This window comes from Pseudoalteromonas sp. 3D05 (assembly GCF_002723455.1).
Taxonomy (GTDB): domain Bacteria; phylum Pseudomonadota; class Gammaproteobacteria; order Enterobacterales; family Alteromonadaceae; genus Pseudoalteromonas.
The window spans coordinates 245,828-303,498 of the sequence record NZ_PDUS01000003.1; the positions used below are offsets into that span (position 1 = coordinate 245,828).

The following is a 57,671-nucleotide window of genomic DNA, read 5'->3' on the forward strand; positions in this document are numbered from 1 at the left end:
GCTCAGCCTCTGCTTTTTCTGCAGCAAGTCGTTCTTGCTCTAAACGCTCAGCCTCTGCTTTTTCTGCAGCAAGTCGTTCTTGCTCTAAACGCTCAGCCTCTGCTTTTTCTGCAGCAAGTCGCTCTTGCTCTGCTAATTGCTTTTGGTTATCAGCATCTGCTGCTTGCTCTGTTTGTTGTTTATTTTCTGATTTGCCAAAACCTAGCCAAGACAGGAATTTACTTTTTTTTGCCATAGTTGCTAATAACCACTTATAAAAATCTGATAAACTAATGCAAATAGTTTTATCTGAACTCGCTTTTAAAGCCATTCATAAAACTATTGTCCAAGATGCTTATGGTAACACTTTTAGCGCAGTTGAAAAATGACGCACTACCATATGATGACAATATTATCTGAGCCGCGTTCTAGATACCATTTATTAGTGAGTTAAATGAGAAAAAAATCACCACAAAAACAATCAAATAATAAATCTAGCGATGGCTTTATTAGGATCATTAGCGGGCAATTTCGTGGTCGTAAATTACCGGTGAAAAATGTTGAAGGCTTAAGGCCAACGACAGATCGCATTAAAGAAACGCTCTTTAATTGGTTAATGCAAGATACTCGAGATGCTAAAGTTCTCGATTGCTTTGCAGGCTCCGGCGGGCTTGGCTTTGAAGCCCTCTCTAGATTTGCTCACAGCGCTACATTTTTAGAAATGGACAATTCAGCAGCGGCGCAATTAAAAGCAAACGCCCAAACGCTCAATTTGAGTAATACAGACATTCATTGCATCGATAGTTTGCAGTATTTAGGTCAAAATACTAATGAACAACAATTTGATTTAGTTTTTGTCGATCCGCCTTTTCGCCTAGGTTTAGCTCAGCCATGCTGTGATTTACTTATAAAAAATAATTGGCTAAGTGAAAATGCGCTTGTTTATATTGAAATTGAAAGCGAATTGAACAATCTCCCAATACCAAATAATTGGCTGTTATTAAAAGAAAAAATTGCCGGCCAAGTACAATGTCGTTTATATCAAGTACAGTAAAATTAATAACATAGAATTTATTTTAGTGCGCAGTTCGAACTAGATAATATTTATCCTTTACATGTGGTGTGGCTTCGGATTACAATACCGCACCATTTTTGAACCACTTGATCATTGTTTGATCAACTTGAGCAACGCTCATTATTTAGGTAGGTGAATTTTTAATGCCAGTAATTAAAGTAAGAGAGAACGAACCGTTTGACGTAGCACTTCGTCGCTTCAAGCGTTCATGTGAAAAAGCAGGTATCCTTTCAGAAGTTCGTCGTCGCGAGCACTATGAAAAGCCAACAGCTGAGCGTAAGCGTAAAAAAGCTGCAGCGGTTAAGCGTCACATGAAGAAGCTTTCTCGCGATAACGCACGTCGCGTTAAATTATACTAATAGTATTAGGTCTTGTATAAATGAGCCTTTTAATAACGCTAAAAGATGCGCAAAAAGATGCGATGCGAGCGAAAGACAAAGCACGTCTTAACCCAATTCGTATGGTGCTTGCTGCAATCAAGCAGCGTGAGATTGACGAGCAAATAACACTTGATGATGACGGTATTACCGCAGTCCTAGTGAAGCTTGTTAAACAACGCCGCGATTCTTACACTCAGTACAAAGATGCTGGGCGTGATGATTTAGCTGAAGTTGAAGCCAGTGAAATTAAAGCACTTGAAGAGTTTTTACCTCAACAATTGAGTGAAGACGAAATCATTGCTCTCATTGATGAGGCTATTGCTGATACTAACGCAGCAGGTATGCAAGACATGGGTAAAGTAATGGGTATAATCAAAAGCAAAGCTGAAGGTCGCGCCGATTTAGGCAAGATTTCTGGCTTAATTAAGCAACGATTAACTGCCTAATACGCCCACATACGTAAAGTATGATTAAAGCAAACCGAGCCAAGTGCTCGGTTTCTTCGTTTTTAGCTTTAACAAAAATAGCATTTGTGTTCAAATCTAATTTTGCAGAACTAGAGCTAGTTCGTTCACCTTTTTCTATTTATTTCAGGACTACACTTTACTAATGGCCGGAAAGATCCCACGAAATTTTATTGACGATTTACTCGCCAGAACAGATATTGTCGAGCTTATTGACTCTAAAGTTGGTCTTAAAAAAGCCGGTAAAGATTACCAAGCGTGCTGCCCTTTTCATAACGAAAAATCTCCTTCGTTTACTGTTTCACAAGATAAACAGTTTTACCATTGCTTTGGTTGTGGGGCTAATGGCAACGCAATTTCTTTTGTAATGGAATACGATAAACTTGAATTTGTTGATGCAATTGAAGAACTTGCCAGCTTATTAAACCTAGATGTGCCACGTGAACAAGGTAACACCAGCTCAGGCCCACAAAGAACCGCAGAGCAAAAACGTTCTGATTACGACTTAATGCTACACGCCGCCCGCTTTTATCAGCATCAATTAAAACACCACGCAAATTCAGCTGATGTTATTGAGTATGTAAAAGGTCGTGGCTTAAGTGGTGAAACCGTTAAAAAGTTTATGATTGGCTATGCTCCGAGTGAGTGGGAAGGCTTGTGCCAACAGCTTGGTCGTAATAAAGAGCAAAAAGAGCAGCTTGTAGAGTTAAAGCTCGCTTCGGAGAAAACCCCCGGCAGGCAGTTTGATTTTTTCCGTGACCGTTTAATGTTTCCAATTCGTGATAAACGGGGTCGTGTTATCGCGTTTGGTGGTCGGGTTATGCAATCAGACCAAGGGCCCAAATATCTAAACTCTCCAGAGACCCGCATTTTCCATAAAGGCTTTGAGTTATATGGGCTTTATGAGGCAAAGCAAGTACACAAAAAGCTTGAGCATGTCCTTATTGTTGAAGGTTATATGGACGTGGTCGCATTGAGCGAGCAAGGCATTGAATACGCAGTCGCAGCACTTGGCACCGCAACAACAGCTGAGCACATGCATACTTTGTTCAGAACCACAGACAAGGTAATTTGCTGTTACGATGGTGACCGTGCAGGTCGTGATGCTGCTTGGCGCGCGCTTGAAAATGCGTTGCCTTATTTAAGTGATGGTAAAGCACTGCAATTTGTATTTTTACCTGATGGCGAAGACCCTGATTCACTAGTACAACAAGAAGGCAAAGACACGTTCGAACAACGTTTAGCCCACGCTGATGATTTCACTCAAGTGTTGTTTAACAAACTCAGTCAGGAAATTGACTTAACTAGTGATGCTGGTAAAGCAAAATTACTCAGCGCGGTGCTTCCTTTAATAGAAAAAATTCCTAGTGAGTTTTATCAGGAAAATTTACTTGAGCAACTAGGGCGATTAATTGGCCGTACAAAAGAGCAGCTAAATGGCCGTTTAAAAACCCCCAAACAACAGCATTCAATTGAGCGTAAATTTAAAATAACGCCAATGCGTCGTGCTATTGGTTTGCTAGTGCAGCATCCGAGTTTATCAAATGCAGTGCCTTACTTACCTGATCTTGCTCAAATGAATATCGCAGGTATTGCCCTGTTAATAAAGTTACAGCACTACGCGTTAGAAAAAGGCACAATTACTACCGCTCAATTACTTGAGGCGTTTAGAGAAAGCCCAGAGTATGAAGCACTGATTAAATTAGCGACGTGGCGTCATGAAATAAATGACGACCGCTTAGAAGATGAATTTAAAAATACTTTTAAATTTATTGAAGATCAGTGTTTAAATTATCGACTCGAGACCCTATTAATAAAGGACAAGACACAAGGATTAAACAGCGATGAGCGACTCGAGTGTCATTTATTAACTCAAGCGCTAAAAGGAACTAACAGCTAGTCAAAATTGATAAATGCTGTTATACTGTGCTATTCACTGCGTCAAATAATACTTAGTTTAGCTTATTTATAAGCAAGCTGGCGCCTGTTGTATCAACTTATCAGAGTGGAAGAAACAATCTCTATGGATCCAACTCCTCAGTCACAATTAAAACTTCTGATTCAAAAAGGTAAAGAGCAAGGTTATTTAACTTTTGCAGAAGTTAATGATCACCTTCCACAAGATATTATCGATTCAGATCAAGTAGAAGATATCATTAGCATGATCAATGATATGGGTATCAAGGTTAGCGAAAACGCGCCTGATGCCGATGAATTGATGATGCAAGAAACCACGACAGATGAAGACGCAGCAGAAGCCGCAGCCGCTGCGCTTGCTACTGTAGATAAAGAAATCGGCCGTACTACGGACCCGGTTCGTATGTACATGCGTGAAATGGGCACAGTTGAACTACTGACCCGTGAAGGCGAAATTGTCATCGCTAAGCGTATTGAAGAAGGCATCAACCAAGTTCAGATCTCGGTTGCTGAGTACCCTGAAGCAATTACTTATCTTCTTGAACAATGGGATAAATTCGAAGCTGAAGAAATGCGCTTAAGCGACATTATCTCTGGTTTCTTCGATCCTAATGAAGATGAAACGCAAATTTCTGCAACACACATCGGTTCTGAATTAAGCGAAAAAGAGCTTGATGAAGAAGATAAAGATGATTCAGAAAGTGATGATGATGAAGACGAAGAAGAAGTAGATACTGGCCCAGATCCTGAAGAAGCCCGTGTTCACTTTGAGAATCTTCGCGATCTGTATAACAAAGCACGCGATACTTTTGATAAAAAAGGCCGCTCTCACCCTGATTCAAAAGCCGCTATTTTTGAAATCGGTGAGCTATTCAGAACATTTAAACTAGTACCTAAACAGTTTGATCGCATGGTTAACAACATGCGTGAAATGATGGACAGAGTTCGTATTCAAGAACGTCTTATCATGAAACAAGCGGTACAATTTGCAAAGTTACCAAAGAAAACCTTTGTTAAGCATTTTGCAAATAACGAAACAGATTCATCGTGGCTTGACTTAGAAATTGCCGCTAACGAAAAGCATTCAGCTAAACTTGAAGAAGTGAAGCCTGAAATAATACGCTGTATTAATAAGCTAAGTGCTATCGAAGAAAGCACTGGTTTAAGCATTGAACGTATTAAAGACATCAACCGTCGTATGAGTATTGGTGAAGCTAAGGCTCGTCGTGCGAAAAAAGAAATGGTTGAAGCAAACTTACGTCTTGTTATCTCGATTGCGAAAAAGTACACCAACCGTGGTTTACAATTCTTGGACTTAATCCAAGAAGGTAACATTGGTCTAATGAAAGCCGTTGATAAGTTTGAATATCGCCGTGGTTATAAGTTCTCAACTTATGCTACGTGGTGGATCCGTCAAGCCATTACCCGCTCGATTGCTGACCAAGCACGTACTATCCGTATTCCGGTACATATGATTGAAACGATCAATAAATTGAATCGTATTTCACGTCAAATGTTGCAAGAGATGGGTCGTGAGCCAAACCCAGAAGAATTAGCTGAGCGTATGTTAATGCCTGAGGATAAAATCCGTAAGGTACTTAAAATCGCGAAAGAGCCGATTTCAATGGAAACGCCTATCGGTGATGATGAAGATTCGCACTTAGGTGACTTTATCGAAGATACTACTATTGACTCGCCAATCGATTCGGCAACAATGGAGTCTCTTCGTGGTGCTACCAACGATGTACTTGCAGGCTTAACAGCCCGTGAAGCTAAAGTATTACGTATGCGTTTTGGTATCGATATGAATACCGACCATACTCTAGAAGAAGTAGGTAAACAGTTTGACGTAACACGTGAGCGTATTCGTCAAATCGAAGCGAAGGCACTGCGTAAACTACGCCACCCTTCTCGCTCTGATTTACTTAAGAGCTTCTTAGACGCTAAATAATTAGCTGCTAACAAACATAATTAAAAGGCCGCTGTAGCGGCCTTTTTTCTATTTCAAGGAAATAATCATGGCTTGGATCCAAATCCGTATCAATGCTAATGCCGCAACCGCTGATGCTGTCAGTGACTTATTAATGGAAGCTGGAAGCGCGTCTGTTACCTTCATTGATGCTAAAGATACGCCTATCTATGAGCCTAAAATTGGCACTGTCGAGTTTTGGGCTGATACCACTGTTATTGGTCTGTTCGAGGCTAATCACGATATGAATGCGGTTATTGAGCTATTAAAACGCCATGACGAGATAAGAGACTCGTTAGTTTATAAAGTAGAACAACTTGAAGATAAAGACTGGGAACGTGAATGGATGGATAACTTCCACCCAATTCAGTTTGGCGAAAAGCTCTGGATTTGCCCAAGCTGGCGCGATATTCCAGACCCTGATGCTGTAAATGTATTACTCGACCCTGGCCTTGCCTTTGGCACAGGCACGCATGCCACAACCGCATTGTGTTTAAAATGGCTTGAAAGCCAAGACTTAACAGGTAAAACCGTCGTCGACTTTGGTTGTGGCTCAGGTATTTTAGGCATTGCAGCTATAAAATTGGGTGCTGAGCGTATGATAGGCATTGATATCGACCCACAAGCATTAGAAGCGAGCCTTGATAATGCACAGCGTAACGGTGTAGCCGACAAGCTTGAAGTTTACCTACCAGAAAATCAGCCTGAATTTACAGCAGATATAGTGGTAGCAAACATTTTAGCCGCGCCATTACGTGAACTTCACAGTGTCATTTTAGGCTTGTTAAAACCAGGTGGTAAAATAGCGATGTCAGGCATTTTAGAAGAGCAGGCACAGTCAGTTGCTGACGTTTATGCGCCATTTATTGCCCTTGATGAAATTGCTGTTGAGGGTGAATGGACTCGAGTAAGCGGTGAAAAAAACGCTATCTAATCGCGTTTTATTTATTAAAGAGTTAACTCTAAATACGTTTGTAAAGCCTGTAATTAACAGGCTTTACCTATTATTTACACGCATACTTTGAAAACAAAATAGCCCCTTTGTTTTTGTTTTGCTTAATTAACAAACAAATCAACCCAGCCTTCAAACTGTTATCAAAAGTCAATACGAAAAAGTCAAAAAAAAGTCACTTTTGTTCAATTTATAGCCTTTGTTTTTTAGTAAAAACACCGTAAACTTAGCGCCCCTTGAAAAGAGGCCTTTGAATATCGTGCGTATCGGTTCATACCAACTTGAGAATAATGTTATTGTCGCGCCAATGGCGGGCATAACCGACAGACCATTTAGACAGCTTTGCCGACGCTTAGGTGCAGGGCTTGCTGTGTCTGAAATGCTGTCGTCAAATCCAAAGGTATGGAAAACCGAAAAATCGATGAACCGTATGGATCACAGCGGTGAATCAGGAATACGCGCAGTGCAAATAGCAGGAGCTGATCCTGAGCTTATGGCCCAGGCTGCACAATTCAATGTCAGCAATGGTGCACAGATCATAGATATAAATATGGGGTGCCCTGCAAAGAAAGTGAACAAGAAGCTCGCAGGCTCAGCCTTATTACAGTTTCCTGATTTAGTGGAAGAGATCGTCGACGCCGTGGTTAACGCTGTTGATGTACCTGTAACATTAAAAATCCGTACAGGATGGGATCGGGATAACCGTAACGGTGTTGAGATTGCGAGAATAGCTGAACGCTATGGCATTGCTTCATTAGCCGTACATGGGCGCACGCGTGCATGTATGTATAAAGGTGAAGCAGAATACGCCACAATCAGGGATATAAAGCGTTCAGTGTCGATACCTGTGGTAGCTAATGGTGATATTACATCACCAGAAAAAGCAAAGCAGGTTTTGGACTATACGGGTGCAGATGCCATTATGATTGGTCGAGCCGCCCAAGGTCGCCCTTGGATATTTAGGGAGATAGACCACTTTTTGCGAACCGGAGAACATTTACCCACACCTGAGATTTCAGAAGTGCGGGGTATTTTGATGGAACACTTAGTGAACCTTCATACGTTTTACGGGGAACCAATGGGAGCGCGCATAGCTCGCAAACATGTATCTTGGTATTTGCAAACCCATGACAGTGACGGTCAGTTTAGGCGAGTATTTAATGCTCTCGATAATCCACAGGCACAAATCGAGACATTAGAGCAATACTTTAAAACACTAGCAGCTAACTAAGAAAGAAAGAGATATATACAATGTTCGAACAAAACGTGACTTCTCCATTTATTACTAACCCTCATGTTCAGTCACACGAGAAACCGCAGCCATTACGCGATGCAGTGAAAAAAGCTGTTCATCATTATTTAAAACAGCTTAACGGTCAAGATGTGCAAGACGTTTACGACCTTGTTCTTTCTGAGCTAGAAGCACCATTACTTGAAGAAGTAATGACTTACACTCGTGGCAACCAAACACGTGCGGCAATCTTACTAGGTATCAACCGTGGTACTTTACGTAAGAAGCTTAAGAAATACGGCATGAACTAATATCAGTTATAACTGGTATAAAAAATAAAAATTTAAAATAACCATGTTATTTTAAATGAAAAAGCACCTTCGGGTGCTTTTTTTATATCTTTAAAATCCCTCAAAAAGTGCCTAATTGCAAAATCCTCACCCTTTAAATATCGTTTTTTAAGCGATATTCAGTTAAAATAGCGCCTTTCTAAGCTAGCTCAAACACTGAGGTAATCAAACTACAATGGATACACATCGTCCAATTCGTCGCGCACTACTAAGTGTGTCAGATAAAACCGGTATCGTTGAATTTGCTCGTGCACTTGAATCACAAGGTGTCGAACTTTTATCAACTGGCGGTACTTGTAAATTACTTGCTGATAACGGCATTAAAGTCACTGAAGTATCTGACCACACAGGTCACCCTGAGATCATGGATGGTCGCGTAAAAACTCTTCATCCAAAAATTCATGGCGGCATCTTAGCGCGTCGTGGACAAGATGAAGACGTAATGGCTGAGAATAACATCTCTGCTATCGATATTGTTGTAGTTAACTTATACCCCTTTGCGAATACAGTCGCTCAAGAGAACTGCAGCCTTGAAGATGCTATTGAAAACATCGATATCGGTGGTCCAACTATGGTGCGTGCTGCGGCTAAAAACCACAAAGACGTGACTATCGTAGTAAATGCAAAAGATTACGACCGCGTGATCAGCGAAATGCAAAGCAACGATGGTTCAACGTCATACAAAACGCGTTTTGATCTTGCGATTGCTGCTTACGAGCACACCGCACAGTACGATGGCATGATTGCTAACTACTTCGGTAAAATGGTTGCTGACTACACTGATGAAGCGGCTGAGGAAACTAAATTCCCACGTACAATCAATATGCAGTTCACTAAAAAGCAAGATATGCGCTACGGTGAAAACTCTCACCAAGACGCCGCTTTCTATGTTGAGAACGACGTACAAGAAGCCTCTGTTGCAACTGCGGTACAACTTCAAGGTAAAGCATTATCGTTTAACAATATTGCTGACACTGACGCAGCACTTGAATGTGTTAAAGAGTTTGACGTACCTGCCTGTGTTATCGTAAAACATGCAAACCCTTGTGGCGTATCAATCGGTGAAAACATTCTTGAAGCGTATGACCGTGCTTTCAAAACAGATCCTACATCAGCATTTGGTGGCATTATTGCCTTTAACCAAGAGCTTGATGCCCAGACTGCAGAAGCCATTGTTGCTCGCCAATTTGTTGAAGTGATCATTGCACCTAAGGTATCTGAAGCAGCTGCACAAATCGTATCTGCAAAGCAAAATGTACGTTTATTAGAATGTGGTGAGTTTTCTGCTAAAGGCACAAGCCATGACATCAAGCGTGTTAACGGTGGTGTATTAATTCAAGACCGTGATTTAGGTATGGTAACGCAAGGCGACTTAAAAGTTGTGTCTAAGCGCCAACCTACTGAGCAAGAGCTTAAAGACTTATTATTCTGCTGGAAAGTGGCTAAGTTTGTTAAATCAAACGCGATTGTTTATGCCCGTGACGGTATGACAATTGGTGTAGGCGCAGGCCAAATGAGCCGCGTTTATTCAGCTAAAATAGCGGGTATTAAAGCCGCTGACGAAAACCTTGAAGTGAAAGGTTCAGTCATGGCATCTGATGCGTTCTTTCCATTCCGTGATGGTATAGATGCAGCTGCAGAAGCTGGCATTACAGCGGTCATACAACCAGGTGGCTCAATGCGCGATGAAGAAGTTATAGCGGCAGCTGATGAAGCTGGCATGGCAATGGTGTTTACTGGTATGCGTCACTTCCGCCACTAATCACGCAAAGAGCTAACTGATAAAGTTAGCTCTTTTTGTTTGCACTAAATTCACGTATTCTGCTTATTCTATAACCTCTTGTAAAATTATAATATGAAGGAACAGACGATGAAATTTGCACTAAAATCTCTATTGGTTGCTACGTTAGCAGTTAGCTCAACAGTAGCTCTTGCACATAACCACAGCGCCGATTCGGCACTGCAAAAAGCAGTCGAATCAACTGAGCGCAACAATGAGCGAGACCAGTATCGTAATCCTGTACAAACATTGGATTTTTTTGGTTTTAAACCAACTATGACCGTGGTTGAAATTGCCCCTGGTGGCGGTTGGTACAGTGACATTTTAGCGCCTGCATTAAAAGAGCAAGGTACTTACTATGCTGCTCACTTTCCTGCAGATTCATCAGTTGGTTACTATCAACGTTCACTAGCGAGCTTTAAAAAGAAAATCGCTGAAGATAAACGATATAGCCAAGTAAAGGTGACAGAGTTTGCTCCACTAACACATTTAGATATCGCTCCAGCAAACAGCGCTGATATGGTATTAACCTTTCGCAACGTGCATAACTGGTATATGAGCAAAGAAAAAGACGCGGCATTAAGTGCCTTTAAGTCTTTTTTCTCAGCATTAAAACCAGGCGGAACGCTAGGTGTGGTAGAGCATCGCTTACCAGAAAGTAGCGCTGATGAAATGCAAAAGTCGTCAGGTTATATGAAGCAAAGTGTTGTTATTGCACTTGCTAAACAAGCAGGTTTTGAACTTGAAGCAAGCAGTGAAATTAATGCAAACCCTCTTGATACAGCTGATCACCCTAAAGGGGTATGGACTCTCCCACCTCGCTTAGCGCTTGATGAAAAAGACGCAGCTAAATATAAAGCGATTGGTGAAAGTGACCGTATGACGCTGAAATTTAAAAAACCGCTTTAATAGATAGGATAATTCGCCATGAATGTATTAGTCATTGGCAGCGGCGGCCGCGAACACGCACTTGCGTTTAAGGCCGCTCAAAACACCAAAGTAACCACTGTATTCGTTGCCCCTGGTAATGCAGGTACAGCCCATGAGCCTAAGCTTGAGAACGTTGCCATTAACGTTGAAGACTTAGAAGGCCTACTTAACTTTGCAAAGCAAAACAATGTTGGCCTTACTATCGTGGGCCCTGAAGTACCACTGGTACTGGGTGTAGTAGATAAATTCCGTGAGCACGGCTTAGCAATATTCGGCCCAACAGCCGGGGCTGCTCAGCTGGAAGGCTCTAAATCGTTTACTAAAGACTTTTTAGCACGCCACAATATTCCAACTGCGGATTACCAAACGTTTGAACAAATCGACCCTGCCCTTGCCTATTTAAAAGAAAAAGGTGCGCCGATTGTTATAAAAGCAGACGGTTTAGCAGCAGGTAAAGGCGTTATTGTTGCAATGACTGAAGCTGATGCCGAGGATGCCATTCGTGACATGCTGGCAGGAAACGCTTTTGGTGAAGCGGGCAGTCGCGTTGTGATTGAAGAGTTTTTAGAGGGTGAAGAAGCCTCTTTCATCGTTATGGTTGATGGCGAAAACGTACTACCGTTTGCTACTAGCCAAGATCATAAACGTGCCTACAATGGCGATAAAGGTCCAAACACAGGTGGCATGGGTGCATACTCACCAGCCCCAGTTGTAACTGACGAAATCCATCAGCGCATTATGGATGAAGTTATCAACCCAACAGTTGCAGGTATGGCTAGTGAAGGCCACCCTTATACAGGATTCCTATACGCAGGTTTGATGATCGACAGCGACGGTACGCCGAAAGTTATCGAGTATAACTGTCGTTTTGGCGACCCTGAGACACAACCTATGATGCTACGCTTACAATCAGACTTGGTCGAATTGATTGAAGCAGCTAACCGTGTAGAACTTGATAAAACAACCATTGAGTTTGATTCACGCGCAGCTGTAGGTGTGGTATTAGCTGCTAAAGGCTACCCTGATAGCTACCCGAAAGGTGACGCAATCAATGGCCTAAAAGTAAGCTACCCTGAAGGCGAAAAAGTTTTTCACGCAGGAACTAAGCAAGACGGCGATAACGTTGTGACTGCTGGCGGGCGCGTGTTATGTGCAACGGCCCTTGGTAACACTGTTACCGAAGCACAACAGCGTGCCTATAAACTGGTTGTGGAAATTAACTGGGAAGGCATGGAGTACCGTACCGATATTGCTTATCGTGCAATTGCACGCGAGCAATAAGCCATACTTTATTGTTGTAAAATTTAATATAAAGCGCAGTTCACTGCGCTTTTTCTTTTTAGAAAGGTGCTACACTTACTGGACGATTCGCAAAAGACGACAAACATTGAAAAATAATTACTTACGTTATCACTTTATTGCTGTTTTAATATTAGTACTGTTATTTTATGTTATTGCAAATTTTGCAAGCAATCTCGCGAACCCCACTAAATACACAATAGATAAAACAACCCCAATCTATTTAAAGCACAGCTATTTAATCGACGACACCAAAAAACTGCCTAATGAGACTGTATTGAACAGCCTCCATACTTTTATTAATAAGCCATTTGAGACAATAAACTGGAACTTCACCCCCCGCAATTATTGGCTACAAATAAAACTCGATAACCGCAGCCATAAAGACGAAAGCGTTGTCGCTCACTTTGATAACCCGATGATAGATCACTTAACGGTGTATCACTTAGATGAGAACAATGAGGTAGTTACACAGACTCAGCTTGGTGATTTAAAAGAGGGATTAACTCTTTTTCAATATAGCGTGCCTCATATTTATTTGGACATTCCTTCAAATACTCGCCACAGCTTGTTAGTTAAGATAGACACAACAGGTATCAGTAAAACGCCTATTAACTTGTATTCAGAGCTGGACTTTCAAAGTTTGAACCGTTCACAAGCAACAATTTGGGGTATCTTTGTTGGCGTACTTATTATGGCAGCGCTCTACAACCTAGTACTCTTTTTTGGTATTAGGGACCGTGTATACCTGATTTACATTGGCTACATTATCAGCGCCATAATTTTAATGGGCGCAGTACTTGGGTTTGGGTTTTACCTCTGGCCTGTTAGCTGGCAGCTATTTTTTCAAAAATATATTATCGTTAGCAATTACGCTATCTCTATTTTCACGCTCGCATTTTGCACCATGTTCTTGCGGTATCACAAAGAACGCTGCTGGCGCTTTAAGGCCAGCATCGGCTTAATGGTCATTATGTTTATTTTGGCCTTAGCCTCCTTTTTTATTGTTGAAAATATCGCGGCGAGGATCTTTTTTTCCACCATGGTGCTGTTATACATTATCTGCATCATTATGATTTACAACAAACTTCGCAGTGGTTTTAGATGGGCTAAGTTTTATGTTATTTCATGGATACCACTTATTATTGGCGCTGCAATTCAGCCTTTAGAATTAACCGATGTATTGCCATACAGTTTTGCTATTCGCCATGCATTTTTAGTAGCTATTTTATGTGAAGTTATTTTAATGGCTATGGCACTGGCTGATCGTGTGCGCTACCAGCGTGAGCGTGCGCTTTACCACGCAACCCATACACAACAAACGAAATTACTTAATAGCGCAATGTTAAAGCAAGCCTATATGGGCCTTGAACAAGCACAGCGAAAAAACACCCTATGTTTAATTAAAATTCGCTACTTTCACTCATTGCATACTTTGCTGACCCCCACGCAAAGTAATAACTTAATCATTAAAGTGGCTCAATCTCTGGAACTACAGCTTACTGGTGAGCGCCAATTTTCATTTTTAGATTCAACATTAGATAGCCACTCTAAGTTAGCTGACTTAGGAACGGGTATTTTTGCCTGCATTTCAACAAAAACACAAAGTGCAGAAGAGTTGTCATTATGCTTAGCTAAAATTGTTAAGGGGTTACCTAAACAATATGAAATACAAGGATTAAGTTTGCAATTAAAGTATGCTGCCGCTATTAGCTTTTCATTAGACAGTGATAACTTTGAGGCATGCTTGCAACGCGGTTACGTCACGCTAAAGCAAGCTAAAAGCAGCCTCACAAGCATTAGTGATTCACAGCAAAAGACTAATCAATTTATGGATATAGAGCTTGCCGCAAAACTGCAAGCAGCCATTAAAAATGACAGCCTTGCTTTATATCACCAAGCACAAATAGATCTCAGCACTAAGCGCATTGTTGGCAGCGAAGTTTTACTACGCTGGCCAACCCCTGAGTGTCGTTATTTAAATATTGAAGAACTCATACAACTTGCAGAAAGAACAGGGCTTATCAATGAGCTAACTTTATGGGTATTAGAAAAAAGTTGCCGCGATTTGCAAATACTTAATAAACAAGGCTTCACTGAGCACACCGTGAGTATTAACTTAAGTGCCAAAAATTTGAGCATTAACAAGTTAGCGGAAAAAGTTGAGAATATATTGCTTAAATACAATATACCCGCAAAACAAATTAAGTTTGAACTTACTGAATCTGCATTAGTGAAAAACCAAGAAAAAATGCAGCATCTAATATCTCAATTTCATGAGCAAGGTATACACGTTATACTTGATGATTTTGGCACAGGCTATGCTTCGTTAACCTATCTACTGCACTATACATTTTCTAACTTGAAAATTGATCGCTCCTTTGTCAGTAACTTAGAGAGTAACGCATCCCATAAAGTAATTGTAAAAACAGCCATTGATATGGCGCATAATTTAGGGATCACGGTAACAGCTGAAGGCGTTGAGGATGAGCATACTCACAATGCTCTAAAAGCAATGGGAGCTGATTTTACTCAAGGTTATTATTACTCTAGACCGATTCCATTCGATGAGTACCTTAATTTCTTAAACGAGCAGTAAGAAAGACACACCTTACTCTGGCCTATGCATAATCGCTTATAGCTACCACATACTGCAGTATTTTTGGTACCATCCCTTTTTTAAACATCTTTAGGGGCGTAAAGATGCAAGGCACACTCAAAAAGCTAAAATCTTCTCTGACACAGCCAATCCAATATCACCTTCCTGTTGGTGATGAATTGATTGATTTGAATGCTTATATTGGTAAGCAACTTACACTCACGTTTAGTGGCACGATTTTATGCTCTAGCTGTGGTAAAAAGACCAAAAAAAGCTACTCGCAAGGCCATTGCTTTGTTTGCATGCGTAAGCTTGCCAGCTGTGATATGTGTATCATGAAACCTGAAACTTGCCATTATGATCAAGGTACCTGCCGCGAACCACAGTGGGGCGAAGAAAATTGCATGATCCCACATTATGTTTACTTAGCTAATACGTCAGGGCTTAAAGTGGGTATCACTCGCCATACACAAATCCCTACACGCTGGGTTGACCAAGGTGCAACGCAAGCATTGCCTATTTTTAAAGTACAGACACGCTTACAATCTGGTTTAGTTGAAGTTGCACTCGCGCAGTTTATTGCTGATAAAACCAATTGGCGCAATATGCTCAAAGGTCAAAGTGAAGTGCTTGATTTGAAAGCCTCTGCTGCTGAATTAATACCGCAAATTGCAGATAAGCTTAATGAGCTTGCCGAGCTATTTGGTGCAACAGCCATTGAACAGCTTGACGAAGACGTAGTTGATTTAACGTTTCCAGTGACTGAATACCCAACTAAAATTAGTTCGTTTAATTTTGATAAAGAGCCTGTTGTAAGCGGTATTTTGCAAGGAATTAAAGGCCAATACCTCATTTTTGATAAGGGCGTTATTAATATCCGTAAATTTACGTCTTATGAAGTAACGGTTGAGTAAATTGCGAATAAAACGCTAACCATTGCCGCTGCGCTAACGGGCGGCAATAGTGATATCCTTGAATAACATCACAGCCTAAACTTAATAAATACGTTTGTTGTGTTAGCTTCTCTACACCTTCGGCAATTACCGTTAAGTTTAAATTTTTTGCTAGTGAGACAATTGCTGCCACTATTTCGCTATTGCCATATTCATCGGGTACTTTTGCAATAAAACTGGCATCAATTTTCAAGGCATCAAACGGCAGTTTCGTTAAGTAACTTAATGCCGAATACCCCGTTCCAAAATCATCTAAAGCTATATTAACTCCGAGCGCCTTGACCTTGTTTAGCTCTTTCTTGGCTTGTGTGAACGAACTAATAAAACTGCTCTCTGTGAGTTCAATCTCAAGTAAGCGACCTGATAGCGTGTATTTAGTTAGCATGGCTTCAATACTACTCGCCAATTTCCCCTGACTTAAATGGCATGCGGAAATATTAATAGCCAATCGACCCGCATTGATACCCAAAGCTTGCCACTGTTCAAGGTGTTTTCCTGCTTGCTCTATGACCCATAAATCAAGTTGCACAATTAACCCGAGTTCTTCTGCTAATGGGATAAAATGCGCTGGGGAAATAACACCGAGTGCAGGGTCGTGCCATCGCAATAACGCCTCAACGCCCTGAACTTCTTTACTGTGTAGGTTTAGTTTAGGTTGAAAGTAGAGTTCAAACTCATCATTTTCTAAAGCAAATTGAAAGCGGCTCATCATTGCCAGTCGTTCAAGTGAGCGTGCGTTCATAGATGATTTAAATAACTGAAAAGAATTACGGCCCTGATCTTTTGAACGGTACATCGCAATATCTGCATGCTTTAACAGTGTTTCGCTGTCTTGACCGTCCTCAGGGTAAACAGCGGCCCCTAAAGAGGCTGTGATCCTCACATCAGTTCCCTCTAACATGAATGAGGCTTCTAAATTTTTTAGAATGCTATTAGCCAGTTTGCTGACAGATTCGAAATTTTCAACATTAAACAATACTACAAACTCATCTCCTCCCAAACGAGCGAGGGTGTCACCTTCATCAAGTAATTGCTCAATACGCTTAGCAACTAACTGAAGTAAATGGTCGCCCGCGCCATGTCCTAGCGTGTCGTTAATTTCTTTGAACCTGTCTAAATCAATAAACATAACAGCAAGCATTGTATTATCGCGGTGAGCACTTGCCAGCGCCATATTTAGCCTATCATTAAATAAGCGCCTGTTAGGTAGTCCTGTGAGTTCATCAAAATAAGCTAATTGGACTATTTTTTCCTCTGCGCATTTACGCTCTGTAATATCACTAAAAATAGCGGCATATAACTTTTCGCTATTATGCGGCTCTTTAATTTCAATAATCGTCAGCCACTCAACATACAATTCGCCATTTTTTTTACGATTACAAATTTCTCCTTGCCACACACCATGCTCTTCAATTTGCTGCCACATTTGTTTATAAAAATTATGATTGTGTCGACCTGAGCTTAATAGGCTGGGGTTTTTCCCTATAACTTCAAACTCTTTATAACCTGTTAATTCAGTAAATGCTGGATTTACTTGAATAATCTCACCTTTTTGCGAGGTGATCATGATGCCATCTAACGAGCAGTCAATAATTTTGTTGGCTAGAAATAGGTTACGCTGTGAATGTTGTAATGCCACATCTCGTTGTTGCAGTACTTTTTCAAGCTCACAACAATACGCACTTTCAATTTCATTAATCAAATGCTCCAGTGACAATACACCTTCAATAACGCCTTCTTCGATAACAATTAGATGCCGAACATGGTTATGAGACATCAAACGGTATGCATCAAATAAGCTTTGCGATGGGCTAATATGATGAACAGATCGATTAACAAAGTCCCAGCATAAACCATCGCCATAGCTATCAAGGATTAAGTTCAACAAATCACGCTGAGTGATAATACCGTGCTCTTGTAAATGCTCGTTATAAACAAGGATTGCCTTATCATTACGTTGGCGCATTTTAGCAATCGCATCAGTTACAACCATATCGCTTGGTACAATCAAAATATTTTTATTGTATTGATCGTTAATTGTTCTAAATTGTAAGTAATGATCCAACCCTTGATTGCGTACAATATCACTGATACTTAATACACCACATGGCAAGTGATTCTCATCAGTCACTAATAAGTGCCGTACACTATTTTGATGAAAAATAAGCGCTGCATCACTCAAAAGCTGCTTACTAGAAACGTTTAAAACAGGTGATGACATAACCTGCCCAATAACGATGTTTTTTACAGACTGATTAGTGAAGTCGAGCTTCATACAATCTGATTCTGTCCAAACCCCAACAATACCTTGCTGCCCTCTTACAAACACAGCGCTAACATTATGTGCTCGCATAAGTTTGACCGCTTCTATAAGCCTAGTATCTTTTGTGCAAGCAATAACCTTGTTAGTATATACATCATGAACTTTTTGATAGCGGCTGTTTTGGGGCATAATAGAGTTCTTTGCAGTGAAAGGTCTAAAGTATAAATAGCCTCAGTAAAAACAACTTGATTTAGGACAATAAATGAGTCAGTTCGACCCCTTAATACTTATTTACAACCACGAAATTGATATTATTGAAGAGCCTAGCGATCTCGAAAATTTACTGTATGGAATGAGTGAAAGCCAACAAAATGAGGTGATTTTACTAGATAAAAAGGCACGCTATAAAACGCTTAAAAACACCCCCTCGCAAGCCTTATCATCTAGCGATTTGGCAACATTAGTTAAACATTACCTAGCAAAAGAAGGGCAATGTTGTTTAGCTAAAATAGATCACTTAACACCGGCTCAGGCATTTGATTTATTAGCTATCGACTAGTGCTTTAACATGCGCTACTGCGCTGCGTCCTAATGCCGATAAAGCATACCCGCCTTCAAGATAAGAGATAATCCCTTTGCAGTTAAGTGTTTTACTCAATGAGGCTAGCTGCTCTGTTAGCCAAACATAATCATCCTCGACAAACTTTAAGCTCGCCATATCATCTTCAAGATGCGCATCAAAGCCTGCGCTAATAAAAATAAGCTCGGGCTGAAAAGCTGACAGTTTAGGCAACCATTGCTGATCATAAAGTGCTTTTAAGTCGTTACCATCACTGGCAATGGGCAGTGGAGAATTTACTAACGTGGCATTATTTTCGATGGCAGTATTAGGATAAAAGGGATATTGAAACAAAGAGCAAAAAAGAACGTTTTCATCGTCCATAAAAATATCTTGCGTGCCATTACCGTGATGCACATCAAAATCGACAATCGCAATGCGTTTGACGCCTTTGCTTTGCGCATACCTAACCGCAATGGCTAAATTATTATACACACAGAACCCGCTTGACGCCGAACGTGTAGCATGGTGCCCAGGTGGTCTGACAGAACAAAAAGCCGCATCTAAATTATCAGCAAGTACTTCATCTACCGCCAACAGTCCAGCCCCCACTGCTCGTTCAACTGCTTTTAAAGAATCAGGACATAACCAAGTATCACCATCTAACGAGGCAAGACCTTCATCAGGCAAGGTATTTTCAACATGTCTAATAAGAGACTCATCATGCACAAGCAAATAATGCTCTGTTGATGCTTTTGGTGCTTGTTTTTGCTCTACGGCAATATCCAACCCACTTGCAAGAAGACGATCTGCAATGGCATCCAAGCGCTCAGGGCACTCTGGGTGATCCGCTATCATTTTATGTTTACGACAGTGTGGATGAGAGATAATTGCAGTGCGCATACAAAGCTCCTAATAAATTAGCTGAGTTAACTATAACAAAGCCACCCGTAGGTGGCTTTGCGACTTTGGTTTACTATCATCCCTGTTTAGCGCTTTGCTTTTAAGGTCAAATTTCTAAAGTCAAAACTAAAATCAGTGACTGATGTAGAGACTGCACGCATTTTTGCCTGCTTAACACGGTTTGTGGTACTCATCTCAAACGTTATAAATGCATCGGCTTCCAGCAGTTTTTCATCCCACTTAACAATAAAAGTATTACCTGAGTAATGCTCAAGCTGCCCTTTTAAACGCTTAGTATGGGTAAAATCAATACGTAACTTACCATTTAACTCTTCAATAATTACATCACCATACCAATCATCATTTAAAGTGCCTGTGTAGCTGATATTTGGTAGTTGCGGCTGGTAATCTGCAGATGCTTCAGGTTTGGCATTTGCGTACGCTTTTTGCTTACCTTCAAAGTGCTTTTTCGCTAAATCTTCAACCCAGTCTTTATCTTCAAGATCAAATGCATCCTCTAACACTTCGTAAGTAATCGCAGAGAGTGCACTAAATGCTTGCTGGTTGCTTAATATGACAATACCTAGATTCTTCTCGGGCACCAAGGTTACCTGCGATACCATACCTAAGATCCCGCCACCATGAGCAAGTTTTTTAACCCCATGGAAGTCTTCAATACTCCAACCTAAGCCGTATCCTCTAAACTGCTGGTGATACGCTTCATACGCTTTTTCTGACGCCATAGAGGTTATATGCGGGTGCCACATTTGCGCTTGCTGCTTTTCACTAAACAGTTGCTCACCATTGGGCATTGTGCCACCAGCAAGTTGTGTACGAAGCCACTGGCTCATATCACTGACGCTTGATGCAATTGCGCCTGCACCACGAAAGTCTTCTAGGTAATTAACAAAAAATGGATTTAACTTGCCATCCATGGGTATGTGACCCGTCGCCCAGTTTTTATTGCTATTTGGGATACGTGAAAAGCCAGCGCGTGAGTTTTTCATTTTTAACGGCTGTAACATGTTCTTTTCAATGTAGTCGTTCCAGCTCATACCCGAAACACGGGCTATAACTTCACCAGCAGTCACAAACATTAAGTTGTTATAGGCGTATTTACTGCGAAAACTACTCGCAGGTTTTAAATACTTTAAACCTGCTAAAATCTCATCTACCGATTTATCTGTATCTGGCCAAATCATCAAGTCGCCTTGACCTAAGCCTAGACCACTGCGATGACTCAATAAATCTCGTATGGTCATCTCTCGGGTGACATAAGGGTCGTATAAACGAAATTCAGGGAGATGATCAATTACTTTGTCATCCCAACTAATTTTTTCTTCATCAACCAGCTTAGCTAACGCCGCAGCAGTAAATGCTTTTGTATTTGAAGCAATACCAAATAAGGTATTTTTATTTACTTTATTTCCAGTATCTAAGTGAGTTACACCAAACCCTTTGGCAAACACCACTTTATCATTTTCAACTACAGCGACTGCCATTCCTGGTACATCAAAGCGTGCCATTGAGTTTTCAATAACTTGGTTTAACTGTTGGGTATTTATTTGTGCTTGAGCACAAAACGACAAGCCAGTTAACAGTGTTGCAGCAATGGCTATTCTCTTCAGTTTCATAACGTTCCTTGGCGTAATTTTTATTGTTTATGTACGGCAAACTCAATAGCTGCGCGTGCTTTATCGCTATCTTGGCGGGTAGGCCGCGATTTGATATTTTCACTGTACGCATTTGGCAGCTCAGCTTCAAGCGCCCCGCGATGAACGTGCTCTATGTACCAGTCATAAGGTAGAATTGTTGCATCTGTGGTATTGGCAATATAACAATGCGCAGTTATTTTTTTGCCATCAAGTAAAATAACTTCAACATCTACACAATCGTAACGCGGGCCTTCAATAGCATCGAGAACCTCTTTTTCATCCGCCGTTATTTGATATACCACCCCATATACTTGAGCGTCTTGAGCGGTGCTTTTTCTTACACTACATTTACCAGAACCATCAAGGCTGACCATATCAAACGTTAACTCATAGCCAATTAAACGTGCCGTCCCTACTCGTTTAACTTCAGGAAGGCGTGCTAATAAACGATTTGACGACATATTTGAGCCAAACGAAAAATTATAAAGTGCCATGTTTGTTTACTCCTATAAAACGACGCGTATTGCTAACGCGATTAAAATCACGCCTATACCACGGTCAAACCAATAACCGCTTTTTTGAAAAAAACCACGTACATTAGGTTTAGATAACACCAGTGATAAAAATGAAAACCAAAGCCAAGTTGCCACAGCCATATAAAGACCATATCCAGCTTGCACCAAAAGCGGTGTTGTTTGACTGATCACCAAAGTAAATAACGACATAAAGAATAAGGTCGCTTTGGGGTTTAAGGCATTCGTTAAAAAGCCACGCCGAAACGCAATCCAGAGTGACTCTTCACTTTGGCTTTGAAGTACTTCTTCACCCGTGTTTGTCGTGGGTTTGGCGCTACGCAGCGCTTGAAATCCTATGTATGCTAAATAAGCGCCGGCTAAGTATTTTAACGCCATAAATACACTAGGTGATTGCGCTAACAATACCGCAACCCCCAACAAGCAATAACCCACATGAAGTAAAATCGCTAAGCCAACACCAAAGCTAGTCCATAGCGCATTACGCCGACCATGTTGAATACTTTGCTTAAGTACGATTGCAAAGTCGGGACCAGGGCTCGCTACTGCAAAAAAGTGTGCCAATGCTATGAGGATAAATTCATCTAAATAATTCAAATCTTTATCCGGCCTTTTTTTCGTCTAGCGCTAATAAAAGCGGGTTTGCAGTTTCACTTAATAGTGCTTTTATCTCTTTTTGCGCTTTCTTAAATTGGCCGCGCAGATGTGGCTTAAGGTGCTTTTTCGAGTCATTGTGACCTTTAAAGTGACATATTAAAGCGTGCATAAACAAAGTTTGTGATTCAGTTAATGCAGCCTGCCTGTTCGCGTAAGGGTTATAGCAAGACCCGCAGCCTCCTTTAAACTGATAAACAGTGTTACTCATCATCACTCCAAATCCTAAAAAGCATGCAAGCGCGTCACTGGCTTGAGGTAAAAACTCTTTACCACCTGGTGGTAATACACCAACATGGTGAATCATGATCGTTGCAAGTGTTCCTGCAAAACTCGCCACCAAATCTTGTGGTTGATTTATTTGGTTTGGATTAAAAGACACATTAACCAAATGCGGCGGTGCAACGATAAGAGTACTGTTTGGTGAACGTAGTGTGTCTGTAAACTCAAAATGCGGGAACACTTGTGGCTGAAGCTGCGCAGGCCCAACAAGCTGAATTGGCCAGGCTTGCATACCCGCATACCCCACAACTCGCTGAAATACTTTGCTAGCCATTTCTTCAATACTTGATACAGGATCAGGAAAGAATTGATGATTAGGTAACACTAACTGTGTTTTATTGATAAAAAACTCGCTGTCAAAATGCTCAACAGCCCACACAAATGTATCGATTAACCATTGTTGTTCTTGTGCATCTAACAACGGTTTAGATTTAAATAAAGCTAACATAATCAACTCTTAATATTATTGTTGGGAACTTGCCCATTGCCATGCCTGAGTATTATAAAGCGGCACAGTCGATAAAGCGTGATGATGACTCCCAGTCGATTCTTTAGTTGAATATGAGAGGTATAATAAAGACCGTGTTTGTGCATCATAAATTCGACGTACTTTTAACGATTTAAATAAAATACTTTTTGAGGATTTAAAAACAACCTCACCTGACTTGCTTCGGTCAATGTCAGCTAACTGTTCAGCTGTAATAGGGCCGGTTTGGCGACATGCAATAGACATATCCGATGGGTCTGAAAAATCTAGATTCGCTTCAATGTGACTTATATGACATGTCACCCCGGTGACCAACGGATCTTGTTGTGAAACTACTTTAATATCCTTCGTTGTAAATAGTCCTAAACTAACTGATGCAGCATCGTCTGAGCACCCAGTTTGTAAAGCCAACAACCCCAATAGACTAATTATTTTTAATGATTTCATACCATTCCTTAAATTCAATCGCTACAACATTCGCACCTCAATTGCGCGCTCAATAGTTACATTTTTAAAATAGCTATGCTTCAATAGTAACTGAAAAATTCTTCAACAACGAGCTGCAATATAATGAAAAAAATACTAATCCCGCTGTGTTTTTTATCTGCCACCACTTACGGCCAAGATGATTACTCTGTAAGCCTCTATGCTGGTAAAAACTTTAACCAAACATTAGAAACCAAAGAAGCATTAAAGGTTGAGGTTAATAATGGCAACCACTTCGCTTTTAGTATTGACCGTAATATTGACCGCGCCCGCTATGGCTTCTATTTTGCACAAAGCAGCAATGAGCTTGAGAATACAGACGATAAAGAAGTCACCATGAAATACTTTTTATTCCAAAGTGCTGTTGAAGTAGCGTTAAGTAATCATATTAATAGCTATATAGGTGCGCAATTAGGCGCCAATTATGTACAAACTAATTTTACAAGTAATGACATATTCTTTGCCAGCGGCTTATATGGCGGCGTTGAATATTTGTTTAGTGATAAAGCCAGAGTTTTATTTGAAACCCGCTGGTTGGCTACTATAGTTAACAACGAAAGCACGGTTAACTGCACTTTGCCGACCAACGAAGATGATAAATGTTTATGGCATTTTGATGGCGACGTACTAAACCAATTTCAAACAAGTTTAGGTTTTACTTACCGTTTTTAGGAGCCTTCATGCCCCACATTGTGATTGAACATTCTGAAGATTTACCACTTTTGCCCCAAGTTTTAGTTGATAAAGTACATCAAACTACCTTTGAAAGTGGTTTGTTTGAGCTTTCGACAATTAAAACTCGTGCCATTGCTTATCAGCACTACCAGCTAGGCGAAGGTAAAGATGGTTTTATTTATATAGCGGCCTACATAATGGCTGGTAGAAGCACCGAAGAAAAACAGCGCTTAAGTGAAAGCTTACTTAATTGTTTGCGTACTTATTGCATGGAATCGTATAGTTTAAGCGTTAATGTTTACGAAAACAGTAGCGAAACTTATCGTAAATGCTAATACAACACTTAGGTAAAAATATTAAAATAATTACCTAGCTACCAAAAGGTGTATTCGCTTATGGTAGGTACTCAGCTCTAATGCGCTTAATGTCTATTTGGGGTGACTTATACGATGTGTAAATCAACCAGTCGAGCTTGGGAACATAAGTTAAACCTGATGAGCGACTAAATGCCCGCTCAGGCAAGCGCATCACGTCGTGGCGTTGTTTAGTTTGTAAGTTATAAGCACTTAGTCGGTAGTCACCTTGATTGACATTAAAATAAAACACCCTATCAGGTTCGTTACCTGCTCCTTGGGCGTAATGCCATCCAACGCTGTTAGATAAATTGATCGACTCAATTAACACCTCTTCTTCACCAGTATCGTGATGTTTAATCCATAACTGCGTTGTTTTTGGGTTGGCAAAAATAAGATCTCGCTCAGCCGTTTCAATCGCATAATACGCAGGTAACGCTATTGCCTTGCCTAAGTTTTCACCCTGAAGACTCAAACGGTGCACATACCCGTTGTTTGATACCAGCACGCTTTGACTATCAGCCGACCATGCGGGCTTACCATAACTATCAAACCCACTTTGCAAAGGTTTACTATTTAATTGTTTTTGAAAGTCATAAATAAATAACTGATTCTTGTCTTTAATATTTGCGGTATAGGCAATATAACGACCATCATAAGACCACACTGGGCTATATACACTGGCTTTTAGGTGACTTAACTGCACTCTATTAGTGCCATCTGAATTAGCAACCCATAGCTCTGAGTCTCCCGACTCACTTGAAACAAATGCTATCTTATTTTGTGCTTCATTATAATCAGCATAGCGCATAGTAAAATGCGTTGATAAAACAGGAAAAGGCGAACTTACAATAGGATCATTGACTTTTATGCGCATAAGAGCTGAATCGATATGCCATTGATGAAAATACAAATCTCCTTGAGCGCTGAATTCAGGATAGCTAAGACCCTTTACTTTCATATCAGTGACAGTCTGAGTATCAAAGTTATAAAAGTAACCTCGACGCTCATCTTGCTCTACCGCTGAAAACACCAGTTGATCTTTAAGTGGATGCCAATCCACACCACGAATATCAAGAAAGCCAGTAGTTAGTACGCGTGTATTGCCGGTTGCAATATCCACTAAGAATAGATTTTCATTCCCAGTAGGGAGATTGCGTGAGACAACAAGCTGTTTTGCATCAGGGGAGAATATTACTGACTCATCATTAAAGTCACATTCACCCGAACACGGAATCTTTTTAATATCTTTTTTATCTGAGGTTAAATCAAGAATATTAAGCTCTGTTTTAACGCGCCCTTTCGTTATTTTCTCACTAATAAAAACCAGCTCAGTTCCCGAAAAATTTACGTCAAGATCTGTAGGATTGCTTGCAGAGCAAGATGCCAATACCGAAATCTCGCCTGTTACGATAATATGCTCTACAACCTCACACGTGCTTGCTGAGATGCGTCGATAATAATAAAGACGCTGGAAATCAGGGCTAAAAACGGTTCTGCCCTCAACGTAATCTGTATTTGTAAGTGATTTCACCGCCTGCTCTGGCGAAAATAAATCGCGTAAATATAAGTTTGTTTGCTTACCTGGCCGACGCCAAGAGTACGCCATAAAATGGTCATCACTCGAGACCGCTGGATAAAGCTCTCTTCCAGGGCTTGTTGTAACCGTTTCAATATAGTCTGTTAGCAAAACAGTAGACGACCCGAGAGACTGCTCTTTGTGCGAAAACAGCCAATGCTGACTTGCCCAAAAAGTCACGACTGCAACTAAACCTAATGCAGCTATTGCAAGACTAAAAGGTGCAAATAAGGCCGCTTTATTTGGTTTAGGTTGCTTAGCTTCAACAATGGTAGGCGCTACCGTTAATCGGTAGCCCGTTTTTCGTAGTGTTTCTATGTAGGTGTTGTTGGGATCTAGCTCTTTAAAAGACTTCCGAAGGTGCCAAATTGCATTGGTTAATGCTTTTTCACCAACAAAGTAATTGCCATCCCATACTTCTTGAATCAACTCTTCACGCGTTATCGCATGTGGATAACGCGATGCTAAAACTGACAATAATTCGATAAATTTAGGCTGCAAAACTATTTCCACATCTGCCCATATCAGCTTATTTTCAAGCACAGAGACATGGCACTGATTTAATAAAAACGGTTTTTTAGTATCCATAAATGAAAGCAAGCACCTAGTTTAGAAGTCTAGAAGGGTAACCTTTAATTGAATTAAAATGCAAAAGATTAGGCTTAAAGTAAATAACCTTTAAACAAAAATCAAGTAACAATAAATACAATACATTGTTTTTAAAGGAATAGATATTAAATAGATGTAAAATAGGGATATAAACGAGACACCTCTCATTGTACTTTGATTCACGATTCCATAAAACATTTAACGAATAAAGCCCACCAGCTACTGTGTTAATGAATACTTTGAACTGCCCTTCAACCAGTTAACGCAGTAGCTTTTATAAAAACCAAAAATGTAAGGGAAATCTGTGAGCAACATATCAACAAGAAAATGCGCATTGGCACTGGCTATTACAGCAAGCTTTTCAAGCCATACCATTGCAAATACTGCAGAAATTGAAAGAACATCACCCAGTAAGCAAATTAGCGAAGTAGCCCCTGAAGGCCCGGAAAAAATCGTTGTAACAGGCTCACGCTTAAAAAGAGATAGTTTTTCAATTGCAACGCCACTTGTCACAATGGACAGAGACGCGATTGAAGACACGGGTCTAACAAACCTAGCTGATATCTTGGTTGAAAATATGCCTGCTTTAACTGAAAGCATTGGTAATACAACTAGCCAATCAAGTGTATCGGTGACGGGGTTATCAACTATCCAGCTACGTGACTTAGGTGCAAACCGTACCTTAACATTGATCGATGGCCGCCGCGTTGTCTCAAATAGCTACAGTGGTAACTATGTTAGTTTAAACACCATTCCAAGTGGTATGGTTGAGCGCGTTGAAGTGATCAGTGGTGGTGCATCGGCAACCTATGGTGCAGATGCTGTTGCAGGCGTTGTAAACATCATTACCCAATCTAAAAAAGAAGGGTTCGATTTTAAAGCTCGTGCCGGTGAAACCACAGATGGTGGCGGTAAAGAATTCACCCTAGATTTGAATTATGGTGATTCATTTGCAGATGACAGAGGCTATGCTTATCTCAGTGTAAACTGGGACCGTGATTTTGGTATGAGCTTTTATGACCGAAAGCGCGCCCAAATAGAAGATTCATATTCCTATGATGATGATCAGATGTGCAATCAAATGCGCACAGCATCAGGTCTGCAATGTATGCGTGACATCACCCAAGCTGATTGGGTCAGTAAAAGTGATGGCACGCTAGGTGGTGTATTCTTAGAAAATAGCCGCAATGACACTCAGTTTTGGTATGACGGCCAAACGCTTCGTGATGATTGGAAAGGCAATGAGGAAATTTACGGCATTAACTCTAGAAAGTATGTGAAACTTGATGTACCAAGTGATAACTTTTCTACGGCCATTAAAGTTGATTTTGATTTAACCAATGACATCATGCTGTATGGTCAAATTCAATACAGTGACAGCGGCTCATTTAATGATAAGTCACCTGAAGATGAATATGAAAGTGCTTACGTTCCGCGTTTTGACCCAATAACAGGTGAACCTGCCGGTGATGTTAGACCGGGTTACATCCCACTTGATAACCCCTATGTACCGCAAGAAATTTTAGATGCAAACCCGTATAAAGATCGTATTTATTGGGATCGCCGCTTTGGTGAAGTGGGCAACATCAACACCGACAACAGCAGAAAAACCATCCGTAGTTGGGCGGGCCTTCAAGGAACTGTATTTAATAACGAGTGGGATTGGGATATCTCGGCAAGCTATGGTCGATTTACACAACACCAAGAGCGTAACAACGAACTAAATACAGTAAAACTAAACCAAGCACTGCAAGCTGAACAACTGGCTGATGGCACCATTCAATGTAAAGACGCAGATGCCCGTGCTGCAGGCTGTGTGCCAATTAACCTATTTGGTGAAGGTTCAATTACACCCGCAATGGCTGACTGGATTCGTACGACACCGATTATAGATACTGAAATAGAGCAGTACGGCGTGGTAGGTTACGTATCTGGTGATTTATTTGAAATGCCAGCAGGGACTGTTTCTGCTGTATTTGGCGGCGAATACCGAAAAGATTCACAAGACTTAAAAACCAGCGACGACATGAAAGCAGGTGGCATTACGTTTAACTACGTGCCAAACTTTTATGGCGAAGTAGACGTTTATGAAGCATTTGCAGAGCTCGCCGTGCCATTATTAAAAGATGCACCACTAGCTAAAAACTTAAGTGCCGAAACCTCGCTGCGTTTAGCTAATTACAGTATGGAAAATGTAGGTACTGTTGCCAGTTATAAACTTGGTGTGTTTTGGGAACCTATTAGCGGTTATGCATTTAGAGCTAACTATGCTCGCGCACAGCGAGCACCCACGATTACAGAGCTTATGTCACCTGAACGTGGCGATTACGATAGCTACTCTGATATTTGTGATGGCTTAACAGCCACATCGACAAAACCAGGACATGATAGCTGTCGACAGGAGCCTGCATTTAAAGCCTTACTTGCAGAAGATGCTGACTTTGCTTTTGAAGATGAAAACAACTCGTACTCTCCAGGTGCTGGTAACAAGGAACTAAAAGAAGAGACCGCAGATACCTATACATTTGGCATAACCCTGGCACCTGAATTTATCGATAACTTTAGGCTGGCTGTGGACTATTATGACATAGCGATTGTTGATGCCATTTCAACCATCAGTAACGAAAACATTCTGCGTGAGTGCTATGACTCGGATGTCTCATGGGGTGATGATAATGTCTTTTGTAATGATGTAACGCGTAATGATGAAGGTAACATCACTAAAATTTTACAACGCCAATACAACTTAGATGAACTCACTGCGCGTGGCTATGATGTAGTAGCGCAATATAAGTTTGATGTTGATGGCGTAGGATCATTTGCTGTTAAAGCTGATTATAATCATGTAATCGAAAACTCACAGACTTATCAAAGTGATGATGGCAGTTATATCACAAGCCATTATGCGGGCTATGGGAGTAGCAAAGATAAAGCAACGCTCTCTTTGACATGGCGCAATGACGATGTACGCGTACGTTGGAGCACCAACTTCCTTGGTTCATTTAAAGCAAGTCAGAGCTTAGAAGAAGATTGGCAAGAGTATATGGCAACGAATAACGAGCGTTGTGCAGCCCAAGAAGAAAGCTGTATCGCTAATCCTGAGCCATTAAAGTACCAAAACTACGGCTCATTTATGAAACATAATATATCGGCGTCTTATAGCATGAGCCTGCAAGACCAAGGTGATTTACGTATCTTTGGTGGCATCAAGAATGTATTTAACGATAAAGGGGCTTTCTACCCGTATGGCCGAGGTAACTATTACTCTGGTTATGGCGGTGGTAAAGGGCGCTATGTTTACTTAGGTGCTCAATATAGCTTTTAAACTTTTACCCAAACCACCTTAACATGGTTAATGCCCGTTAACCATATCCCTACTAGGTTGTTAGCAAAGGTACGCTTCATTTGAACGTACCTTTTTTCTATTGCCAATATTGCATTTCAACTAAGCGTGAAGTTGTTCTGGCAAACTCAAATGCCAGCTTTTGTCCTTCGTAAAGCTGCTCAATTTGCACATGCGCGCTGAGTACTAATAATGTGCCACGGTCATAACACTCATCAACAAGGGCAATGAACCGTCGCGCTTCATCATCTAAATAATAGTCGTTGTGTGCTTGGTGCTCCCGTTGATAGCTATCTTCAATTCCGTGCACTATTCGTTTTGATGTCATCCCTTGCCCCATTGCGGGAATGTTCACCACATACACTCGTGAATAACTGTTCGCCAACTTAATGTAATCATAAGTGCTACGCGTCCCTGAGCAAAGCGCCATAAAATCGAACATGACTGCATGATCACTTCGCATCAAGTAACTCACTGGCCGCCCTAAAATAGTGAGAGTTTGGTTCTCTACAATCGAGTTTTTACCACTGAATACTTTGAAGTCATCAATACTTTTTGGTAGATCATGAGGGCAAATAAAATGATTTAATTGGCGACCAAAACGAAATCGATGGTCACACTCCCCTGCAACATTAATTATATGACAATGACTTTCTAACAGTGCAATACACGGTAAAAATCGAGCGCGCTGTAATCCATTAAAATAGAGCTGCTGTGGGTGACAGTTTGATGTAGCAACTAACACTACGCCATGAGAAAATAGCGCTTCAAATAACTTCGACATAATCATCGCATCGCCAATATCACTGACAAAAAACTCATCAAAACATAATACACGAATGCTTTTAGCCCATCGTTTAGCAATAATAGAAAGTGGGTTTTTACTCCCTTGCAGGCTATTTAACTGACTATGCACTTGTGCCATAAAATGGTGAAAGTGCAGCCGCTGTTTTTTTTCAGTAGGGAGTTGTTGATAAAATAAGTCCATCAGCATTGATTTCCCCCGTCCTACAGGGCCATATAAAAATATCCCTTTAAATTGTGGTTTAGTTTGCCACCACGAAGACTTACGGCTCAGCGTTTCTGCAAGTTGTTGTAATGCGTTAACGGCCTGAAATTGCGCCCTATCCTGTTGTAGCTTACCAGCGTCTAATTGCTGATTGTAGGCGGCTAATATTTGTATCTGTGACACTGTCATGGTGGCTTACTATCGGCTATACTCGCCGCCATTGTAGCCGACAGAAAATGGGAACCCAATGAAATTTCCTTGCCGTTTAGATAAATTTATTAGCCACCTAGCACAAATTCCCCGCAGTAAAGCAAAAGCGCAAATCAAACAGAAAAACGTAATGATCAATGCTCTGATTGTCACCGCCTTTGATCATCCCGTTGCGCAAGCTGATCAGGTAGTGCTTAATGGTGAGCCCCTCACTTATCTTGGTAAACGCTATTTCATGCTTAATAAACCTGTAGGTTATGTATGTGCGAATGTTGATGAACTACACCCTACCGTTTTTGATTTATTGGATGAACCTAATATGAATGATTTTCATGTTGCTGGGCGACTAGACATTGATACCACAGGGTTAGTACTCATCACCAACGATGGCGATTGGTCACATAAAATTACTTCGCCCAAGCACAATAAGTTTAAAACTTACCTCGTCGAAACCCAAGAGCCACTTAGCGAAGAAGCGCTTGAACAATTACGTCACGGGGTACAATTACATAACGAGAAAGACCTGACTCGCCCTGCCATTGCAGAGTTAATAGCCAGCTATAGTTTACGCCTTTCAATAAGCGAAGGTAAATATCACCAAGTAAAACGTATGCTTGCTGCTGTAGATAATAAAGTTGTTGAATTACATAGAGAAAAAATTGCAAACATTGAACTTGATTGCACACTTGAAAGCGGTGAGTACCGCCAACTAACGGCTGCTGAAATCGGGCTATAACCGTCCCTTTAACAGAAACTTGAGCAAATATCACGTCCAAAACCTATGTTATTGTTAATTATAACTAACAACTGGCCGATAAACGTGGTAGAAAATTAATGTCATAAAAATTAATAAGGGGCTTACCATGCTGTCGGGTCTAGCATTAAGAACGAAAATTATCCTCTTCGCAGGAGCTATGTTTATAGCACTCAATACAATTGCGTTACTCGGCTTACAGTCACTACGCCACGCGAGTGAGAGCGATAACATTGCGCGCATCAACCAACTCATGAAAAGCACCACAAACATTGTTGAACAATTCGAGCTACTCGCTAAAACACAGCAGCTCTCTGAACAACAAGCCCGTGAATTTGCAACACAAATGTTACGTGAAAATAAATACCACGATTCTGAATACGTTTATGTCGTAAATGATAAACTTAATTTTATTGCCACGCCGCATGACCCACAACTTCACGGTACTAGCTTTAATGATTTTAAAGATGCAAACGGCAACAGTATTGGCCGAATGGTAGAGTCGCTTGTAGGCAACCAAACCAATAAGATTATCACTTACCACTGGGATTCAGTGCGCGATGGTGAAACAGTCGACTTGACATCTGTAGTACAGAAAACGCCTTACTTTGGCTGGTACGTTGGCACTGGTATTAGCGCCAAAGAAGTTAACGCACGTTATTGGGATACAGCAAGTTGGCTGCTTGGGCTGTCATTAATCATTGCTATTGTACTGACAATTGCGATTGCTCGCTTTGGTATATCTTTAAGTAACGCACTTGGTGGTGAAGTAAATCAAGTTATTGATATAGTTAAACAAGTATCAAGAGGTAATTTAGACTCTCACATCCGAAGCGATGCACCAGCCGAGAGTATTATTGCAGCAATGCAATATATGCAGCAGGGTTTGCGGGGCGTAGTCGGCGGTATTAAAGATGTGACTGACAGCCTTAAAAATCAAAGTATTGATAATGAATCCCGCTCGATAGAACTTGATAAATTAACGCGAAGCTTGAACGAAGAAACCCACATGGTTGCTTCCGCTATTACAGAGCTGACCGCTTCTGCTCAAACTGTTGTAGAACATGCAGAACAAGCCGCGCATTCAGTTCAAGAAGCTGAAAACCAAGGCCAAAGTGCCAGCCACTTAACCACTGAGGCTGCGAATACCATTGCGTTATTAGAGCAACAAATTGACAGCGCTGGTAATAACATCCAAGTTCTTGATGATGAAGTAAATAATATTGCTAACGTGCTAAGTGTAATTCAAGGAATTGCTGAGCAAACAAATTTACTTGCCTTGAACGCAGCTATTGAAGCTGCCCGTGCCGGCGAACAAGGCCGCGGCTTTGCCGTTGTTGCTGATGAAGTGCGACAACTCGCCCAGCGCACTCAATCAAGCACTGAAGAGATCCACACCATGATTGGCAAGCTACAATCAGCCACCCAAGATGCTAAAACATCAGTGAACTTAAGCATTACGACCAGTGAGCAAACTGTTGCTAAATCGAAAGACGCCAGTGAAGAATTACAACGCGTGGCCTCTTCGCTCAGTGCAATTGCGCAAATGAGTCACCAAATTGCTATCGCGGCGAAAGAACAACTTGATGCAGGTGAAGATACAGCCAAACGGATTGTGACAATATCAGATACCGCTTCACAAACAGCGAATGTATCTCATCAAGCTCACGCGGCGACTGATTTAATAAAAGGTTTAACGAATGATTTAGAAGCGCAAACAGGTAAATTTAAATCTTAATCATCAACTTCCCTGAAAAGCCCGTACTCGTTTGCGGGCTTTTTTATTAGGCCAGCAATTACGATTTTATTTGCACTAAATCAAAATCGGCAAGATCTGGCACAATCGTTTGTAAGCGCGATTCTGTTATATCTAACGAATTTAAACACTCACAATATTCTGAGGCTTTAAGCTCTAGTTGATGTGCTTTCTTTTGTAATGATTTATCAATTTCTTTAGAGATAATATCCATTCGCTGGCCCATATCGTTAATGCGATCCTCGATATTCCCTTCACGCGATTTAAATGCATCACCCAGTGAGACTAAAATAGCCCCTAATGAACCGTGCACAGCAGAATGGATTTTTTTACTGATCTCTTCGGTAAAGAAATCATCGATTTTAGACAACGACTGTGGGGCAATAAAAAAGAAGTCGTCACCACGCTTAAATTTATCCATCAATGCGCGTTCAACGTATTGTAACTGGGTTTTAAGCACTTCAGGTTCTTTGTCTGACATACCTTCAACAACTTGCTCAATTGCGCTCAAACCTAAGTTCACACCATCAGTAGCAAGTTCAACAAGCTCTGGAACAGTATCTCTAATTCCTTTACTAAATTGCGCAAGAACTTGGCTTTCTTCAGTGCTTAAATCTATCCAATAACCTCGAATAAATAACTGATTGTTATTATTTATTTGTACCCGAGTTTGGCCTTTATCCACAATGCGAATTACATCATCAGTAATTATAAGGCCATGGCTGAGTTCAACCTCACATTGGGCTTGGGCAAAGGCAAAGGAACTTGAAAGTGCTACAGATAACGCCAATATCGAGCGAGATAAAAACGCCATAAACACCTCAAAAAGACTAAAAATGGAAGGCCAGTAGGTTAACAAAAAACCATTTTTATGCAAGTGAAATGGTAGGCGCGATTTGACATCGCGCCTGGATGCTTCAAGTGCGCGGGATAAACCCGCGCTTCCATTTAAATGGGTGAACCAGGTGGGATTGGTAAAACTTTAAAGTTTGAAGGCCACTCTCCTGATGCTAAAAATTGCTTTATTTGCTCAGATAAATACTGCTTAAATGCACTTTCACCGATACTCACACTGCCAAGTAGCGAACGCTGCTGATAGTCATCACTTAACTTGACTAAGTAATAACGCAACTGAGCCTGCACTTCAGGATCCACATCATGGCTAACAGCAAGATCTGCAAATTGTTTTGCCGTTAACAACTGCACGCGCTGATTTATCTTAGCTGCCATGCCTGTTTGCTGCGCGCTTTCAAATATGTGCTCATATATTTGCGCAAGCATTTCATCAAATGTAAAAAAGTCACTACTACGAGCTTGTTGCTGCGCAAGACGGTTTAAGCGCTGACTATTTAGCATTAACGATAAACTGTGATTTGCAGCCACCTCAGGTAGGGCCATCGCATCGAGTGTTAAGCCTGTACGACCGACAATACTTTCACGGCTTTTTGACTCACCGTATGCTTTAGGTGGTATCAGTGCCAATATATGCTCAGGTAGCATTAAATTTTCGGCTGTTAATGTACTTAACATGGCATTGAGCGCTTGCTGTTGTAATGATTTACTCACTACTTGAGCCCCTTTTACGGCCTCATCACTGCGTACTTCGTAGTCATAATCAACACCGGCAATCAATTTAACAACCGACTCAACTTGGTAACGGTGAAATAAATACAAAGGCACCAGCATTTCTTCAAGTTGAGATAAAGCCGTGCCTGTTTTTATATTCTTGATACCAAAATTAGCCAATGCGTATTTACGTACTTCTAGAACACGGGCTAACTCTTCACTCGGTGATGCACCATTATCCCAAAGATGAGCAGTAGGGTGAGCGCCACCTTTAGGGCGGGCGTCGCTATCAGAGATAAACTCCAATCCTTTGGCTTTATTTTGCGCCAAAATAGCTGCAAGCTCCGCACTTTCATCAAAACCGGTAAAATCACTGTAGCCATATTTAATGACCTGTGTGTCCCATTGACCCATGCCATGCGCATATCCACGACTGACATCTAGCTTACCTTTATCGTTAAAGCTTAATAACGGGTGAGGGTAATCCATAACCGATGAACGGTCTGCCACTGAGGCAGAGAAATTATGGGCAATACCTAGCGTATGGCCTATTTCATGAGCACTGAGTTGGCGAATACGATCCAACGCCATAGCTTGCAAGGCTTTAGTCGCTTCATTTCCATTTATATATGGCGCTGCAAGTGCTTCTGCAATTAAAATATCTTGGCGAACACGTAATGAGCCTAATGTAACGTGGCCCTTTAAAATTTCACCTGTACGAGGGTCAATCACTGAGCTGCCATACGACCAACCTCGTGTTGCACGATGAACCCATTGAATCACGTTGTATCGAATATCCATCGGGTCTGCGTTATCTGGTAATACTTTAATAATAAATGCATTTTTGTATCCTGCTGCTGCAAAAGCGTCATTCCACCATTGACCACCTTCAAGTAAAGCGGTTTTAACAGGCTCCGGGACACCTGGGTCTAAATAGTACGTAATAGGTTTTACCGGTTCACTGATTGGTAGTGAAGGGTCTTTTTTAGCAAGACGGTGACGTGGAATGTAACGCACTAACATTGAATCACTCAACGGCGCCGCGTAATCTTTATGTTCAATACTCCAATAACCTGATTGAGGATGAAATTTACGAGGTGTGTAGTTATCATCAGGTAGTTCAATTAATGAATGGTGCGTATGAACCGTCAACGCATAAGGGTCTGCGCTGACTTGGCGGATATACTTACCCGGCTTGCTCCCTTTAAAGGTAAGCACAGCTTCAAGCTCAGTGTTTTTCATAAAGGCTTTAGAACGCGGCATATACACTGCACTGCGGCTCTCATCTAGACTAAAGCTACCTTGTTTGCGAGAAGCCAAGGTGCGGCTAACACCATGAACATCGCTCAGTAAGTACGGGGTATAATCAATTAAAACGGCTTGTGGGCTTTGCGCCACGACTTTAAAACCCGCTAAAATACTTGACGCAAATGCCTCTTGAATACTTTTTTGCTCAGCCTTATTAGATGTATTAGCTCGGTAATACGTGTTGATTGCTCTGAGCATCACTTTGTCACCAAAGCGCTCAAACTTTACTAGGTGTGTATTGCCTAACTGACCACGGTCGAGGCCAATATCATTTGAGCCAACACCATAAGGTAAACTTTGCTGCAGTAAAAATTGCTGTTCAAGTTTATCTACTTTTAAGTAGATTTTGCCATTTTCGGTATCGTAAAAGAATGAAAAATAGCCAGGAAAATGATTCATTTGTGCAGTAAAATCATTTATAGACTTAATTGCTGCGTGCGCTTGGGTTATCATAGTCAGCAACACAGTAAAGAGTATGTAACGTATCAGTGGTATTTTTTGCATAATCTTATCTTTGTTATTCGCGTTTTAAATAAGCTTGAAGGTGGTTCTAGTATAGGATATCAGCTTTAAAATACAGTTATTTAAGACGAAATTCAGCGCTAGCTTTGATGATCCCTCTCACCCTATGATTATCATGGCCTTTAACGTTATCAGGAAAATAGAATGCGTAGACTACCCCCAGTATTACTTGAAGACGGTTGCCCAAGAGATTTAATCTCGTTAATAAGAACGATTTTAGCTGCGTGCAAAGAGATTTCGTTCCGTGTAGGTCAAGGTGCATTATCGGGCGTACTTGGTTCAACACTGGATGAGAACATTCAAGGTGAAACACAAAAGAAACTTGATGTGTTAACCAACCAGTTATTAAAAGATATTTTGCTGGAATCAGGCTACGTTAAAGCGATTGCGTCAGAAGAAGAAGACTACACCGTAGCAGGCAACCCAGATGCAAGCTATATCGTGGCATTTGATCCATTAGATGGTTCATCAAATACTGACATCAACTCATTAGTCGGCACTATTTTCTCAATTATGCGAGCACCTGAAGGTTCGGATGCTGCAGATGAAAGCATTTTTATGCAACCGGGTAAAAACCAAGTGGCAGCGGGATATGTACTTTATGGCCCATCAACTGTGCTTGCATTAACAACGGGTAAAGGTACCCGCTTTTTCACGCTTGATAAAACACATGGTACGTTTTTATTAACTGAAGACTTTGCTAAAGTACCTGAAGAGACCAGCGAATACGCTATCAATGCATCAAATCAACGTCACTGGCAACCAGCGATGCAAAACTACATCAATGATTTGATGGCCGGTGAAACAGGCCCACGAGCGCGTAATTTCAACATGCGCTGGATTGCTGCTATGGTCGGTGACGTGCATCGAGTTTTATGCCGAGGTGGAATTTTTACCTACCCTACTGACACCAAAGATCCTAACAAACCAAACAAACTACGCTTACTTTATGAAGCAAATCCAATGGCGATGTTAATAGAACAAGCTGGCGGTATTGCATCTACAGGTACTGAACGTATTATGGATATTCAACCTGACGCTATCCACCAACGCGTAGCTGTTATTTTAGGTTCTAAAAACGAAGTAGAAACCTGCTTAAACTACCACAAGTAAAAGCAGGCAGTTTTAGCTGAAAATAAAAGCCGCGCTTGTTAAATCAAACGCGGCTTTACTTTATCGCTATGTGTTCTAAAAGCTAACGGCTAGCATTTTAATAACTCAACCAACTTCGCCACTTTATCATTATCTAGCTCGCCCATTTGCTCGCTGTTACTCAGTGCATATATCACACCTTCCACTGCGCTGTAGTCGATGTCAGTTCGTGCTTCAATTACATTCGCCCACAACTCAAGGTCATCTAAGTCGATTTCGCCAGCAAGGCAGCGTTTAAGTACATCAATGACGTTTTCGAGCGTTAAAGTGTAGCATAAAATAGGTTCAACTTCGTTCGTTGAAACAATAATACCAATGGCTTGGTCCTTATTTTTACCTAGGGTGGCAAATTCTGCTAACGCTTGTGCTCTGTTCATGTGTGTTTATCTGTTATTCTAATAATGATTTTAAAAACTGAATGAATATTAAATGACAACTTTAGCCTGTTCACAATGTCAAACAACGCTTACATGTAATGTTGATAACATCAACGCCTGTTGGTGCAATGAACTCCCAGCTATTTTACCGCTTAATGACTCAACCACCAGCTGTTTATGCAAAGAGTGTACGTTAGCTAAAATCAATCAGTTTTTAGCTACCTTGTACACGCAACCTTTAAAAGAACAACTGACTTTTGCTAAACGTTTCCATAGCAACGCAAACCTGATAGAAAATCTCGATTATGAAATGCAAAACGGCTACATGGTATTCAGTCGTTGGTTTTTCTTAAAGCGTGGAACCTGCTGTAAGAACAACTGCAAAAACTGCCCTTACAAGCGTTAAGCATAGCGACATGTTAAAAAACAAAAAATGTGCGAAAACCACTTAATCTATAAGCAGTCAATGAGTGTCGGCACTGTTTGTTTGCAATTAATTCATTATAACTATGCGCGCTTAGGGCAAGGGCCGGTTTCGATGGGAAGTTCATCTCGTGCGCCCCACTCACTCCACGAACCGTCATAAACGTGTAAACCTTGATAACCACATTCCTCAGCAAACAAGGCTAATATGCATGCGGTTACCCCAGAACCACAACTAAACTGCAGCTGAGTTTGTTGATCAACAACCGTAGCGAAGGCCGCTTTAATTTGCTCAATTGATTTAGCTTCGCCTTTATCAAGTAACTCAATAAAGGGCAATGAAAGGCTGTTTGGGATATGACCACTGCGCATACCGGGTCTAGGCTCAGCCATCTCACCTGTATAGCGTTTATAACCTCGCGCATCAAGCAGTAGGACACTATCATCATCAATGCCATTAAACACCGCAGCGGCATCTATGAAGTAGTCTGCCCTTGGTTTAGCAGTAAAGTTCCCTCTATGCTGGTTGTGGCTATATTCGACTTGAGTGAGATAGCCCAGAGACTGCCATTTAGCTAAACCACCACTGAGCACTTTAACGTTATCAAACCCCATTGCTTTAAACATCCACCACCCGCGAGCAGAGCTAAACAACCCTTGGTCTTCATATATGACAACTAGCGAGTCGTTATCTACCCCCATCGATTGCATTTGCTCAGTGAACTGCTGAGGACTACACATAGTGTGCGACAAGCCACTGGATAAATCAGCGAGCTGCTTTTTAAAATCAAACCGCTGGGCATTTGGGAGTTTAGTATCTGGTTGGTATCGCCCTGGTTGCCCTGGGCGCACCATACCCGCATCAAAGATAACGAGTTTTGAATCGTTTATGTGTTCGTTCAACCACTGGCATGTGACAATGTTGTTCATTGTGTTCCTTTACTTCATTTACTTGCTGAGAAAACGCATCAAGGCCGAGCAAACGTTTCTCAACAGCTTCAACATGATCTTTAGAGCAATCTTGCCACCTTCCTTGAACAGAGTAAACATGCTTTAAATAGCTAAAAAACGTATCTTTTAAATGTGAATCGACTTGCCAACCATGCATTACTTGCAAAAGCTGACTACGCAGCGCGATTTCATTTGGTGCATGTAACACCAAACCATCAATGTTATAACATGCCTGCCCAAGGGTGATAACACGCTGCCCAATTAACAGCGCCTCAATACCAACGGTTGAATTTACTGTTACAACTGCTTGTGCATTTTCGATTAAATCAGCGGTGACATTACCATTTGCAAATAGTGCTTGGGGATGCTTTTTGTATAGATGAGGATAATGTTTATGCCACGATGGATGCTCCTTAAAAACAACTTTTAATTGCGGGTCATTCAATTCCTCCACAGCCTCCATCACCTTATCATAAAGTGCTTCCATAGAATGTACCCAGGGCGAATAGCTCGCAATCTGTGTATCATGGGGCACTTGAAATGGCACAAAAATAAAGCGTGCTGGCAGTTTGCTCTGCACAAACTTTTTGCGCTTTTTATGATTTGCTCTAGGCGTTAGCTTTGGGATATGTACATTGAAATGCTCAGGAAGCTCAAAATTTTCATAAAACTCGCGTTCACGCTTTACTGACGATGCAAAATTTACACCTTTAGGGTCTAAGCAACTCGTATTAGGCAGCAACCCATTCTCATAATAAAACACATTTATGCCTAGCCTTTTAGCTGCCTTTACAACCGTTACATTCGGCAATTTATTGCCATTCCAAATAACTAAATGAGTCGCTTTTTGTTGTTCAAATAAAGCTAAGTATTTGGCATAGCGGCAGCACTCAATGATATTCAGGAAAAATGCATAAAGCACAGTAAATATATGACTGTTCCACATACTGTTTTTGGCTTGCTTACGTTTTATCTGAGTAGCAATAATATCGTCAAAAGAAGTATTAAGTGCTTGAGGTATGTATTTTAAAGCGCCAAGCATTGGCTTACCAAAGATATGTATGCTGGCACTAACGTTAAGCTGAGAAATTAGTTTTTTATAATAACGGGCGTGTACATTACGACGGGATACAAATAGAAAGTGCATAATGGGCTTATACCAATATTTATAGGTTGGTATAAATATTAAGTCGCCTATATGACTTAACCATGACCAATTTATGGCAGTTTTATTCTATTGTTGGCTACTTTGATTAATTTATTTTACTGTCATAAAACGGTATTATAGATTTGACTGTGATATACGGAGTGTTTCCTCTTCACCACTTACCCATTTTCCATTTTAAGCCTTAAAGTGATGCTTCATGCCTAAACATTATTTATTTTACGTTGAACAACCCTACAGCTTTGCAATATTGCGTCCAATCCAAGATGCAATCATAGAAAATGGCGACAAAGTCTGCTGGTTTATAACAAAGCGAAGTGGGATTACTGAAAGGTTATTACCTACAGAACAACAACTGCATAGTGTTGAAGAAGTGAAGCAGTTTAATCCTCGTGCCGTATTTGTACCTGGTAATGTGGTTCCTGACTTTTTCCCTGGAGCCAAAGTACAAGTGTTTCATGGCTTAGAGTATAAAAAGAAAGGGCACTTTGGTATTCGTGGCTTTTTTGATTTGTACTGTACTCATGGCCCTTTGACAACAGAACCATTTAATTTGTTGGCTCAGAAACATCATCACTTTAAAGTTACTGAAACCGGCTGGCCTAAGTTAGATCCATTCTTTAACTATGACAAACCAAACAATTTAGAACCTGTGGTTTTATACGCACCGACGTTTTCACCCAACCTAACATCTTTGGAAGCCTTGTTTGAGCAAATAAAGTTACTTGCAAATACGGGGGAGTACTTTGTTAAGTTAAAATTTCATCCAAAAACAAAACCTGAATGGCAAATGCTTTACCAGCAATTAGAGAGTCTAGAACATTTTGAAATAAGCCAAAGCGATAATTTAATCCCGCTAATTCAACAGGCTGATATTGTTATTTCTGACACGTCTAGCGCTGTAGATGAATCTTTACTCATTGGCAAACCCGTGGTGACCTTTAACAATAGTCAGCCACAAAACGCTTTGATTAACATCACTGAACCTGAACAATTAAACGGTGCGATACTCCAAGCGCTAAACTTGAGCGAACAGCAACAAAAAAACATTGCCGATTATATTGCACAAGTTCATCCATACACTGACGGTAAAAGCGCACAACGCGTTTTAGCAGCAACCGAAGAAGTAATCAACGCAGGGCTGTTACCTAAACCACTAAACCTATTACGTCGTTATAAAATTCGTAAAGCACTTAACTATATGAAGTTATCTTAAAATCAATGGATAATTTTCTCCCAAGGCGAGTAATCATTAGAGAAGACATCGCCGTGCCACGTTAAACATTGGTTAAGGGCGCACTAAATATGCTTTTCTAGATAATCCACAATACGCTTGGTTGATAAGCCATCTGTCCTGCCCGCAAGCTGCTTTATTAAAGCGGCTTTGTTTTGTTTAAATGTATCACTCTCCAGAACCGCTTGTTCGATTTTTTCCGCTAGCTGATTATAATGTCTCGCAGGGTGACAAATTTGATTAAAATAATGAATGTCATCATCTAATCGCTCTTTCAAACGAAACGAAAAAATCCCACGGTAGCTCCATCTCAATTTGTAAAAATCACACCAAATAACAGGCTTTTTTAAGGCTGCAAATTCAAAAATTGCCGATGAGGCATCAGAAAGCATAATGTCCGAAATAGCTAAAAATGGAGTTAAGTCAAATTGATTTGTATCAGCAACAAATACATTATTACTTTGCTGCCAGCGTGCTAATTTAATACGTTGCTTTTTATAACGAAGCTTTGTTAGGGAGAAAAAATGAGGCTTTATAATAATGTTGTATGCAGAAAAGTCTTCTGCAAATGCGTCACTCATACACTCTATTGAGCTAGGATAAAATGTCGGTGCATACAATAAAGTCGGCTTTTTAGGATCAAGACCTAATGACGTCAATTGAATTTTTTCAACAGAGTGATCAAATAGCGGGTCTAATTTAGCATACCCTGAGTCAACAAAGTTACCCTTTGGATAGAGCGCTTCAAGGCGTTTTTTTCTGTGCTCTCCCTCAACAAAACGCACGGTCATACCTGTATTAGATACATCGTAATAGCATTGCTTTGGCCCAATACCATGCTGCATCATGGCCGTTTTCTTGTTCAATGCTTCGCTTTGTGCGAATGCATTACCAAATATAACCCAATCAGCATGACACGTTTGATAAAAATCAAACGCTTCTCCTGTATTGGCTAACCACACTGCTTCGATCTGGTTATCTGTTATAAATTGCTCACAAATAGCGATAAGCTCAGTGTCTTGAGACTTATAAAAAACCAACACGCACTGGTGGCCTTTTCCAGTTAGTTTTTTTATAACAGGTAAATATTGGGGGATATAATAAATGTGCTGAACATCAAAATAAGCAAACATATTTTACATTTAATTAACGATAACAAAGACCATTGTACATAAATTAATGCACTTTTTCAGCCATAACTATGAAATATAGGAGCTATTTTTGATTAAATACGAATAATCTCTGGTCGTAATGGTGCCATTTTGGCTAATATTTTATTCTGTATAGTATGGCTAATATTTTGCTCCTCCATGGCACTTATCAATAAATCAACTACACGATTAAAATCAGCCTCCGTAATATTCATACCAGTGTGAATAGCAACCATACTATCACCTGTGTACTCACAGGGGCCATCAGTTAAAGCACATAAATGGTTGATAAAGCCATTACGAAAATGAGCAACGTTTGCATCCCTAAAGTAGGCTAAGACTTTGTCATCATTACCAATTTGGTTAATAAAACTATCGGTTAAACGCTCAATGCCCTCATGGCCATTAAGTTGTTGATAAAGTGTTGTATTGGGAGCTGATTTACACGCAGTTAGCAATACGACAAATAAAACACATACTGTTATTTTCATTACCAATACCCTGTTACTGATAGATACCATCCGGTTTGATCTTTAGCCCCAGCAATACTGCCTAGGTCAAGCCAAGCAGCTGTTATACTTACATATTTATTTGGCATCCAAGCTACAAATATATCCTGCCAATTTTGTTCACCTAACCCTAGATTGTTACTTTTTTGACGATACTCCACGCCCAAAGCAATTTCGCGGCTAAGAAAAATAGCGGTGCTACCTTCAAACAGCAACTCTTTACTCGCATTCTCACCACCAAAGCCAAGTAAACCTAGCTGATTAGCATCGCTGTAGCGAGTAGTTAAGTTCCAAAATACGTTATACCCTGCTAAAGCACCTAAATGTAATTTGCTAGCAGCTAAGTAAATATCTGTTCCGCTCGTTTCTTGCGCGCCCACAAGCGTGGCAACAGTTCCATCGTCAAGCGACTTGTGCTGTGCCCCTAGGCTTAACTGCGGCCATGAACTGTAAACTATATCACCATACAATCGTACCTTTGCTGCAGTAATCGATTGCTCTATGGTGGTGTTTAGTGCTGGCACTTCAAAACGTTGCTGCGCATAACTTAATTCAACACGATCCAATACATTTACTTGTGCGCCACAGACATCTAGAGAGTAATCGCTGACATCAGCTCGGCTGCAAAAACCATTTACAGCAAATTCTTCATCGCTAGCATAACCCGCAAGCTGTGCCCAAGGAACAAGCCCACCACCAGCGCTCCCCTCTACTTGCGAGACACCGGGCGTACCCAATAACTTGCCTTGACCTGCAAAAGAATCTAATGAATAAAATACAATAAGCAATGCGAAAAAAGTGTTATGCCAATTCATTATATTGCTCCAGCCATTGTTCAAATAAATCCGCTTTTAAAGGTCTACTTAAATAGTACCCTTGGATATGGTCACACTTAAGATCTTGCAGTATCTCTAAAGACTTTTGTGTTTCTACACCTTCAGCGACCACTGAAAAACCCAGTTGATGGCCCAATGTAATAGTTGATTTTACTATGAATTGGTCTTTTTCTGACTCATCCAGTTTTAATATAAAACATTTATCTAATTTAAGCTCATCAATAGGAAGCATTTTTAAACGCCCAAGCGAGGTTTGACCAACCCCATAATCATCAAGCGATATTTTAACCCCTATCGCTTTAAGCTTGTTCAGCGCTTGAATACCTTTCTCTTCATTCTCAATCATATCCCTTTCTGTTAACTCAATTGTTATTAATGCAGGAGCCACAGAATAACTTTTTAATACTTTTAATAAGTTCGCATGAAAGCCTGGATAAGCAATATCTTGTGCGGAAACATTAATTGCAGCTTGCATAAATATGCCTGCGTGCTGCCATTGTCCAACCTGCTTTACAACAGTATCAATAACCCACTCAGTTAACTCTACAATTAAGCCTGACTGTTCAGCGAGATCGATAAACAGCTCAGGAGACACCCAACTACCGTTTTTTCTTTGCCAACGGATCAAAGACTCCACTTTATCTACTTTTTGAGTCGCAAAATTAAGTTTCGGCTGATAGGTCATAAAAAGCTGCCCATCATCATCTGCAATTGCTTGTTTTAATTCATCAATAATGAGTAAACTCTCTAGATGCTCCTCATCTTCACCTTCTCTATAATGGTGAATATTTTCATGCTCATTAGTCGCGCTATCAACGGCAATCAGTACGCGTCGCATCAAGTCATCTGGGGCGGTTCCTTGATCTGGATAGCTAACAACACCGGCACTAAAGCGTAAATTGATTTTTAGTTTTTGTAACATGTAAGGCGTTTCTAGTAACGCCATTAATCCTGAAATCCCCTTTTTCAAATTTTGGCTAGAAGTCGTTGGAAAAACAGTTAAAAATTCATCCCCACCGATTCGAGCGTGAAAGCCCCCTAACTCATCTGAAAATTCAGCGATACGGCACGCTACAGCTTTTAAGCAATCATCACCGACTCTAGGCCCTAACTTATCGTTGATATGACGAAGCCCTTTGATATCGATAGCGACTAACGTGTAATCTTGATTCTTAGCAAGAGATTCATTTAATACCTCAAGCATGGCTGAGCGATTATAAAAACCTGTTAACGTATCATGCTTTGCAGCAAAGCTGATTTGTTGCTCACGCTCATTGATATCATTACCCATGTTTTTAAACGCATCTATCAATGTTTTAATTTCGGTGCTTTGCTTATTACTCATTGAATCAACGCTGTAATTACCTTGCGCGAATTGCCGAGCTAAACTCGCTAGTTGAGATAAGGGCATAGTCAGATTTTTGGCGAGTAAGCTACTGGCAACAACGCCAATCATAATTGTTAAAGCAGCCAGTAAAATAATGGTAAAAAACAAGCGCTCAAATTCAGTATAGCTTTGTGTTAGATCAGCACTGAGTAAAACATTAACCGAATGGCCTTCCAATGATGCAAGGTGTAAATCACGATTGCGGTAAATTACTTGCTCTCCAAATATGCGAGAGGTGGTTGCTTGATAAAAGTAATCATTTGGCGAAAATGGTGATGGCCTTGATAATAACGAACTGCGTACTAGCCCATCTTGCTCAGCAATAAAGCTCACATCCATATTGGTGAGGTTTTTTAACTCAGTCGCTACTTCATCGGTTATCTTAAAGCCAACCAAACTATACGCAATTGTTCGAGGTGCTCGAACTGGCAGCAAAATCACTTGGTATAAATCGTTATCAAGCACGACAAAATTAGATTGCTCTGCATTCGTTAACAGCTCATTCATCATTTGCTCTAAATCATTGCTAAACTCTTGGTTAGGTTTATTAGATGAAATTAATTTACCTGATAAATCAAGCAGCAGCATAAGCTCAGCATCAATTCGCTGACTATGATTGTACAGCACACTACCGATAGTATCTGCATCTCGCGTAGCGACGGCTTGCTTAAATCCAAAGTCAGACGTTAGTACCTTTGCGGCCGTTAATAGCAAGCTTTCTTTTGCTGTTAAATATTGCTTATAAACATTCTCAGCCACATTAATATCTTGCGTGACTTTTTTCTCATTGAACTGGCTTGTGGACCACCAAAAACTAAATAAACTTACTACCGTCGTCAATAAAACAAGGCCGACACAAACTATGATAACTCGATTTTTTAAGCTATTAGTCATTATTAGCCTTAAACTTATTACCAAATGTATTTCGCGGTTTTGGTGATTGCGTAGCAATAACGACAGTCACACTACCGACCGCGTCTTTAGTTAGTGCTAAAGGCGTTTTTTCTTCTAGAGGTATCGTTTGTGTAGAGTGCCAAAACGTAAGTTGAGCAGGCAAAGTAACATCATCCAGTACAACATTCCCATTGCTATCGCTTTGATAAACGTGTTCGCTACTAGCAACGTAAATATACCCTACCATCGAGTCATGGATGTTGCATCCAAGCACCACAACCCCGTCAGTATCAAATTCAATAGGCTTATCTGGTTGCCCTGAATATAACTTTAATTGAAAGGGTTTTGCTTTAGAAAAAGAGTACACATGATGACGGATATTGTCGCTATTAGGAAAGTTAACTTGCTGGCCTTTGCGCGCGATAAGTAACGTTGGAGCAAACCGCTTGTCAACTTGATCCATTATGAGTTTAGGTAGCTTTTCAGCGTTAATATCAGAGGATTGAGCATTAAGCTCAATAACTGCATCAGGTAATGGCTGACCATGTTGATCTTTAACATTTACTGTAATATTTGCGGCAAAGGTAGCATAAGAAAAAAACAACATACTAAGCATTGCTAAGCAATTAATGATAATTCCTTGCACGACCATTTTATTATCCTTTGTGTTTATAACCACATTAATTATTTTTTATCAGGATGTGATTAAGTTAATTGAACTATGACTTCAATTGCAAGAATAAAAGCCCAATTACACTAAATAATAGTTAATCATTGGGCTTTTAAAAGTCGTTTTATTAAATAATGATAATTAAGACTTAGAAATAAGACCGTATTGCTCGTCTAAGATTGCAATTACTTCACCGCGAGGGTCGCGTGGAATAGTAACTTCATGACCTGCAATTTTACTTGCGATACCTACATAAGTATCAGATACGGACAACATAACTGACTCTGGTAATACATAGTCTTGCGCTAACTGTTCGCGCTCTGCCATACGATCCTTATTTAACAGCACATCACTTTCAGGCACATTGTTAATCAATAACTGACGGAACCCTTCTTTAGAGTTTTCAATGATTTTGCCGTTGCGATAGGCTGGACCATCCCAAATTCGTGATGAATCAGGGGTACCTACTTCATCAATGTAAATAAGTTTATCTGTGCCATCAATATCTTCCACGTACCCAAATTCAAACTTTGTATCAACAAAAATCTGATCCAATTTGGCAAGCTCGGCGCTGATCAAGCCAAACCCTTCTACGAGTAACTTTTCGTATTGCGCAACATCGGCCTCAGACTTGAAGTTAAATACAGCCAGATTATTAGTGATGTTGTCTCGGGTAATATTCACATCATCAACTTCAGGAATGTCATCAACACCTGTAATAATTCCTTTTGTAGAAGGTGTTATTAGTACTTCGTCTAGTTTTTGATTAGCAGTTAAGCCTTCAGGTAACTCTAAGCCACAAAAATTGCGCACACCTTTGCTGTAATCACGCCACATGCTACCTGTAATATACTGACGTGCAATCGCTTCAACTTTAACTGTGCTCGCTTTACGAACAATCCATACATAAGGATGAGGTATATCAACAATATGATTACCAGCCAAACCTGCTTGATCAAACAGTTTAAACCAATGAGAAGCCACAGTATTTAAAGCAATACCTTTGCCCGGCACACCACTGAGCCCATTTTCGCCTTGCCAAATGCAATCAAACGCAGAGATACGATCAGAAATCACCATAATGGCAAGCTCAGTTCCCTTAGGAACTTTATACCCTTTTTCACTGATCAAGCGTGCACTGTCTTCGTCTGTTAACCAGTAAACTGAGCGTACTTTACCACTGTGAACAGGGCCTTTTGTACGAATAGGTAAATCATCGTTTACGTCTAAAACTTTATAGCTAGTCATGCTATCTCCGGATGTATGGCATGCTCATAATGAGCATAAGTATGGTATTGGGGTTATGAGGTGCTAATAATAATCGAGACGGCGTTAAATCACAATTAAAGGACTTTGTTGTTTAACGTGTTTTGTTTTCATTTTTATAACTGCGTTATAGTATAACAGCAAATAAATCACAACTCGCTGCATATGATCACTATCCAAAAACTTAGTTTTAAATGGCACTCGCAACAAACTATCCCTACATTGACTATACCCTCTTTAGTCATTGAGCGTGGCGAGCATGTATTTTTACACGGCCCGAGTGGCTCTGGAAAATCAACCCTACTGTCATTACTTGCTGGTATAAATAAACCAAATTCAGGCACACTTAACGTGCTTGATACAAACTTGGCTCAGTTGAGCAACCGCAAGCGGGATGCATTACGCTCTGATCATATAGGGTATATTTTTCAGAATTTTAATTTACTTCCTTATTTGTCACCCATTGAAAATGTGATGCTAGGTTGCCAGTTTTCGAAGCCACGCCAGAAAAAGGCGCTACAACAAAGTGACTGTTTAGAGCAAGAAGCCGCAAGGTTATTAACTGCGCTTGGTCTCACAACGGAACACCACCAGCAAAACGTAGCAAATTTAAGTATTGGTCAACAACAACGCGTTGCTGCCGCACGCGCTTTTATTGGTAGCCCTGAACTTATTATTGCCGACGAACCTACATCAGCCTTAGATGCAGCGAATCGAACAGCGTTTATCGAGCTGTTATTTGCACAAGCTAACTTAGTGGGTAGTACGTTGGTATTTGTAAGTCATGATGAATCTTTGCAAGCACTTTTTAACCGCTCAATTAGTCTTGTTGATATTATGGAGCAAGCACAATGATTTTAATAAAACTTGCTTATAAAAGCCTACTCAATCGCCGTGGCAGTGCATTTTTAACCTTGTTTACTATTGCCATAAGCGTCATGTTGTTATTGAGTATTGAGCGTGTCCGCGTTGACGCCAAAAGCAGTTTTAGTAATACGATATCAGGTACCGATCTTATTGTCGGCGCCCGCACAGGCGATATACAACTGCTGCTTTCATCGGTTTTTCGTATTGGTCACACCAACAACGGTGTTAGCTGGCAAAGCTATGAGTATATAAAACAGCAACGTGGTGTTAAATGGACTATTCCATTATCACTTGGCGATAGCCATAAGGGGCATGCAGTACTTGGAACCAGCCCTGATTACTTCACACATTATAAGTATGGGAAAAAGCAAACATTATCGTTCCTTCAAGGTAGCCCATTTAATCATTTAAATAATGTTGTTATTGGTAGTGAAATTGCTTCAACACTGGGTTATAAAGTCGGTGAGAAAATTATTATCTCCCACGGCATGGGCAATACCAGTTTTCACCACCACGATGATAACCCATTTATCGTAGTTGGTATTTTAAACGCAACAGGGACACCGGTTGATAAAACCTTTCACATTCCGCTGGCTGCGATAGAGCTAATGCATGGCGGCAGCCACTCTCCCACTGACCATGAGCATGAACATGAGTATGAATATGAATATGAGCATGAGCATGACCATAATGCTGAAAACCTCATTGGCGAGCCAACGCAAATTACTGCGTTTTTAATGGGGTTTGACTCGCCACTGTACACCTTGCAAATCCGTCGTAATATTAATCAATATAAAGATGAAGCCTTGCTTGCAATCATGCCTGGCGTCACTTTGCGAGAGCTTTGGGAAATGCTATCAATTATCGAAAAAATCTTATTGCTCTTTTCTGGTGTGGTTGTATTGGTTAGCCTATTAGGAATGTTAACCACCCTGCTGGCAAGTTTGAACCAGCGCCGTCGAGAATTGGCAATCTTGCGCTCTGTGGGAGCGCGGCCTTGGCACTTATTCTCACTGATCAGTATAGAATCATTATTAATCACTTTACTGGGCTGCTTACTTGGCTGTGGACTGTTTTACGGATTAATGAATGGAGCCGCTGGCTTTTTACAAAGCAACGCAGGTATTTCAATCACCGTCTCTTGGTTGTCACACTATGAACTAGCGCTGATCGGCGCTATCATGGCGGCAGGCTTTATCGTGGGGCTTATTCCCGCAACGCGTGCATATTTTTACTCACTTGCCGATGGCATGAGTATTAGAATTTAAGAGGAACACCATGCAGTATATTCAAAAACTTAGCTTATTAGGCGTCGTTATTATTAGTTTAGCGATGAGCTTTTTCAGCTATGCGAATGCACCAAAAGAAATTTTTTGGGAAGATTTAATTCCTAAAGGCCATGTACAGATAGACACCCAAGATCAAGCAAATCATGAAGGCAGTGAACAAAACTGGGTTCAGCCTGACCTAGATGCGCCAGTCGTTAAAGAACTTGATGGTAAATCAGTAAGTTTACCGGGGTTTGTGGTACCACTTGAAGGTGATAGCGAAGTGATCACTGAATTCTTATTAGTTCCATATTTTGGAGCCTGTATTCACGTACCGCCACCGCCACCAAACCAAATTGTACATGTAACAATTAAAGGCGGTGTGCCTATCGAAAGCTTGTATGATGCAATCGTTGTAACAGGTGTTATCACTACAGAAACATGGAGTGGAGATATCGCACAGGTTGGCTACAAAATAAAAGCGATTGGAGTTGCACCATTTGAGCTGTAAGCCTAATTTAAACCTTGTAAGTGTTGCTTACAAGGTTTAATACCTATCGCTGGCATTGACTGCAATAAACCGTACTACGCTGCCCTAAACGTATCTCTATTAATTCTTTTTTACAGATAAAACAAGGCTCTCCTTTTCTGCCATACACCAATAATTGCTGAGCAAAATAACCAGGCTTACCATCACTTTGCGCAAAATCTTTTAATGTCGTGCCGCCTTGTACAATCGCAGCTGCTAAAGTTTCTTTTATAATGGGCACTAATTTTTGATAACGAGCTAAAGAGACTTTGCCAGCTTCGCGTTTTGGATGAATGCCCGCTTTAAAAAGCGATTCATTCGCGTAGATATTACCAACCCCGACGACAACTGCGTTATCCATTATAAATTGCTTAATCGCCGTTTTTTTATTGCGTGATTGTTCATACACACGTTTGGCTGTAAATTCATCGGTTAATGGCTCAGGCCCCAGTTTACTCAATAATGTATGGCATTCATCTGGGGCTTGCCATAAGCAGCAACCAAACCGTCTCGGGTCGTTTAACCTAAGCGCTTTGTCATTTTCAAAAATAAACTCAATATGGTCATGCTTTTTAAGTGGCTCAGTTTTATCTACAACCCGTAAATTACCAGACATACCCAGATGTAAAATCACGCTACCAAGCTCACAGGTAAGCAGTAAATACTTCGCCCTGCGCTCAACAGCAACAACGGGGAGGTGAGTTATTTGGTAAACTTCGTCAGGTACCGGCCAACGCATATTTGGGTTGTGAATATTCACCTTAACCACTGTTTGTTGCAAAATATGTGGGGTTATCCCCATACGGCTTACTTCGACCTCTGGTAATTCAGGCATACTATTTAGACTCACTCGGTAAAAACTCAAAATTCACGAATAACTGCTGGGCTTTATTTACATCAACTAAAAATACCCGTTGTGTACTTTTATCTAACAAATAATATCCTTGTGGTGCGCTGTATAATTGATACAGCCAAGGTAATTGCTCACCCGCTAACCACAGCGTTGCAACTGTTATTGGTTGGGCTAGCTTTGCTGGTGATGCATCTCTCACACTGAGTTCGGCGCTTTGCCAATCATTTATAAGTTTAACAATGTTTTCTTGGTTTGCAGGCCACTCGCTACTGGTTGAACCTTCAATAAGGGGCATACTTCGCCACGCGGTGCCTATTCGCTCAATTTTTTGTTCTGGAAAACTAAGCGCAAGAATAAAGCTTTGGGTTGGCAGCACCGTTTGTATACTTGGCTGCTCAGACACACTATTTAGCTTTTTATGAAGGCCATTAAAAAAGAAGATCATCAATAACATAGAGAAAATTAAAACATTGTTCCATGCTTTGCGACTAAGCTGCATTTGGGACTCTTTACTGAAGATTCAATTCACTAAAGTGTAACTAAAAAACAACTAAAATGGCACCTGTAAATAAATCAGTATTCACCTTCAAAACCTCCCACGCTTTGGTTATTAATTATTACAAAAATTCAGCGACGTGAGATGTGCCAAAGTACAATTACTTTGTTAGAATATCTGCAAATTTTAAGGAGCTCCGTCAATGTCAATGTATGTAGTGGGTCACAAAATCCCAGATTCAGATTCAATTTGTGGTGCAATTGCACTTGCTTATTTAAAAAACCAAATCGATGAGCCAGCTATACCAACTCGTCTTGGTGATGTTTCACCAGAAACACAATTTATTCTTGACCGCTTTGGCTTTGAGGCACCTGAACTTAAATTAAGCTATGCCGGTGAAGATGTTTACATTGTTGACCATACAGAAAAAACACAAGCACCTGATGACATAGATGAAGCACGCGTTGTCGGCGTAGTTGATCACCACAAACTAGGTGATTTAACATCATCGACTCCACTTGAATGTTGGATCCGCCCTGTAGGCTGTTCAAACACGATCATTAAAATGATGTATGACTTTTACAATGTTGAAATACCAAAAGACATTGCTGGCATCATGATGTGTGCCATTTTAAGCGACACCGTTATCTTTAAATCACCAACGTGCACTACAGCTGATATCAAGTGCGTTGAAGCACTAGCTGAAATTGCAGGTGTTGAAGATTTTAAAGAACTAGGCATGGACATGTTCCGCGTTAAATCTGCGGTTGAAGACACACCTGCACGTGATTTAGTAATGCGTGACTTTAAAGACTTCAACATGAACGGTAAGTTAGTAGGCATTGGCCAATTAGAAGTTATTGACCTTGCTGTATTTGATGAAATTAAAGCAGACCTTGAAGCTGACATTGCTCTTCTTAAAGAAGAAGGCGGCCGTCACTCAGTATTTTTACTGCTAACTGACATCATGAAAGAAGGCTCACAAATGCTAATTGCATCAGATGATGCAACGCTTGTTGAAACCGCTTACGGTGAAACACCTAAAGACGGTAAAGTATGGTTAGATGGCGTACTGAGCCGTAAAAAGCAAGTTGTACCACCACTGCAAGATGCGTTCGCAAAGCTGTAAGCTGTAAGCTGTAAGCTGTAAGCTGTAAGCTGTAAGCTGTAAGCTGTAAGCTGTAAATTTTTAACCTTGTGAGCTTTGCTTGCAAGGTTTTTTTATAACTGAAACTTGAACCTAACGGCTAAATAAAAACAAAAAACCCAGCATAAGCTGGGTTTTTGATATTCTGAAGAGAACTAAAATTACTTGATTTTAGCTTCTTTGAAAATCACGTGTTTACGAGCCTTAGGATCGAACTTTTTGATTTCCATTTTTTCAGGCATGTTACGCTTGTTTTTGTCGGTAGTGTAGAAAAAACCAGTACCAGCAGTTGAAACTAAACGGATTTTATCGCGCATGATTCAGTTCCTTAAACTTTTTCGCCGCGAGCACGGATTTCTGTAAGAACCGCGTCGATGCCTTTTTTATCGATAATACGCATACCTTTAGTAGTAGTGCGTAATGTTACAAAACGTTTTTCACTTTCAACCCAAAAACGGTGTGTTTGTAGGTTAGGTAGGAAACGACGTCTAGTCGCGTTTCTCGCGTGTGAACGGTGATTACCAACCGCAGGACGCTTACCTGTAACTTGACATACTTTAGACATGTCTATATATCTCCAATAACTTCGCTCGAGCTTAATTTAACCTAAGGCCATGTATTTCTGCCCTAGAGAATAAATCGAAGGGCGCTCTTTATACAGCTTTTACAGGCAAAGATCAAACACTGATCTATCCAATCAGCTCATATGTAAATTTGATAGCGGCTAATTATAAAGATCGAAAGCCCTTAGGGAAAGTAAAAACTGCATTTAAATTAAACTAATTTAGCAAAAAAGCGTAAACAGCTTATTTTTAACACACTTATCTACCAAACAAAGCTAAATAAGGCCCCGCTCAGCGAACGAAATACAATTATCTGCACCAACAATGATGTGATCTAAGATATTTATATCGACTAATTGCAGAGCTTGTTGCAATTTATTAGTAATAAGTTTGTCAGCTTGGCTCGGTTCTGCAATTCCTGATGGGTGGTTATGCGCTAAAATAAGTGCCCCGGCATTATTTTTCAGCGCTGCTTTGACCACTTCTCTTGGGTAAACAGATGCAGCATTGATCGTTCCATAAAAAAGCGTTTCTTCTTTTATTAACCTATTCTGGCTATCAAGGTATAGCACCATGAACACCTCTTGCTGCAAACCTCTGAGCTCCAATGTTAGGTAATCGTATACCGCTTGTGGTGAATTAAAAATAGCCTTGCGCTGACATTGCTCCATCATATAACGCCGGCTGAGCTCAAGCACTGCTTGTAACTGCACAAATTTAGCTTTACCCAATCCTTTTTGTGCACAAAAATCATCTATGGAGGCATTAAATAAATTGTGCAAAGTTTCATTTTGAGTCATTAAATGTTGCGCAAGCTCTACAACATTCATACCTGGTAAGCCTGTACGTAAAAAAATAGCGAGCAACTCCGCATCACTCAACGACTTGGCGCCTTTGGTTAGTAGCTTTTCACGGGGGCGCTGCTCAAACGGTAAAGAAGTTAACTGCATCATTTCGTCCCTAAAATGGAGTAAGTTCATATAACTGTAATCTATAAATTAAATTTCGCCTGCGAAATGACAAATAAAATTCAAATTAAAAACTTCGTCCCTACGCCAAAGATTTGATATCGTTAGCGCATAAAAGTAAGAACATTTAGCTGACAGAGTAATAACAATGTTAAAGAACAAAAAAATTGTACTTGGGATCACTGGTGGCATCGCCGCTTATAAATGCGCAGAGTTAGTGAGACGCTTAAAAGAGCAAGGCTGCGAAATAAAAGTGGTTATGACCGAGTCGGCAAAACATTTTATAACACCTTTAACTATGCAAGCCGTCAGTGGAGAAATCGTCTCAGACTCATTACTTGACCCTTCAGCAGAAGCCGCAATGGGTCATATTGAATTTGCCAAATGGGCCGATTTAATTTTGGTCGCCCCTGCCACCAGCAATATCATTGCTAAAATGGCCGCAGGTATTGCAGATGACTTGCTAACAACCTTGTTATTAGCCACACCAGCAAAAGTCGCTATTGCACCCGCTATGAACCAACAAATGTATGCTCACCCTGCAACCCAAGCTAACTTATCAACCCTTGCGCAGCGCGGTGTAGATATTTGGGGTCCCGGTAAAGGCGAGCAAGCATGTGGCGATATTGGCGCTGGGAGAATGCTAGAGCCAAGTGAACTCGTTACTCTTTGCACTGCGCCAGCTGAACCCCAGCTACTCGCTGGTAAAACTATCACAATTACCGCGGGCCCTACTCGAGAGCCACTTGATCCAGTACGTTTTATATCTAATCATAGTTCAGGAAAAATGGGCTATGCACTGGCTCAAGCTGCCGTGGAATTAGGCGCTAAGGTAAACCTAATTTCTGGGCCTGTTAATATTGCAGCACCAAGAGACGTGTCAGTCATTAACATTGAAACTGCAGAACAATTATTGCAACATTCATTAGCGCATGCAGTCAATTCAGATGCTTTTATCGGGTGTGCCGCTGTGGCGGATTACCGCGCAGCCAATATTGCTGATCAAAAAATGAAGAAACAAGGCGACGAGCTTACTCTCACACTAGTAAAAAACCCTGATGTTATTGCTGCTGTCGCAAATCTCGATCACAAAAGGCCTTACACAGTGGGGTTTGCTGCTGAAACTCAAAATGTCGCCAGCTATGCGAAGGGCAAACTCAGTAATAAAAACCTTGATATGATATGTGCCAATGATGTATCAAAATCTGGCTTGGGATTTAACTCTGATCATAATGCGTTAACACTCTACTGGCATGATCAGCAAAAAGAATTAGTTATAGACACAAAATATGCGTTAGCCCTAAATGTTATGAAAGAGCTTGCTCAGCGATTGTAAAAAGGCTGGAAAGAAACTGAATAAAACATTAACATAGCCCCACTCATTCGCTCAAAAAGTGAGTGGCCAACTCTGGCAAAGCCCAATAAATAATTAAAAGAAAGGAATGTTCATGCCTGCGACAAAAAGAAGTAATCGCAAAGAGCAAATACTACAAGCACTCGCACAAATGTTGGAAACAAGCCTAGGACAACGCATTACAACAGCTAAGTTAGCAGCTGAAGTAGGTGTATCTGAAGCTGCGT

At 40.7% G+C, this 57,671-nt stretch carries 53 protein-coding genes and 1 pseudogene (1 of these 54 cut by a window edge); 28 read left to right on the forward strand and 26 right to left on the reverse strand.

Annotated features, from left to right (window positions below; genetic code table 11):
- Positions 1 to 310, reverse strand: a pseudogene (locus CSC79_RS20060) (hypothetical protein); the annotation flags it as partial.
- A gap of 123 nt (positions 311 to 433) precedes the next feature.
- On the opposite strand from CSC79_RS20060, the gene rsmD reads away from it, so the two are divergent.
- From rsmD to CSC79_RS05275, 13 genes are all read left to right on the forward strand, one after another.
- Complete coding sequence (gene rsmD / locus CSC79_RS05215) at positions 434 to 1,033, forward strand: 16S rRNA (guanine(966)-N(2))-methyltransferase RsmD (protein WP_099294763.1); 600 nt, start codon at positions 434 to 436, stop codon at positions 1,031 to 1,033.
- 164 nt (positions 1,034 to 1,197) lie between these two features.
- On the forward strand, positions 1,198 to 1,413 hold the full coding sequence (gene rpsU, locus CSC79_RS05220) for a 30S ribosomal protein S21 (protein WP_002957797.1): 216 nt from the start codon (positions 1,198 to 1,200) through the stop codon (positions 1,411 to 1,413).
- A 20-nt stretch (positions 1,414 to 1,433) separates the two neighbouring features.
- Positions 1,434 to 1,880 carry a GatB/YqeY domain-containing protein gene (locus CSC79_RS05225; protein ID WP_099294764.1) on the forward strand — a complete coding sequence of 149 codons (447 nt, stop codon included), beginning with the start codon at positions 1,434 to 1,436 and terminating at the stop codon, positions 1,878 to 1,880.
- 163 nt (positions 1,881 to 2,043) lie between these two features.
- Positions 2,044 to 3,798 (forward strand): DNA primase, encoded by a 1,755-nt coding sequence (gene dnaG, locus CSC79_RS05230; RefSeq protein ID WP_099294766.1) that lies wholly within the window; start codon positions 2,044 to 2,046, stop codon positions 3,796 to 3,798.
- 123 nt (positions 3,799 to 3,921) lie between these two features.
- Positions 3,922 to 5,766: an RNA polymerase sigma factor RpoD gene (gene rpoD / locus CSC79_RS05235; protein ID WP_099294767.1), complete on the forward strand. Its 1,845-nt coding sequence runs from the start codon at positions 3,922 to 3,924 to the stop codon at positions 5,764 to 5,766.
- A 67-nt stretch (positions 5,767 to 5,833) separates the two neighbouring features.
- Complete coding sequence (gene prmA, locus CSC79_RS05240; RefSeq protein ID WP_099294769.1) at positions 5,834 to 6,718, forward strand: 50S ribosomal protein L11 methyltransferase; 885 nt, start codon at positions 5,834 to 5,836, stop codon at positions 6,716 to 6,718.
- Between the two features lie 277 nt (positions 6,719 to 6,995).
- Positions 6,996 to 7,967, forward strand: a complete 972-nt coding sequence (gene dusB, locus CSC79_RS05245) for a tRNA dihydrouridine synthase DusB (protein ID WP_180270391.1) — start codon at positions 6,996 to 6,998, stop codon at positions 7,965 to 7,967.
- 20 nt (positions 7,968 to 7,987) lie between these two features.
- The gene (fis, locus tag CSC79_RS05250) at positions 7,988 to 8,278 is read left to right on the forward strand and encodes a DNA-binding transcriptional regulator Fis (protein WP_002957804.1); all 291 of its coding nucleotides are present in this window, start codon (positions 7,988 to 7,990) and stop codon (positions 8,276 to 8,278) included.
- 214 nt (positions 8,279 to 8,492) lie between these two features.
- Positions 8,493 to 10,079 (forward strand): bifunctional phosphoribosylaminoimidazolecarboxamide formyltransferase/IMP cyclohydrolase, encoded by a 1,587-nt coding sequence (gene purH / locus CSC79_RS05255; protein ID WP_099294773.1) that lies wholly within the window; start codon positions 8,493 to 8,495, stop codon positions 10,077 to 10,079.
- 108 nt (positions 10,080 to 10,187) lie between these two features.
- Complete coding sequence (locus tag CSC79_RS05260) at positions 10,188 to 11,006, forward strand: class I SAM-dependent methyltransferase (protein ID WP_099294775.1); 819 nt, start codon at positions 10,188 to 10,190, stop codon at positions 11,004 to 11,006.
- 18 nt (positions 11,007 to 11,024) lie between these two features.
- Entirely contained in the window at positions 11,025 to 12,308 is a 1,284-nt protein-coding gene (gene purD / locus CSC79_RS05265) for a phosphoribosylamine--glycine ligase (RefSeq protein WP_099294777.1), read from the forward strand.
- Between the two features lie 106 nt (positions 12,309 to 12,414).
- A complete protein-coding gene (locus CSC79_RS05270) occupies positions 12,415 to 14,925 on the forward strand; it encodes an EAL domain-containing protein (protein WP_099294848.1) in 2,511 nt (836 codons plus the stop codon).
- Positions 14,926 to 15,029: 104 nt separating this feature from the next.
- Entirely contained in the window at positions 15,030 to 15,839 is an 810-nt protein-coding gene (locus CSC79_RS05275; protein ID WP_099294779.1) for a DUF2797 domain-containing protein, read from the forward strand.
- On the opposite strand, the gene CSC79_RS05280 is transcribed toward CSC79_RS05275, so the two are convergent.
- A complete protein-coding gene (locus CSC79_RS05280) occupies positions 15,811 to 18,330 on the reverse strand; it encodes an EAL domain-containing protein (protein WP_099294781.1) in 2,520 nt (839 codons plus the stop codon). The two genes, CSC79_RS05275 and CSC79_RS05280, sit on opposite strands and share 29 nt — an antisense overlap.
- A 73-nt stretch (positions 18,331 to 18,403) precedes the next feature.
- On the opposite strand from CSC79_RS05280, the gene CSC79_RS05285 reads away from it, so the two are divergent.
- The gene (locus tag CSC79_RS05285; protein WP_099294782.1) at positions 18,404 to 18,700 is read left to right on the forward strand and encodes a DUF4144 family protein; all 297 of its coding nucleotides are present in this window, start codon (positions 18,404 to 18,406) and stop codon (positions 18,698 to 18,700) included.
- Here CSC79_RS05285 and CSC79_RS05290 read toward each other — a convergent pair.
- From CSC79_RS05290 to CSC79_RS05315, 6 genes are all read right to left on the reverse strand, one after another.
- The gene (locus CSC79_RS05290) at positions 18,686 to 19,603 is read right to left on the reverse strand and encodes a histone deacetylase family protein (protein ID WP_099294783.1); all 918 of its coding nucleotides are present in this window, start codon (positions 19,601 to 19,603) and stop codon (positions 18,686 to 18,688) included. The genes CSC79_RS05285 and CSC79_RS05290 overlap by 15 nt on opposite strands.
- 86 nt (positions 19,604 to 19,689) lie before the next feature.
- A complete protein-coding gene (locus CSC79_RS05295) occupies positions 19,690 to 21,237 on the reverse strand; it encodes a serine hydrolase (RefSeq protein WP_099294784.1) in 1,548 nt (515 codons plus the stop codon).
- Between the two features lie 20 nt (positions 21,238 to 21,257).
- Positions 21,258 to 21,752 carry a gamma-glutamylcyclotransferase family protein gene (locus tag CSC79_RS05300; protein ID WP_099294785.1) on the reverse strand — a complete coding sequence of 165 codons (495 nt, stop codon included), beginning with the start codon at positions 21,750 to 21,752 and terminating at the stop codon, positions 21,258 to 21,260.
- A 12-nt stretch (positions 21,753 to 21,764) separates the two neighbouring features.
- Positions 21,765 to 22,388, reverse strand: coding sequence for a LysE family transporter (locus CSC79_RS05305; protein WP_099294786.1), 624 nt, complete (start codon positions 22,386 to 22,388; stop codon positions 21,765 to 21,767).
- 4 nt (positions 22,389 to 22,392) lie between these two features.
- Positions 22,393 to 23,175, reverse strand: a complete 783-nt coding sequence (locus CSC79_RS05310) for a hypothetical protein (protein WP_099294787.1) — start codon at positions 23,173 to 23,175, stop codon at positions 22,393 to 22,395.
- Positions 23,176 to 23,190: 15 nt separating this feature from the next.
- Positions 23,191 to 23,661, reverse strand: a complete 471-nt coding sequence (locus tag CSC79_RS05315) for a CreA family protein (protein WP_099294788.1) — start codon at positions 23,659 to 23,661, stop codon at positions 23,191 to 23,193.
- A 123-nt stretch (positions 23,662 to 23,784) separates the two neighbouring features.
- Here CSC79_RS05315 and CSC79_RS05320 point away from each other — a divergent pair, with 123 nt between their 5' ends.
- Positions 23,785 to 24,372 carry a hypothetical protein gene (locus CSC79_RS05320; protein ID WP_099294789.1) on the forward strand — a complete coding sequence of 196 codons (588 nt, stop codon included), beginning with the start codon at positions 23,785 to 23,787 and terminating at the stop codon, positions 24,370 to 24,372.
- 8 nt (positions 24,373 to 24,380) lie between these two features.
- Positions 24,381 to 24,710 carry a 5-carboxymethyl-2-hydroxymuconate Delta-isomerase gene (locus CSC79_RS05325; protein WP_099294790.1) on the forward strand — a complete coding sequence of 110 codons (330 nt, stop codon included), beginning with the start codon at positions 24,381 to 24,383 and terminating at the stop codon, positions 24,708 to 24,710.
- 58 nt (positions 24,711 to 24,768) lie between these two features.
- Here CSC79_RS05325 and CSC79_RS05330 read toward each other — a convergent pair whose 3' ends face one another.
- Positions 24,769 to 26,895, reverse strand: coding sequence for a winged helix-turn-helix domain-containing protein (locus CSC79_RS05330; protein ID WP_099294791.1), 2,127 nt, complete (start codon positions 26,893 to 26,895; stop codon positions 24,769 to 24,771).
- Between the two features lie 325 nt (positions 26,896 to 27,220).
- Between CSC79_RS05330 and CSC79_RS05335 the strand changes: the two genes are divergently transcribed.
- The gene (locus tag CSC79_RS05335) at positions 27,221 to 30,241 is read left to right on the forward strand and encodes a TonB-dependent receptor (RefSeq protein ID WP_099294792.1); all 3,021 of its coding nucleotides are present in this window, start codon (positions 27,221 to 27,223) and stop codon (positions 30,239 to 30,241) included.
- Between the two features lie 97 nt (positions 30,242 to 30,338).
- Here CSC79_RS05335 and zapE read toward each other — a convergent pair whose 3' ends face one another.
- Positions 30,339 to 31,457, reverse strand: a complete 1,119-nt coding sequence (zapE, locus tag CSC79_RS05340; RefSeq protein WP_099294793.1) for a cell division protein ZapE — start codon at positions 31,455 to 31,457, stop codon at positions 30,339 to 30,341.
- Between the two features lie 58 nt (positions 31,458 to 31,515).
- Between zapE and rsuA the strand changes: the two genes are divergently transcribed.
- Together rsuA and CSC79_RS05350 are read left to right on the forward strand one after the other, a co-directional pair.
- A complete protein-coding gene (gene rsuA, locus CSC79_RS05345) occupies positions 31,516 to 32,214 on the forward strand; it encodes a 16S rRNA pseudouridine(516) synthase RsuA (protein ID WP_099294794.1) in 699 nt (232 codons plus the stop codon).
- Positions 32,215 to 32,341: 127 nt separating this feature from the next.
- Positions 32,342 to 33,970, forward strand: coding sequence for a methyl-accepting chemotaxis protein (locus tag CSC79_RS05350; protein ID WP_099294795.1), 1,629 nt, complete (start codon positions 32,342 to 32,344; stop codon positions 33,968 to 33,970).
- A 58-nt stretch (positions 33,971 to 34,028) separates the two neighbouring features.
- Here CSC79_RS05350 and CSC79_RS05355 read toward each other — a convergent pair whose 3' ends face one another.
- Positions 34,029 to 34,802, reverse strand: a complete 774-nt coding sequence (locus tag CSC79_RS05355; protein ID WP_099294796.1) for a YggN family protein — start codon at positions 34,800 to 34,802, stop codon at positions 34,029 to 34,031.
- A 134-nt stretch (positions 34,803 to 34,936) separates the two neighbouring features.
- Positions 34,937 to 37,366, reverse strand: coding sequence for a zinc-dependent metalloprotease (locus CSC79_RS05360; protein WP_099294797.1), 2,430 nt, complete (start codon positions 37,364 to 37,366; stop codon positions 34,937 to 34,939).
- A 162-nt stretch (positions 37,367 to 37,528) separates the two neighbouring features.
- On the opposite strand from CSC79_RS05360, the gene CSC79_RS05365 reads away from it, so the two are divergent.
- Positions 37,529 to 38,497, forward strand: a complete 969-nt coding sequence (locus CSC79_RS05365) for a class 1 fructose-bisphosphatase (protein ID WP_099294798.1) — start codon at positions 37,529 to 37,531, stop codon at positions 38,495 to 38,497.
- Positions 38,498 to 38,586: 89 nt separating this feature from the next.
- Here the strand turns inward: CSC79_RS05365 and CSC79_RS05370 are convergent, their stop codons facing one another.
- On the reverse strand, positions 38,587 to 38,913 hold the full coding sequence (locus CSC79_RS05370; protein WP_099294799.1) for a hypothetical protein: 327 nt from the start codon (positions 38,911 to 38,913) through the stop codon (positions 38,587 to 38,589).
- 52 nt (positions 38,914 to 38,965) lie between these two features.
- Between CSC79_RS05370 and CSC79_RS05375 the strand changes: the two genes are divergently transcribed.
- Positions 38,966 to 39,319, forward strand: a complete 354-nt coding sequence (locus CSC79_RS05375; RefSeq protein ID WP_099294800.1) for a DUF5522 domain-containing protein — start codon at positions 38,966 to 38,968, stop codon at positions 39,317 to 39,319.
- A 101-nt stretch (positions 39,320 to 39,420) separates the two neighbouring features.
- Here the strand turns inward: CSC79_RS05375 and CSC79_RS05380 are convergent, their stop codons facing one another.
- Together CSC79_RS05380 and CSC79_RS05385 are read right to left on the reverse strand one after the other, a co-directional pair.
- On the reverse strand, positions 39,421 to 40,266 hold the full coding sequence (locus tag CSC79_RS05380; protein WP_099294801.1) for a sulfurtransferase: 846 nt from the start codon (positions 40,264 to 40,266) through the stop codon (positions 39,421 to 39,423).
- Positions 40,199 to 41,434, reverse strand: a complete 1,236-nt coding sequence (locus tag CSC79_RS05385; protein WP_099294802.1) for a capsular biosynthesis protein — start codon at positions 41,432 to 41,434, stop codon at positions 40,199 to 40,201. Before CSC79_RS05385 ends, CSC79_RS05380 begins: the two co-directional genes overlap by 68 nt.
- A gap of 217 nt (positions 41,435 to 41,651) precedes the next feature.
- On the opposite strand from CSC79_RS05385, the gene CSC79_RS05390 reads away from it, so the two are divergent.
- Positions 41,652 to 42,668: a UDP-N-acetylglucosamine 2-epimerase gene (locus CSC79_RS05390; protein ID WP_099294803.1), complete on the forward strand. Its 1,017-nt coding sequence runs from the start codon at positions 41,652 to 41,654 to the stop codon at positions 42,666 to 42,668.
- A gap of 83 nt (positions 42,669 to 42,751) precedes the next feature.
- Here the strand turns inward: CSC79_RS05390 and CSC79_RS05395 are convergent, their stop codons facing one another.
- The 6 genes from CSC79_RS05395 to CSC79_RS05420 all read right to left on the reverse strand — a co-directional run bounded on the left by CSC79_RS05395 (position 42,752) and on the right by CSC79_RS05420 (position 49,381).
- Positions 42,752 to 43,819, reverse strand: coding sequence for a CDP-glycerol glycerophosphotransferase family protein (locus tag CSC79_RS05395; RefSeq protein ID WP_099294804.1), 1,068 nt, complete (start codon positions 43,817 to 43,819; stop codon positions 42,752 to 42,754).
- Positions 43,820 to 43,911: 92 nt separating this feature from the next.
- Positions 43,912 to 44,328: a group 1 truncated hemoglobin gene (locus CSC79_RS05400; protein ID WP_099294805.1), complete on the reverse strand. Its 417-nt coding sequence runs from the start codon at positions 44,326 to 44,328 to the stop codon at positions 43,912 to 43,914.
- A complete protein-coding gene (locus CSC79_RS05405) occupies positions 44,328 to 45,161 on the reverse strand; it encodes a DUF3034 family protein (RefSeq protein ID WP_099294806.1) in 834 nt (277 codons plus the stop codon). Before CSC79_RS05405 ends, CSC79_RS05400 begins: the two co-directional genes overlap by 1 nt.
- Positions 45,148 to 47,463 (reverse strand): EAL domain-containing protein, encoded by a 2,316-nt coding sequence (locus CSC79_RS05410; protein WP_099294807.1) that lies wholly within the window; start codon positions 47,461 to 47,463, stop codon positions 45,148 to 45,150. Before CSC79_RS05410 ends, CSC79_RS05405 begins: the two co-directional genes overlap by 14 nt.
- Positions 47,456 to 48,115: a methylamine utilization protein gene (locus tag CSC79_RS05415; RefSeq protein WP_099294808.1), complete on the reverse strand. Its 660-nt coding sequence runs from the start codon at positions 48,113 to 48,115 to the stop codon at positions 47,456 to 47,458. The genes CSC79_RS05410 and CSC79_RS05415 overlap by 8 nt, the downstream gene beginning before the upstream one ends.
- A gap of 159 nt (positions 48,116 to 48,274) precedes the next feature.
- Complete coding sequence (locus tag CSC79_RS05420) at positions 48,275 to 49,381, reverse strand: phosphoribosylaminoimidazolesuccinocarboxamide synthase (protein ID WP_099294809.1); 1,107 nt, start codon at positions 49,379 to 49,381, stop codon at positions 48,275 to 48,277.
- A 183-nt stretch (positions 49,382 to 49,564) separates the two neighbouring features.
- Between CSC79_RS05420 and CSC79_RS05425 the strand changes: the two genes are divergently transcribed.
- From CSC79_RS05425 to CSC79_RS05435, 3 genes are read left to right on the forward strand one after another with little or no spacing between them, the layout of a single operon-like run.
- Complete coding sequence (locus tag CSC79_RS05425; RefSeq protein WP_099294810.1) at positions 49,565 to 50,254, forward strand: ABC transporter ATP-binding protein; 690 nt, start codon at positions 49,565 to 49,567, stop codon at positions 50,252 to 50,254.
- Positions 50,251 to 51,534 carry an ABC transporter permease gene (locus CSC79_RS05430; protein ID WP_099294811.1) on the forward strand — a complete coding sequence of 428 codons (1,284 nt, stop codon included), beginning with the start codon at positions 50,251 to 50,253 and terminating at the stop codon, positions 51,532 to 51,534. The genes CSC79_RS05425 and CSC79_RS05430 overlap by 4 nt, the downstream gene beginning before the upstream one ends.
- Positions 51,535 to 51,544: 10 nt before the next feature.
- Positions 51,545 to 52,045, forward strand: coding sequence for a DUF3299 domain-containing protein (locus tag CSC79_RS05435; RefSeq protein ID WP_099294812.1), 501 nt, complete (start codon positions 51,545 to 51,547; stop codon positions 52,043 to 52,045).
- 43 nt (positions 52,046 to 52,088) lie between these two features.
- Here CSC79_RS05435 and mutM read toward each other — a convergent pair whose 3' ends face one another.
- Complete coding sequence (mutM, locus tag CSC79_RS05440; RefSeq protein ID WP_099294813.1) at positions 52,089 to 52,898, reverse strand: bifunctional DNA-formamidopyrimidine glycosylase/DNA-(apurinic or apyrimidinic site) lyase; 810 nt, start codon at positions 52,896 to 52,898, stop codon at positions 52,089 to 52,091.
- Between the two features lies 1 nt (position 52,899).
- Positions 52,900 to 53,415, reverse strand: a complete 516-nt coding sequence (locus CSC79_RS05445; RefSeq protein WP_099294814.1) for a hypothetical protein — start codon at positions 53,413 to 53,415, stop codon at positions 52,900 to 52,902.
- Positions 53,416 to 53,614: 199 nt separating this feature from the next.
- On the opposite strand from CSC79_RS05445, the gene CSC79_RS05450 reads away from it, so the two are divergent.
- Positions 53,615 to 54,541 carry a manganese-dependent inorganic pyrophosphatase gene (locus CSC79_RS05450; RefSeq protein WP_099294815.1) on the forward strand — a complete coding sequence of 309 codons (927 nt, stop codon included), beginning with the start codon at positions 53,615 to 53,617 and terminating at the stop codon, positions 54,539 to 54,541.
- Positions 54,542 to 54,720: 179 nt separating this feature from the next.
- Here the strand turns inward: CSC79_RS05450 and rpmG are convergent, their stop codons facing one another.
- The 3 genes from rpmG to radC form a co-directional block, all read right to left on the reverse strand.
- Positions 54,721 to 54,876: a 50S ribosomal protein L33 gene (rpmG, locus tag CSC79_RS05455; RefSeq protein WP_004587947.1), complete on the reverse strand. Its 156-nt coding sequence runs from the start codon at positions 54,874 to 54,876 to the stop codon at positions 54,721 to 54,723.
- Positions 54,877 to 54,887: 11 nt separating this feature from the next.
- Entirely contained in the window at positions 54,888 to 55,124 is a 237-nt protein-coding gene (gene rpmB / locus CSC79_RS05460; protein ID WP_006793236.1) for a 50S ribosomal protein L28, read from the reverse strand.
- 273 nt (positions 55,125 to 55,397) lie between these two features.
- On the reverse strand, positions 55,398 to 56,072 hold the full coding sequence (radC, locus tag CSC79_RS05465) for a DNA repair protein RadC (RefSeq protein ID WP_099294849.1): 675 nt from the start codon (positions 56,070 to 56,072) through the stop codon (positions 55,398 to 55,400).
- Positions 56,073 to 56,232: 160 nt separating this feature from the next.
- Here radC and coaBC point away from each other — a divergent pair, with 160 nt between their 5' ends.
- Both coaBC and slmA read left to right on the forward strand, forming a co-directional pair.
- Positions 56,233 to 57,426, forward strand: coding sequence for a bifunctional phosphopantothenoylcysteine decarboxylase/phosphopantothenate--cysteine ligase CoaBC (coaBC, locus tag CSC79_RS05470; RefSeq protein ID WP_099294816.1), 1,194 nt, complete (start codon positions 56,233 to 56,235; stop codon positions 57,424 to 57,426).
- 112 nt (positions 57,427 to 57,538) lie between these two features.
- On the forward strand, positions 57,539 to 57,671 hold the 5' portion of the coding sequence (gene slmA / locus CSC79_RS05475) for a nucleoid occlusion factor SlmA (RefSeq protein ID WP_099294817.1). It continues 455 nt past the right edge of the window; 133 of the gene's 588 nt are visible here — the first part of the coding sequence; its start codon is at positions 57,539 to 57,541; its stop codon lies beyond the right edge, outside the window.

What these genes read in the sequence shown, in the direction of transcription:
- rsmD (WP_099294763.1), top strand. Translation starts at nt 434, where the DNA reads ATGAGAAAAAAATCACCACAAAAACAATCAAATAATAAATCTAGCGAT.
- rpsU (WP_002957797.1), top strand. Translation starts at nt 1,198, where the DNA reads ATGCCAGTAATTAAAGTAAGAGAGAACGAACCGTTTGACGTAGCACTT.
- CSC79_RS05225 (WP_099294764.1), top strand. Translation starts at nt 1,434, where the DNA reads ATGAGCCTTTTAATAACGCTAAAAGATGCGCAAAAAGATGCGATGCGA.
- dnaG (WP_099294766.1), top strand. Translation starts at nt 2,044, where the DNA reads ATGGCCGGAAAGATCCCACGAAATTTTATTGACGATTTACTCGCCAGA.
- rpoD (WP_099294767.1), top strand. Translation starts at nt 3,922, where the DNA reads ATGGATCCAACTCCTCAGTCACAATTAAAACTTCTGATTCAAAAAGGT.
- prmA (WP_099294769.1), top strand. Translation starts at nt 5,834, where the DNA reads ATGGCTTGGATCCAAATCCGTATCAATGCTAATGCCGCAACCGCTGAT.
- fis (WP_002957804.1), top strand. Translation starts at nt 7,988, where the DNA reads ATGTTCGAACAAAACGTGACTTCTCCATTTATTACTAACCCTCATGTT.
- purH (WP_099294773.1), top strand. Translation starts at nt 8,493, where the DNA reads ATGGATACACATCGTCCAATTCGTCGCGCACTACTAAGTGTGTCAGAT.
- CSC79_RS05260 (WP_099294775.1), top strand. Translation starts at nt 10,188, where the DNA reads ATGAAATTTGCACTAAAATCTCTATTGGTTGCTACGTTAGCAGTTAGC.
- purD (WP_099294777.1), top strand. Translation starts at nt 11,025, where the DNA reads ATGAATGTATTAGTCATTGGCAGCGGCGGCCGCGAACACGCACTTGCG.
- CSC79_RS05275 (WP_099294779.1), top strand. Translation starts at nt 15,030, where the DNA reads ATGCAAGGCACACTCAAAAAGCTAAAATCTTCTCTGACACAGCCAATC.
- CSC79_RS05280 (WP_099294781.1), bottom strand. Translation starts at nt 18,330, where the DNA reads ATGCCCCAAAACAGCCGCTATCAAAAAGTTCATGATGTATATACTAAC.
- CSC79_RS05285 (WP_099294782.1), top strand. Translation starts at nt 18,404, where the DNA reads ATGAGTCAGTTCGACCCCTTAATACTTATTTACAACCACGAAATTGAT.
- CSC79_RS05290 (WP_099294783.1), bottom strand. Translation starts at nt 19,603, where the DNA reads ATGCGCACTGCAATTATCTCTCATCCACACTGTCGTAAACATAAAATG.
- CSC79_RS05295 (WP_099294784.1), bottom strand. Translation starts at nt 21,237, where the DNA reads ATGAAACTGAAGAGAATAGCCATTGCTGCAACACTGTTAACTGGCTTG.
- CSC79_RS05300 (WP_099294785.1), bottom strand. Translation starts at nt 21,752, where the DNA reads ATGGCACTTTATAATTTTTCGTTTGGCTCAAATATGTCGTCAAATCGT.
- CSC79_RS05310 (WP_099294787.1), bottom strand. Translation starts at nt 23,175, where the DNA reads ATGTTAGCTTTATTTAAATCTAAACCGTTGTTAGATGCACAAGAACAA.
- CSC79_RS05315 (WP_099294788.1), bottom strand. Translation starts at nt 23,661, where the DNA reads ATGAAATCATTAAAAATAATTAGTCTATTGGGGTTGTTGGCTTTACAA.
- CSC79_RS05320 (WP_099294789.1), top strand. Translation starts at nt 23,785, where the DNA reads ATGAAAAAAATACTAATCCCGCTGTGTTTTTTATCTGCCACCACTTAC.
- CSC79_RS05325 (WP_099294790.1), top strand. Translation starts at nt 24,381, where the DNA reads ATGCCCCACATTGTGATTGAACATTCTGAAGATTTACCACTTTTGCCC.
- CSC79_RS05330 (WP_099294791.1), bottom strand. Translation starts at nt 26,895, where the DNA reads ATGGATACTAAAAAACCGTTTTTATTAAATCAGTGCCATGTCTCTGTG.
- zapE (WP_099294793.1), bottom strand. Translation starts at nt 31,457, where the DNA reads ATGACAGTGTCACAGATACAAATATTAGCCGCCTACAATCAGCAATTA.
- rsuA (WP_099294794.1), top strand. Translation starts at nt 31,516, where the DNA reads ATGAAATTTCCTTGCCGTTTAGATAAATTTATTAGCCACCTAGCACAA.
- CSC79_RS05350 (WP_099294795.1), top strand. Translation starts at nt 32,342, where the DNA reads ATGCTGTCGGGTCTAGCATTAAGAACGAAAATTATCCTCTTCGCAGGA.
- CSC79_RS05355 (WP_099294796.1), bottom strand. Translation starts at nt 34,802, where the DNA reads ATGGCGTTTTTATCTCGCTCGATATTGGCGTTATCTGTAGCACTTTCA.
- CSC79_RS05360 (WP_099294797.1), bottom strand. Translation starts at nt 37,366, where the DNA reads ATGCAAAAAATACCACTGATACGTTACATACTCTTTACTGTGTTGCTG.
- CSC79_RS05365 (WP_099294798.1), top strand. Translation starts at nt 37,529, where the DNA reads ATGCGTAGACTACCCCCAGTATTACTTGAAGACGGTTGCCCAAGAGAT.
- CSC79_RS05370 (WP_099294799.1), bottom strand. Translation starts at nt 38,913, where the DNA reads ATGAACAGAGCACAAGCGTTAGCAGAATTTGCCACCCTAGGTAAAAAT.
- CSC79_RS05375 (WP_099294800.1), top strand. Translation starts at nt 38,966, where the DNA reads ATGACAACTTTAGCCTGTTCACAATGTCAAACAACGCTTACATGTAAT.
- CSC79_RS05380 (WP_099294801.1), bottom strand. Translation starts at nt 40,266, where the DNA reads ATGAACAACATTGTCACATGCCAGTGGTTGAACGAACACATAAACGAT.
- CSC79_RS05385 (WP_099294802.1), bottom strand. Translation starts at nt 41,434, where the DNA reads ATGCACTTTCTATTTGTATCCCGTCGTAATGTACACGCCCGTTATTAT.
- CSC79_RS05390 (WP_099294803.1), top strand. Translation starts at nt 41,652, where the DNA reads ATGCCTAAACATTATTTATTTTACGTTGAACAACCCTACAGCTTTGCA.
- CSC79_RS05395 (WP_099294804.1), bottom strand. Translation starts at nt 43,819, where the DNA reads ATGTTTGCTTATTTTGATGTTCAGCACATTTATTATATCCCCCAATAT.
- CSC79_RS05400 (WP_099294805.1), bottom strand. Translation starts at nt 44,328, where the DNA reads ATGAAAATAACAGTATGTGTTTTATTTGTCGTATTGCTAACTGCGTGT.
- CSC79_RS05405 (WP_099294806.1), bottom strand. Translation starts at nt 45,161, where the DNA reads ATGAATTGGCATAACACTTTTTTCGCATTGCTTATTGTATTTTATTCA.
- CSC79_RS05410 (WP_099294807.1), bottom strand. Translation starts at nt 47,463, where the DNA reads ATGACTAATAGCTTAAAAAATCGAGTTATCATAGTTTGTGTCGGCCTT.
- CSC79_RS05415 (WP_099294808.1), bottom strand. Translation starts at nt 48,115, where the DNA reads ATGGTCGTGCAAGGAATTATCATTAATTGCTTAGCAATGCTTAGTATG.
- CSC79_RS05420 (WP_099294809.1), bottom strand. Translation starts at nt 49,381, where the DNA reads ATGACTAGCTATAAAGTTTTAGACGTAAACGATGATTTACCTATTCGT.
- CSC79_RS05425 (WP_099294810.1), top strand. Translation starts at nt 49,565, where the DNA reads ATGATCACTATCCAAAAACTTAGTTTTAAATGGCACTCGCAACAAACT.
- CSC79_RS05430 (WP_099294811.1), top strand. Translation starts at nt 50,251, where the DNA reads ATGATTTTAATAAAACTTGCTTATAAAAGCCTACTCAATCGCCGTGGC.
- CSC79_RS05435 (WP_099294812.1), top strand. Translation starts at nt 51,545, where the DNA reads ATGCAGTATATTCAAAAACTTAGCTTATTAGGCGTCGTTATTATTAGT.
- mutM (WP_099294813.1), bottom strand. Translation starts at nt 52,898, where the DNA reads ATGCCTGAATTACCAGAGGTCGAAGTAAGCCGTATGGGGATAACCCCA.
- CSC79_RS05445 (WP_099294814.1), bottom strand. Translation starts at nt 53,415, where the DNA reads ATGCAGCTTAGTCGCAAAGCATGGAACAATGTTTTAATTTTCTCTATG.
- CSC79_RS05450 (WP_099294815.1), top strand. Translation starts at nt 53,615, where the DNA reads ATGTCAATGTATGTAGTGGGTCACAAAATCCCAGATTCAGATTCAATT.
- rpmG (WP_004587947.1), bottom strand. Translation starts at nt 54,876, where the DNA reads ATGCGCGATAAAATCCGTTTAGTTTCAACTGCTGGTACTGGTTTTTTC.
- rpmB (WP_006793236.1), bottom strand. Translation starts at nt 55,124, where the DNA reads ATGTCTAAAGTATGTCAAGTTACAGGTAAGCGTCCTGCGGTTGGTAAT.
- radC (WP_099294849.1), bottom strand. Translation starts at nt 56,072, where the DNA reads ATGCAGTTAACTTCTTTACCGTTTGAGCAGCGCCCCCGTGAAAAGCTA.